This window comes from Virgibacillus salexigens (assembly GCF_014905415.1).
In the GTDB taxonomy this organism is placed as follows: Bacteria; Bacillota; Bacilli; order Bacillales; family Amphibacillaceae; genus Virgibacillus; species Virgibacillus salexigens.
Genome location: NZ_BNEO01000001.1, coordinates 519,042 through 576,712, shown reverse-complemented (window position 1 = coordinate 576,712; position 57,671 = coordinate 519,042). Strand labels below are relative to the sequence as shown.

46 protein-coding genes and 1 pseudogene (2 of these 47 cut by a window edge) are annotated in these 57,671 nt (G+C 38.0%); 37 read left to right on the top strand and 10 right to left on the bottom strand.

The window, feature by feature from the left end:
* Positions 1–728, bottom strand: partial view of a sugar phosphate nucleotidyltransferase gene (locus JKP73_RS02690; RefSeq protein ID WP_021289406.1) — the 5' portion only. 1 nt of this gene lie to the left of the window's left edge; the window shows 728 of its 729 coding nt (coding positions 1–728); it begins with the start codon at positions 726–728; its stop codon straddles the left edge of the window (only 2 of its three bases are visible, at positions 1–2).
* Between the two features lie 194 nt (positions 729–922).
* Between JKP73_RS02690 and JKP73_RS02685 the strand changes: the two genes are divergently transcribed.
* From JKP73_RS02685 to rbsK, 4 genes and pseudogenes are all read left to right on the top strand, one after another.
* Positions 923–1,354, top strand: coding sequence for a hypothetical protein (locus tag JKP73_RS02685; protein ID WP_038242702.1), 432 nt, complete (start codon positions 923–925; stop codon positions 1,352–1,354).
* A 43-nt stretch (positions 1,355–1,397) separates the two neighbouring features.
* A pseudogene (locus JKP73_RS23015) lies at positions 1,398–1,910 on the top strand (LamG-like jellyroll fold domain-containing protein); the annotation flags it as partial.
* Between the two features lie 198 nt (positions 1,911–2,108).
* Entirely contained in the window at positions 2,109–3,185 is a 1,077-nt protein-coding gene (locus tag JKP73_RS23010) for a glycosyltransferase WbsX family protein (RefSeq protein ID WP_031335065.1), read from the top strand.
* 309 nt (positions 3,186–3,494) lie between these two features.
* Positions 3,495–4,418 carry a ribokinase gene (gene rbsK, locus JKP73_RS02675; protein ID WP_200410862.1) on the top strand — a complete coding sequence of 308 codons (924 nt, stop codon included), beginning with the start codon at positions 3,495–3,497 and terminating at the stop codon, positions 4,416–4,418.
* 55 nt (positions 4,419–4,473) lie between these two features.
* On the opposite strand, the gene JKP73_RS02670 is transcribed toward rbsK, so the two are convergent.
* Entirely contained in the window at positions 4,474–5,379 is a 906-nt protein-coding gene (locus tag JKP73_RS02670; RefSeq protein WP_021289402.1) for a LysR family transcriptional regulator, read from the bottom strand.
* Positions 5,380–5,502: 123 nt separating this feature from the next.
* Here JKP73_RS02670 and hutG point away from each other — a divergent pair, with 123 nt between their 5' ends.
* The 8 genes from hutG (at position 5,503) to JKP73_RS02630 (ending at position 16,071) form a co-directional block, all read left to right on the top strand.
* The gene (gene hutG / locus JKP73_RS02665) at positions 5,503–6,474 is read left to right on the top strand and encodes a formimidoylglutamase (RefSeq protein WP_234447041.1); all 972 of its coding nucleotides are present in this window, start codon (positions 5,503–5,505) and stop codon (positions 6,472–6,474) included.
* Positions 6,475–6,567: 93 nt separating this feature from the next.
* Entirely contained in the window at positions 6,568–8,241 is a 1,674-nt protein-coding gene (gene hutU / locus JKP73_RS02660; RefSeq protein WP_200410861.1) for a urocanate hydratase, read from the top strand.
* A complete protein-coding gene (gene hutI, locus JKP73_RS02655) occupies positions 8,242–9,540 on the top strand; it encodes an imidazolonepropionase (RefSeq protein ID WP_200410860.1) in 1,299 nt (432 codons plus the stop codon). It begins immediately after the preceding gene.
* Positions 9,541–9,555: 15 nt separating this feature from the next.
* Complete coding sequence (locus tag JKP73_RS02650) at positions 9,556–10,887, top strand: YjiH family protein (RefSeq protein WP_021289398.1); 1,332 nt, start codon at positions 9,556–9,558, stop codon at positions 10,885–10,887.
* Between the two features lie 209 nt (positions 10,888–11,096).
* Positions 11,097–11,534, top strand: a complete 438-nt coding sequence (hutP, locus tag JKP73_RS02645; protein WP_200410859.1) for a histidine utilization transcription antiterminator HutP — start codon at positions 11,097–11,099, stop codon at positions 11,532–11,534.
* 168 nt (positions 11,535–11,702) lie between these two features.
* A complete protein-coding gene (gene hutH, locus JKP73_RS02640) occupies positions 11,703–13,220 on the top strand; it encodes a histidine ammonia-lyase (protein ID WP_200410858.1) in 1,518 nt (505 codons plus the stop codon).
* A 241-nt stretch (positions 13,221–13,461) separates the two neighbouring features.
* A complete protein-coding gene (locus JKP73_RS02635; protein ID WP_038242710.1) occupies positions 13,462–14,454 on the top strand; it encodes an NAD(P)H-dependent flavin oxidoreductase in 993 nt (330 codons plus the stop codon).
* A 27-nt stretch (positions 14,455–14,481) separates the two neighbouring features.
* Positions 14,482–16,071, top strand: a complete 1,590-nt coding sequence (locus JKP73_RS02630) for a long-chain-fatty-acid--CoA ligase (RefSeq protein WP_021289394.1) — start codon at positions 14,482–14,484, stop codon at positions 16,069–16,071.
* A gap of 105 nt (positions 16,072–16,176) precedes the next feature.
* Here the strand turns inward: JKP73_RS02630 and blaI are convergent, their stop codons facing one another.
* Together blaI and JKP73_RS02620 are read right to left on the bottom strand one after the other, a co-directional pair.
* A complete protein-coding gene (blaI, locus tag JKP73_RS02625) occupies positions 16,177–16,584 on the bottom strand; it encodes a penicillinase repressor BlaI (RefSeq protein WP_021289393.1) in 408 nt (135 codons plus the stop codon).
* Between the two features lie 43 nt (positions 16,585–16,627).
* Complete coding sequence (locus tag JKP73_RS02620) at positions 16,628–18,397, bottom strand: BlaR1 family beta-lactam sensor/signal transducer (protein ID WP_038242716.1); 1,770 nt, start codon at positions 18,395–18,397, stop codon at positions 16,628–16,630.
* A gap of 501 nt (positions 18,398–18,898) precedes the next feature.
* Here JKP73_RS02620 and bla point away from each other — a divergent pair.
* Complete coding sequence (gene bla, locus JKP73_RS02615) at positions 18,899–19,828, top strand: class A beta-lactamase (RefSeq protein ID WP_021289391.1); 930 nt, start codon at positions 18,899–18,901, stop codon at positions 19,826–19,828.
* A 106-nt stretch (positions 19,829–19,934) separates the two neighbouring features.
* On the opposite strand, the gene JKP73_RS02610 is transcribed toward bla, so the two are convergent.
* The 5 genes from JKP73_RS02610 to JKP73_RS02590 all read right to left on the bottom strand — a co-directional run bounded on the left by JKP73_RS02610 (position 19,935) and on the right by JKP73_RS02590 (position 24,447).
* A complete protein-coding gene (locus JKP73_RS02610; protein ID WP_021289390.1) occupies positions 19,935–20,867 on the bottom strand; it encodes a Gfo/Idh/MocA family protein in 933 nt (310 codons plus the stop codon).
* A 98-nt stretch (positions 20,868–20,965) separates the two neighbouring features.
* Positions 20,966–21,598, bottom strand: a complete 633-nt coding sequence (locus JKP73_RS02605) for a hypothetical protein (protein WP_200410857.1) — start codon at positions 21,596–21,598, stop codon at positions 20,966–20,968.
* 48 nt (positions 21,599–21,646) lie between these two features.
* A complete protein-coding gene (locus JKP73_RS02600) occupies positions 21,647–22,384 on the bottom strand; it encodes an alpha/beta hydrolase (RefSeq protein ID WP_200410856.1) in 738 nt (245 codons plus the stop codon).
* A gap of 121 nt (positions 22,385–22,505) precedes the next feature.
* The gene (locus tag JKP73_RS02595) at positions 22,506–23,615 is read right to left on the bottom strand and encodes a glycerol dehydrogenase (protein WP_200410855.1); all 1,110 of its coding nucleotides are present in this window, start codon (positions 23,613–23,615) and stop codon (positions 22,506–22,508) included.
* A 532-nt stretch (positions 23,616–24,147) separates the two neighbouring features.
* A complete protein-coding gene (locus tag JKP73_RS02590; RefSeq protein ID WP_021289386.1) occupies positions 24,148–24,447 on the bottom strand; it encodes a DUF2089 family protein in 300 nt (99 codons plus the stop codon).
* 345 nt (positions 24,448–24,792) lie between these two features.
* Here JKP73_RS02590 and JKP73_RS02585 point away from each other — a divergent pair, with 345 nt between their 5' ends.
* The 3 genes from JKP73_RS02585 to JKP73_RS02575 all read left to right on the top strand — a co-directional run bounded on the left by JKP73_RS02585 (position 24,793) and on the right by JKP73_RS02575 (position 27,340).
* On the top strand, positions 24,793–25,995 hold the full coding sequence (locus JKP73_RS02585) for a M20 family metallopeptidase (RefSeq protein WP_200410854.1): 1,203 nt from the start codon (positions 24,793–24,795) through the stop codon (positions 25,993–25,995).
* 64 nt (positions 25,996–26,059) lie between these two features.
* Entirely contained in the window at positions 26,060–26,881 is an 822-nt protein-coding gene (locus JKP73_RS02580) for a DUF3100 domain-containing protein (RefSeq protein ID WP_021289384.1), read from the top strand.
* Positions 26,882–26,884: 3 nt separating this feature from the next.
* On the top strand, positions 26,885–27,340 hold the full coding sequence (locus tag JKP73_RS02575; RefSeq protein WP_021289383.1) for a hypothetical protein: 456 nt from the start codon (positions 26,885–26,887) through the stop codon (positions 27,338–27,340).
* 413 nt (positions 27,341–27,753) lie between these two features.
* Here the strand turns inward: JKP73_RS02575 and JKP73_RS02570 are convergent, their stop codons facing one another.
* On the bottom strand, positions 27,754–30,813 hold the full coding sequence (locus JKP73_RS02570) for an efflux RND transporter permease subunit (protein ID WP_200410853.1): 3,060 nt from the start codon (positions 30,811–30,813) through the stop codon (positions 27,754–27,756).
* 265 nt (positions 30,814–31,078) lie between these two features.
* On the opposite strand from JKP73_RS02570, the gene JKP73_RS02565 reads away from it, so the two are divergent.
* The 21 genes from JKP73_RS02565 to JKP73_RS02465 form a co-directional block, all read left to right on the top strand.
* On the top strand, positions 31,079–31,963 hold the full coding sequence (locus tag JKP73_RS02565; protein WP_234447040.1) for a TetR/AcrR family transcriptional regulator: 885 nt from the start codon (positions 31,079–31,081) through the stop codon (positions 31,961–31,963).
* A gap of 282 nt (positions 31,964–32,245) precedes the next feature.
* Positions 32,246–33,151, top strand: coding sequence for an ROK family protein (locus JKP73_RS02560; RefSeq protein WP_021289380.1), 906 nt, complete (start codon positions 32,246–32,248; stop codon positions 33,149–33,151).
* 21 nt (positions 33,152–33,172) lie between these two features.
* On the top strand, positions 33,173–33,436 hold the full coding sequence (locus JKP73_RS02555; RefSeq protein ID WP_021289379.1) for a hypothetical protein: 264 nt from the start codon (positions 33,173–33,175) through the stop codon (positions 33,434–33,436).
* Between the two features lie 178 nt (positions 33,437–33,614).
* Complete coding sequence (locus tag JKP73_RS02550) at positions 33,615–34,886, top strand: extracellular solute-binding protein (RefSeq protein ID WP_021289378.1); 1,272 nt, start codon at positions 33,615–33,617, stop codon at positions 34,884–34,886.
* 65 nt (positions 34,887–34,951) lie between these two features.
* Positions 34,952–35,824 carry a carbohydrate ABC transporter permease gene (locus JKP73_RS02545; RefSeq protein WP_021289377.1) on the top strand — a complete coding sequence of 291 codons (873 nt, stop codon included), beginning with the start codon at positions 34,952–34,954 and terminating at the stop codon, positions 35,822–35,824.
* A gap of 17 nt (positions 35,825–35,841) precedes the next feature.
* Entirely contained in the window at positions 35,842–36,702 is an 861-nt protein-coding gene (locus tag JKP73_RS02540) for a carbohydrate ABC transporter permease (protein WP_188943020.1), read from the top strand.
* A gap of 31 nt (positions 36,703–36,733) precedes the next feature.
* Complete coding sequence (locus JKP73_RS02535) at positions 36,734–38,485, top strand: cache domain-containing sensor histidine kinase (RefSeq protein WP_234447039.1); 1,752 nt, start codon at positions 36,734–36,736, stop codon at positions 38,483–38,485.
* A gap of 4 nt (positions 38,486–38,489) precedes the next feature.
* Positions 38,490–40,046 carry a response regulator transcription factor gene (locus JKP73_RS02530; protein WP_200410852.1) on the top strand — a complete coding sequence of 519 codons (1,557 nt, stop codon included), beginning with the start codon at positions 38,490–38,492 and terminating at the stop codon, positions 40,044–40,046.
* Between the two features lie 18 nt (positions 40,047–40,064).
* Positions 40,065–41,507: a glycoside hydrolase family 1 protein gene (locus JKP73_RS02525; RefSeq protein WP_021289373.1), complete on the top strand. Its 1,443-nt coding sequence runs from the start codon at positions 40,065–40,067 to the stop codon at positions 41,505–41,507.
* 24 nt (positions 41,508–41,531) lie between these two features.
* Complete coding sequence (locus JKP73_RS02520) at positions 41,532–42,434, top strand: ROK family protein (RefSeq protein ID WP_187370447.1); 903 nt, start codon at positions 41,532–41,534, stop codon at positions 42,432–42,434.
* A 379-nt stretch (positions 42,435–42,813) separates the two neighbouring features.
* Complete coding sequence (locus tag JKP73_RS02515; protein WP_021289371.1) at positions 42,814–44,124, top strand: MFS transporter; 1,311 nt, start codon at positions 42,814–42,816, stop codon at positions 44,122–44,124.
* A gap of 80 nt (positions 44,125–44,204) precedes the next feature.
* Complete coding sequence (gene cax / locus JKP73_RS02510; RefSeq protein WP_021289370.1) at positions 44,205–45,269, top strand: calcium/proton exchanger; 1,065 nt, start codon at positions 44,205–44,207, stop codon at positions 45,267–45,269.
* A gap of 365 nt (positions 45,270–45,634) precedes the next feature.
* On the top strand, positions 45,635–47,419 hold the full coding sequence (locus tag JKP73_RS02505) for a sigma 54-interacting transcriptional regulator (RefSeq protein WP_160806683.1): 1,785 nt from the start codon (positions 45,635–45,637) through the stop codon (positions 47,417–47,419).
* 384 nt (positions 47,420–47,803) lie between these two features.
* Complete coding sequence (locus tag JKP73_RS02500) at positions 47,804–49,465, top strand: acyl-CoA dehydrogenase family protein (protein WP_051739023.1); 1,662 nt, start codon at positions 47,804–47,806, stop codon at positions 49,463–49,465.
* A gap of 15 nt (positions 49,466–49,480) precedes the next feature.
* Complete coding sequence (locus JKP73_RS02495) at positions 49,481–50,377, top strand: NAD(P)-dependent oxidoreductase (RefSeq protein WP_021289366.1); 897 nt, start codon at positions 49,481–49,483, stop codon at positions 50,375–50,377.
* A complete protein-coding gene (locus JKP73_RS02490; protein WP_200410851.1) occupies positions 50,374–51,834 on the top strand; it encodes a CoA-acylating methylmalonate-semialdehyde dehydrogenase in 1,461 nt (486 codons plus the stop codon). Before JKP73_RS02495 ends, JKP73_RS02490 begins: the two co-directional genes overlap by 4 nt.
* 254 nt (positions 51,835–52,088) lie before the next feature.
* The gene (locus tag JKP73_RS02485; RefSeq protein ID WP_021289364.1) at positions 52,089–52,862 is read left to right on the top strand and encodes a GntR family transcriptional regulator; all 774 of its coding nucleotides are present in this window, start codon (positions 52,089–52,091) and stop codon (positions 52,860–52,862) included.
* A 226-nt stretch (positions 52,863–53,088) separates the two neighbouring features.
* A complete protein-coding gene (locus JKP73_RS02480) occupies positions 53,089–54,258 on the top strand; it encodes an acyl-CoA dehydrogenase family protein (RefSeq protein ID WP_038242748.1) in 1,170 nt (389 codons plus the stop codon).
* Between the two features lie 135 nt (positions 54,259–54,393).
* Positions 54,394–55,956: a class I adenylate-forming enzyme family protein gene (locus JKP73_RS02475; RefSeq protein WP_234447070.1), complete on the top strand. Its 1,563-nt coding sequence runs from the start codon at positions 54,394–54,396 to the stop codon at positions 55,954–55,956.
* A 50-nt stretch (positions 55,957–56,006) separates the two neighbouring features.
* Positions 56,007–57,404 (top strand): MFS transporter, encoded by a 1,398-nt coding sequence (locus tag JKP73_RS02470; RefSeq protein ID WP_038242750.1) that lies wholly within the window; start codon positions 56,007–56,009, stop codon positions 57,402–57,404.
* Between the two features lie 44 nt (positions 57,405–57,448).
* On the top strand, positions 57,449–57,671 hold the 5' portion of the coding sequence (locus JKP73_RS02465; RefSeq protein ID WP_200410849.1) for an alkyl sulfatase dimerization domain-containing protein. Its footprint extends 1,430 nt past the window's final position; 223 of the gene's 1,653 nt are visible here — the first part of the coding sequence; its start codon is at positions 57,449–57,451; its stop codon lies off the right edge, out of view.

Below are 57,671 nucleotides of genomic sequence, written 5' to 3'. Positions count from 1 at the left end.
TAGTTATCCAGCTTCTTTTTTAAAATAAGTTCATTAGCACGTGCGTAATCTTGGAATGTACCAGCATCAATCCACCACCCCGATAACACGTCATATGTCATTAGTCTATCTTGAATATAGAGGTTATTGATGTCTGTTATTTCTAATTCTCCTCGATTTGAAGGGTTTAGTGTTTCAATAAGCTTAAATACATTACTGTCGTACATATAAATACCAGTAACACAATAATTTGAAGGTGGATGTTTGGGCTTCTCCAGAATCGAAGTAATTCGATTATCCATCTTATTAAATGAAGCAACTCCAAATTGTTCCGGATTACCCACTTGTTTCACTATGATTTTGGCTCCAACTGGCTGTGTTTTAAAATTCTCCACATAGGAAACTAGTGAGTCCTCAAATAGGTTATCACCGAGTAAGACGATGAATTTATCGTCTTGAATAAAATCTTTTGATACATAAACAGCGTCTGAAATTCCCTTTGCATCGAGCTGTAATCCATAATGTATATTGACACCTAATGCTTCCCCATTACCTATTATTGTTTTGAAATCTTGTGTGTCTTTTTTATTTATCACAAGTAAAATGTCCGTAACTCCTATTTCCTTTAGCTTCCAAATTGAATGGTAAATCATTGGAAAACAACCCACCGGTAATAGGTGCTTATTTATTACTTTAGTTATTGGTGACAATCTTGTGCCTAACCCACCTGCTAAAATAACACCCTTCATATTCAACCACTCTTTCTCGGTAAACGGTTGCTGTCAACTCCATTAACATACCTATGTATTTGAAAAGAAAGATATTCTAAGATCAGATTCAGGATAATGAGCCAATAAGTAGTCGAACATCTAATCAATATCTGGGAGTTTTAATATGATGTAGTAAGTTGTTTCAAAATGGGGGTATAAAAGGAGGGATAGTCGTGGGCGTGTATAAATCTGCTAGAAGATATAGTAGAGAGGCATTCTGGGAGAAACGGCGTCGTGTAAAAAGAAGAAAGGATGGGTGTAGTGGATGTGACCATTTAATACAATGTAATAATTGCATTTGTAAATTATTAAGTAATATGTTTTGGCAACAAAATACAGATTTTTGTGATGTGGAAAGATGTGAACGATTCTTAATTAAGGAGAAGGGAACTTCTGAACCAATATCCCTTGATGGATCGGGTATGCCAACTGTATTTAAATTGGAAAAATCATTGGACAATAGTTGTTGTGTTATTTTTAGTTATCAAGATATGGGAGGAACGACTCCAATGGTTCCAATTCGTCGTAAGTTTGTGGTAGATTGTCAGTCCCTATCAGGTATTGTTTGCTTAAGGGAAGATGATGATATGGTTTCCTTTTATTAATTAGTGATGGTATAAACTTGGAGAGTCTCATTTTGGGGCGATAATGGGTTTTAAAAGGAGAGATTTCATGGTCAATGAAGAACGTCTGTACTTTGATGGAAATAGTAACATTGAAATTAAACCGTTAATTAAAAACATCAGCAATCATTTCACGTATGAATTTTGGGTGAAACCGGAAGAAAAGATCCGGTTAGTTAATGAAAATAATAAAGGTACACAGGGGCTAATTGATCAACGATTTGTAATTTTTCCAGGACATACTGAAAATAAATTCCAATCAGGTGTAGGGGTATCTGTTGGTACGAACGGAGTTGTTGTAGTGGAGCATGCTGATGACTATTTTCCTGCTACTTTGGTGTGCGGTACAGAGCTAAAAGAATGGTCCCATATTTCCATTGTCATTAAGAATAAAATACCTAATCTCTTTATAAATGGAGAGTTTGTTAAAGAAGGAGTTTCCAGTGCTAAGGAAGAAGTATTTGCTTCAGGAACAATTGGAGGACTTAAACGGTATGGATTTTTTGTAGGAAAGGTTAAAAATGTAAGGTTATGGGATCATGCTCTAAATATTGGATTGATTCAGCATTGTAAAGACGATGAAATAACTGGGAAGGAGAATGGTCTATCTCTAGAATGGAAAGGTTTTGCGTATGAGGAAGTATCCTTTCCTATGAGCAGAGCTCTAATGCATGGAAAAGGAATGGATCGAATTCAAAGAACGGGGGAAGGTGCTAATCACAATAATCAATGCAAAATCAAACTAATCGCCTTTTATTTACCGCAATTTCATGAAATCCCTGAGAATAATAAGTGGTGGGGGGAAGGGTTTACAGAATGGACGAATACAAAAAAATCATCACCCTTATTTACCAATCATTATCAACCCCGTGAACCTTATCAAGATTATTATTATAACCTCCTAGACCCAAGTGTGCGTGAATGGCAGGCAAATTTAGCTAAGAAGTATGGTATCTATGGTTTTTGCTATTATCATTATTGGTTCGATGGAAAGATGTTACTTGAAAAACCATTTAATGAAGTATTAACCTCTGGTAAGCCAGACTTTCCATTTTGTCTTTCTTGGGCAAATGAACCTTGGTCAAGGAGATGGGATGGGAGTGAAGATCAGGTCTTGATGCCTCAATACTATGGAAGAGAAAAAGATTGGCAATCGCATTTTAACTATCTATTACGTGCCTTTATGGATGATAGATATATTCGTGTCCAGGATAAACCAATTTTTCTAATTTATCGCCCTGAACTCATACCGAATTGTTCTGAGATGTTACTATATTGGAACGAATTGGCTAAGCAACACGGCCTTGAAGGGATATATTTTATTAGAACTTTAAATGGATTTCATCCACTATCGGATAAAACTAATTTTGATGCTTCATTGGAATTTGAACCGCATTATACGATGGCTCACGGTGGTTGTCATCGTATGTGGAAGGGGATAAGTGGATACAACGGAAGAAAACTAGCCATGGACTACGATACACTATGGTCCTGTATTTTAAATAGATCTCTAGTTGATAATGAAACGAAGGTTATACCAGGTGCTTTTATCGATTGGGATAATACTGCTCGTCTTGGCGAAAATGCCAGTTTTTGTGTTGGTGCTAATCCAACATATTTTCAAAACTATTTAAGCGAGCAAATTCATCGTGCAAACCATTTGTATCAAAGTGACCTTTTGTTCATAAATGCTTGGAATGAGTGGGCAGAAGGAACTTATCTCGAGCCCGATAAAAAATTAAAATTTCAATATTTAGAAGCGGTAGAAAAGGCGCTAAGAAATAATGGATATCAATCAGAAGGGGGGAAGTAAGGGTGCTTATAGACTTATTTAAAGGTACTTCAAATGACCAAGGGTGCAATATAGAATAATACAAAACTGACTAGGAAAAGCGTTTGGAAGTTAAGTCTTAATGAAACGATGATTATCTAAAATATTCCGAGGGCATACCTTAGAGCTAACTAGGGTAACAACACCTGCTTTTCATTTTAATCCTTGCTGTCGCCTTCCCCTTTAAAGATAATGTAAATGAGGTGGGATGTAAACGGGTTCTACTATACAAAATATCCAATATTGCTTGTATAATGAACAAAGAGTCGAATGTAAGGAGTGAAAAATTCAATGGCGAATATAATGGTTGTAGGGAGTTATGTAGTAGATTTGATGAGCAGAACACCACATATGCCAAAACCGGGAGAGACCGTATTAGGTGGACCATTTCAAATGGGGCCTGGTGGAAAAGGGAGTAACCAAGCTGTAGCCGCTGCTAGACAGGGTGCTAATGTAACCATGGTGACGAAAGTTGGTCACGATCTATTCGGTGACCATGCAATGGAAAATTTTACGGAAGAAAGCATAGATACTACATATGTAACACGACATACAGAAGAAGCGACTGGAACTGCTATTATTACGGTTGATGATCAAGGGGAAAATACGATCGTTGTTGCTTTGGGAGCATGCGGGAAAATAACCTCAACGGATGTACAAGGCGCTGAACAGCGTTTAGAAGCATCGGATATGGTACTCGTTCAATTAGAAACATCGATGGATGCAATTCGAACAACGATTCAACTCGCAAGAAAACATAATAAGCCGGTCATCTTAAATCCAGCACCTTTCCAACAAATCGACGATGATTTACTGCAAGACATTGCGTATATTACACCAAATGAAACGGAAGCAAGTTTACTCACGGGGATAGAAGTGGTGGATGAGTCATCAGCAAGGAAAGCAGCCAAACAATTAATCGAGCGTGGCGTGCATGCAGTTGTTATTACCCTTGGAAAACAAGGCTGCTTTGTGTATGACGGTTCTGATGAGGGAGCACTTGTAAAAGGCTTCCCTGTTCAAGCGGTTGATACAACTGGTGCGGGAGATGCATTTAATGGCGGTTTGGCAACATTTATTGCTAAAGGCATGAAATTAGACAAAGCTGTTATTCGAGCGAATGCAGTTGCGGCAATATCGGTAACGAAAACAGGAACCGCTATAGCAATGCCAACAATGGCAGATGTGGAGGAGTTTTTAAGGAACACCAAATGATCCCTTATTCTATTTAAACGAGGCATCATCACAGCTAAATGGGAGAACGATATCGCTACTTTGTTGTAATACGATGATTGACTTTAAAATATGTTTCTATTAATTCAATATATCGTAGTACAATCGGAGGTAAATACCGATTTTTTTCGTATGCTAGGTAAACATGACGCGCGATATCTTCTCCAACTATAGGCCTGATTGTATAATTCCCATTCATTGCTTGGTCTACGTAGTTTTCAGGTAATATGGTCATGCCTAGTCCCTCATCCACTAAACGACATGCTGTTTCAAACCTTTCAATTTCAAATTGGATTTTTGGTTGAAAACCAGATTTTCCAAATGCATGTAAAATGTCCTTTCTTGTCTGAAATCCTTCCTTACATACAATAAATGCTTCACCTTCCATATCTGCAAACCTTAATTCCCTTTTGCTGGCCAGTCTGTGCCCGTTAGGAAGAACTGCCACTAATCTTTCTTGATAAAGAGGAGTTGCTTCAATCATCTCGCTGTTGAGAAATTGATTCGTGATAGCTAAGTGAATATCAAAGTTCATGAGTGCGTTTTCTACGTCAGGTAAGCTGAGAATTTCATGTAAGTTAATTTGTGCATGGGGATAGTCTCGTTTAAATGATTTTAAAATCTTAGGGACCCAGAAATGAGAGGACTCAATTAACCCAATCTGTAGTTGGAGCGGTCCTTCTCGTTTTAGCCGGTTCATTTCGTTGGAAACATGCTGATAATGATTGACTAATTTCTTAGCTTCATGATAAAGAATGTTTCCTTCTTCAGTCACTTTTATATGCCGAGTGCTTCTTTCCAATAGTGTCATTCCAACCCCTTGTTCCAATCTTTTTATTGCTGCACTCAAGGATGGCTGAGAAATATGAAGAACATCAGCGGCTTTTGTAAAGGTTGCTTGTTCTACAACCGTAATGAAATAAATGTACAGGCGAAAATCCATTGTTTCCCTCCATTTTTATAGATTTAAACTATAAATTTATAGAAAATATGTATTGGTAATTATATATTAGCTTACGTATAATTTTACGTAAAGTAAGTATTTTCTAAAAAATGAAACATCGAGGTGATTTTCATCTATCAACCAGTAGATAAACAAATATGGACAGGCAGAGTGGATGATTACAATAACCCTAGAAGCTACCGATTTCATCAGATTGTTGAAATAAAGAATAACAGTGAACTCATTGAGCAAAAACAATTGACTTTTGGTTTCATTGGTTTTGAGTGTGATGAAGGAGTCAAGCGAAATAAAGGTAGACAGGGCGCTAAAAAAGCACCAAACGAAATTCGTAAGTCCTTGGCAAAACTGCCCTCCCATATAAATACTTCCAAAATAATTGATCTGGGTAATGTACAGTGCATGGATGAGCGTATGGAGGAGGCACAGGAAGAACTAGGGACGTATATTCATTCACTGTTTAAACATCGTTGTACGCCAATTATATTAGGAGGAGGACATGAGACATTATACGGTCACTATTTAGGAGTACGTAAATCGGTTAGTCGAGAGGCGACGATTGGAATTATTAACATTGATGCTCATTTTGATTTGCGTAATGAAGCAGCACCTTCATCTGGGACGATGTTCAAACAAATTCTTGAACAAGATAAGCGAGCAGGTTATTTGTGCTTGGGTATCCAACGGTTGGGAAATACTCAAGCGCTATTCGATGAGGCAGATAACTATAGTTGTCAGTATGTGATGGAAGAAGATGTTGCTGATCTTACATCGACGTTCCAGCAAATCGATTGGTTTAGTGAACAATATGATTACCTTATGTTAACTTTATGCACTGATTCACTACAGGAATCAGCAGCTCCAGGGGTTAGTGCACCGTCACCTTTTGGATTGGAACCAAAAACTGTTCGAGCGATCCTCCAATATATTTCAAACAAACAACAGTTCGTAAGTTTTGATATTTCTGAAGTGAATCCAGAATTAGATACAAGTGATTCAACCGTACGATTAGCTGCTTATCTGGTTGCTGAAGTAATGCAGGGAATACACAGGAAGTCTCTGCAAGGAATTAACTAACATGATATTACGTTAAATATAAAATACTGGCTATTTCTACTATTGGGTGCATATATCTTTTGAAAAGATCAAGAGAATAGGAGATGGGGAAATATGAAAACGGAAAACAACATACAGGTAGAGCAATATCGTGGCTCAGAATTGCATACAAAAGGTTGGATTCAAGAAGCGGCGTTACGAATGTTGAGTAATAATCTGAACCCGGAGGTGGCAGAAAATCCAGCAGAGCTAGTGGTGTATGGAGGAATTGGCAAAGCAGCACGCAATTGGCAATGCTACGAGGCAATCGTCAAGGAATTAAAACAGCTTGAGGATAATGAGACATTACTAATTCAATCAGGAAAACCAGTCGCTGTATTCCGCACCCATAAAAACGCTCCGAAAGTATTGATTGCTAATTCGAATTTAGTACCAGTCTGGGCGAATTGGGAACATTTCCATGAATTGGATCAGAAAGGGTTAATGATGTATGGACAAATGACTGCGGGTAGTTGGATTTATATTGGCAGTCAGGGGATTGTACAAGGGACGTATGAGACGTTCGCAGAATGTGCGAGGCAGCATTTTGACGGGAACTTGAAAGGAACGATAACTGTTACAGCTGGTTTAGGAGGAATGGGAGGTGCACAACCATTAGCGGTAACATTAAATGAAGGTGTTTGTATCGCAATGGAAATGGACCCTCATCGAATAAGCCGTCGTTTAGATACGAATTACTTGGATACTTCGACTGATAGCTTGGATGAAGCTATTAAACTTGCAGAAGAAGCACGTAATAAGGGAGAGGCACTATCTATCGGTCTATTAGGAAACGCAGCTGATCTCCTACCGCAAATGCTTAACAAGGGGTTTATCCCTGATGTGCTTACAGATCAAACATCTGCTCATGACCCATTAAATGGATATATTCCCGTCGAACTGACGTTAGCAGAAGCCGTCAAACGACGTAAGAATGACTCGACGAATTATGTTCAATTATCTAAACAAAGTATTGCTACTCATGTACAGGCGATGCTGGAAATGCAATCTAAAGGAGCGGTCACCTTTGACTATGGCAATAATATTCGCCAAGTAGCTAAAGATGAGGGAGTTGCAAATGCATTTGATTTTCCTGGGTTTGTTCCTGCATACATCCGCCCACAATTTTGTGAAGGGAAAGGGCCGTTTCGCTGGGTAGCGCTATCCGGTGATCCGGAAGATATCTATAAAACAGATGAAGTCATCTTACGGGAATTTAGTGACAATGAATCCCTTTGTAAGTGGATTCGTATGGCACGAGAAAAAATTAGTTTTCAAGGGCTTCCTTCACGTATTTGCTGGCTTGGGTATGGAGAAAGAGCGCGCTTTAGCAAGATCATTAATCGTATGGTTGAACGTGGGGAATTAAAAGCACCAATGGTTATAGGACGCGACCACCTTGATTCAGGTTCCGTGGCCTCACCAAATCGGGAAACGGAAGCTATGAAGGATGGTAGTGATGCTGTGGCAGATTGGCCAATCTTAAACGCGTTAATTAATAGCGTTGGTGGCGCAAGTTGGGTCAGTGTACATCATGGTGGCGGTGTTGGTATGGGTTATTCTCTACATGCTGGAATGGTAATTGTTGCTGATGGGACAAAAGAAGCGGAGGCACGGTTAGATCGTGTACTGACAACAGATCCAGGAATGGGCGTCGTTCGGCATGTGGACGCGGGCTATAGAAAAGCAGAAGAGGCAGCAAAGGAAAAAGGTGTTCATATTCCAATGTTAAATAAAGGAGCGTTATAAATGTCAGAGAGTATCTTTATTAAACACGCAGCCCAATTAGTTACGGTAAGTGGACATACGGAGAATCCTGCCAAAAGAGATGGGATGAGAGAATTGAACTGTATTGAAGATGGCGCATTACTTGCAACGGATGGAAAGATTATTGCGGTTGGTACAACGGAAGGCATTCAAACGAAGTATAAAAATGAGATCAATCAGGCAAAACAGATTAATGCGTCAGGTAAAGTAGTATCTCCAGGTCTCATTGACCCTCATACACATCTTGTTCATGCAGGAACGCGGGAAAATGAATATGCGATGCGTTTAAAAGGAAAGACGTATATGGACATTATGAATCAGGGTGGTGGGATTCATGCTACTACTCGGGCTACACAGCAGGCGGATGTTGATCAACTATACCAAGAGTCAAAACAGCGTCTAGACACATTTTTAGTAAATGGTGTAACTACGGTAGAAGCAAAGAGTGGATATGGCTTAACTACAGAACATGAGATCAAGCAATTGGAAGTATCTCAGCACTTAAATGAGAATCATGTTATGGATATTGTTTCTACTTTTATGGGGGCACATGCTGTTCCAGTTGAGGAAAAAGCGAATCCAGACGCATTTGTTGATCGAGTTATTTCTGAAATGATACCGGAAGTTGCAAAACGGAAACTAGCCCAATTTAATGATGTATTCTGCGAACGGGGTGTGTTTACACCAGAACAATCACGAAGAATTTTAGAAGCTGGTAAGGAATTTGGTTTGATTCCAAAAATCCATGCAGATGAAATTGAACCCTATGGTGGAGCAGAGTTAGCTGCAGCAGTTGGGGCTGTTTCAGCCGATCATTTGTTGAAAGCATCTGATGAAGGAATTCGCCAAATGGCGGATCAGGATGTGATTGGGGTCCTGCTTCCAGGCACTGCATTTTTTCTAATGGCGGAATTTGCCCAGGCAAGGAAAATGATTGACCAAGGTTTAGCGGTTGCACTTTCCACAGATGCAAACCCAGGTTCGTCACCAACACTGTCTTTACAATTTATTATGAATCTTGGCTGTTTAAAAATGGGTATGACACCAGAAGAAGTAATTACGGCCACAACCATTAATGCTGCACATGCAATTGGCCGAGCTAATCAAATTGGGAGCCTAGAAATTGGGAAACAAGCAGATATTACAATTTTCGATGTTCCGAATTATTTAACTTTGTCCTATCAATATGGAATGAATCATGTAGATACAGTTATCAAGTGTGGGCAAGTAGTTGTAGAAGATGGTAACTTACAAACGAGGGCGTTAAAAAAGGTACGTTAAGCTGGGAGGATATCCATGAGTGAAGTGCAGAAGCAGGTACCAGTAACCGGAACAAATCATCCGAAGCAAGCGGTAATGAAGTTTTTTGGTTATAGCCTCATTGGAATTTTCATGTTCTTTCTTCCAATATCAATAAATGGCAGTTCGTCGATACCGTTGGACCATCTCGTAACGTTTTTACGTAATGGCTTCCCTACTGTAGTCTCTGTGTATATCTTTGTCATTATTGCTTTTGGTGCGATACAACCGTTTGTGAACCGTTCATGGAAGAAAAGCGCTGTAACCAAGGTCTTATCTTTTTTCAAGGTCATTGGGCTAATTGTAGCATTCATGCTTTATCTGGATATTGGACCGAATTGGTTATTCAGTCCTGATATGGGCCCATTTTTAATGGAAAGCTTGGTTACTCCAGTAGGGGTGCTTGTGCCAATTGGTGCGATCTTTCTTGCATTATTAGTTAGCTACGGACTTTTAGAGTTTGTTGGCGTATTGCTGCAGCCAATGATGCGGCCGATATGGAAAACGCCAGGTAGGTCGGCGATTGATGCTGTTGCATCATTCGTTGGTAGTTACTCCCTTGGCTTATTAATTACCAATCGCGTTTTTAAAGAAGGAAAATATACAGAGAAAGAAGCAGCGATTATCGCAACGGGTTTTTCTACAGTATCTGTTACGTTTATGGTTGTTGTGGCAAACACGCTTGGACTCATGGAAAAATGGAATACGTATTTTGGGGTTACCTTAGTTGTCACGTTTCTGATCACGGCAATTACTGTACGGATTTGGCCGTTAAACAAAATGAGTGAACGTTTTTATGCGGATCAAAAAGGCGATCCAGAAGCAAAAGTAGAAAGGGAACGATTCAAAGTTGCATGGCAGCAAGCGATGAAAGTTGCTGAACATGCGCCATCCATTTATAAAAATATATGGTTAAATCTGAAAGACGGACTTATGATGACAATGTCAATTTTACCATCGATTTTGTCGGTTGGACTTTTGGGGTTAGTACTTGCAGAATTCACTTTTACCTTTGATATACTTGGATATATCTTCTATCCATTTACATGGATCATGCAAGTACCAGAGCCATTGATGGCAGCAAAAGCGGCAGCGATGGAAATAGCGGAAATGTTTTTACCAGCTCTGTATGCTGCAGAAGGCCCGCTAGTTACGAAATTTGTCATTGGTACCCTATCGGTATCAGCGATTTTATTTTTCTCAGCAACCATACCAGTTATTCTATCTACGGAAATTCCAATTTCCATTCCGAAGTTACTCGTGATATGGATAGAACGTACCATTTTGACAATCATTATCGTCACGCCGATTGCATATGTATTATTATAAGTTCACATTGGAATAGATGATTTAGTGATGAGGTTGAGTTTTCGATTTTAAAGTATCTGTATAATAAAAAGACGGAATCTTCATAAATAGAATTGACGAATGAATTTGCCAGCACGTATACTGATTATTAGTTACTAGTCATTAGTTAAATTGCTCTCATTTTAGAATGGAGCTGAAAGAAATAGAATATTTTTTAGGAGAACAAACGGATGAGACAGAAACTTCGGATTGGGAAAATTGCAACATTACTGGCGATGTTAGAGGAGCAAGAACGAGCGTCATATTCATCCCTGCTTCAAGATGCCCAATGCTGTGAAGGCAAAGTCGGATCAATGGATATGCAAAAGGTAATATCTGCAGTGGAGACAGCAGTAAAACGTAGCGGTTTGATTCAAGACGGAATTTACCGAGAAACCCATGCACTTTATCATGCAATATTAGAAGGTCTGGAAGGAATTACAAGAGGGCAGTGGGCGATTGGCGAAATGATGCGGACCGTTGGTTTACGCTTTGCTGTTGTTCGTGGAGAACCTTATGTGGACTCTGGAGAAGGTGAATGGATTGCGGTTGCCTTTTATGGAACGATCGGTGCACCAATCAAAGGCTTGGAACATGAAACGGTTGGCCTAGGCGTTAATCATATTTAAAGAAGATAAGATAATCATTACCTAAAGGAATTAGCTAAAAGGAGGTGATGATGGCTGTTTTTGTATGCCATTGTCATCTCTTTTATTGTCTAGAAATTTACAGTTGCGGATAACTTACTGAGTTCGAGCTGCACCTTGCTGCTTGGTTTATGAAACGGAGGAAAATCAATGATTGAATTAACCGGAAACAATTTAACAGTGGAACAATTAAAACGAATCTGTATTCATTTTGAACAAATAGCGATTTCGAGTAAGACGATGGAAAGGGTCCAAGAAAGTAGAGTAGCCGTAGATCGAATTGTTGCCAACAAAGAAATTGTCTATGGGATCACGACGGGCTTTGGAAAATTCAGCGATGTAAGAATTGATACGAAGGACGTAGAAGATTTACAATTGCATTTGATTCGCTCCCATGCTTGTGGAATTGGCAAACCATTCGAAGAAACGATCGCACGTGCCATGATGGTACTTCGGTTAAATGCATTAGTAAAAGGATATTCCGGTGTACGCCCGGTTCTTGTAGAACAATTAGTAAAACTGGTCAATCAGCGTATTCATCCAGTTATTCCTTCGCAGGGTTCTCTTGGGGCATCTGGAGACTTAGCTCCTCTAGCACATTTAGCCTTAGTAATGATTGGGGAAGGAAAGGTCTTTGATATGACAGGGAAACCAACGGATGCGGCTTCGGTTTTGGCAGAAAAGGGAATTAAACCAATTGTATTACAGGCAAAAGAAGGCTTAGCCTTAATTAACGGTACCCAGGCAATGACAGCAGTTGGAGTCATCAACTATATAGAGGCAGAGAAGCTCGCATATGATAGTGAATGGATTGCAGGACTAACAATGGAAGGATTACAAGCAATTATTGATGCTTTCCATCCTGCGGTTCATGAAGCAAGAGGATATCCACAACAAACCAATGTAGCTAGACGAATGACCGATTGGTTAGAGGGGAGTCGATTAATAACTAAGCAAGGGGATAAGCGTGTACAAGATGCTTACTCGCTCCGCTGCATCCCTCAGGTGCATGGAGCAACATGGCAGGCACTTGATTACGTAAAAGAAAAGTTGGAAGTTGAAGCAAATGCTGCAACTGATAACCCACTTATATTTAAAGGTGGAAAATTAGTGATATCGGGTGGGAATTTTCATGGTCAGCCAATTGCCTTAGCGATGGATTTTCTTAAAATAGCAATTGCTGAACTTGCTAATATTTCTGAACGCCGAGTGGAACGATTAGTTAATCCACAATTAAATGATTTATCCCCATTTTTAAGTGCGCAGCCAGGACTTCAATCTGGAGCGATGATCATGCAATATGCCGCGGCCTCACTTGTATCTGAAAATAAAACCTTAGCTCATCCAGCGAGTGTTGACTCAATTCCCTCTTCTGCAAATCAGGAGGATCATGTTAGTATGGGAACAATTGCATCTCGACACGCAAGAGAGATTATCCACAATACGCGTCACGTGTTATCAATTGAATGTATTTGTGCGTTACAAGCAGTAGAAAGTAAAGGGATTGAAAACATGGCAGCGCAACTAAAAGCGAAATATCACGAATACCGAAATATTGTACCGACGATTAGCAAAGATCGGATTTTCTCTACCGATATCGAAGCTGTAGCTAGTCATTTACGTCTACAGAATGATTCTATGGGTACGCTGACGCTAGAGAAAACTTGACAATCTAAGCCATAATTATTAGAATTATCAGTAATTGAATAATGAATGGGTATTCAGTGATTATTGGATGAAAAATAAAGTTGAAATCGCTTCCAATAAGTGCTTGCCGCCTAAAACTTTTACTTTAACCAAGTGAATGGAGCAAGAGGCTCAGGTACAGGAGATATCTATCAACTCAAAGCAATAGTAACCATAGCTGTATAATGTATACAAAAATTCTTTGGAAAGAGGAGTCTTGAATATGTCTAACGAAGCCATTCAACGAATGAAAGATTCGATGCGCTTGCCTGTTATTATGGCGCCAATGTTTTTAGTATCCAGCCCGAAAATGGTAGTGGCTGCTTGCCAAGCTGGTATTGCTGGGACATTTCCAGCATTAAATGCTCGTACCGGTGATATTTTGGAAGACTGGATGCATCAAATTAATATCGAAATCAACGCAATTAAAGAAAAGGAGCCAACAAAGAAAATCGCTCCATGGGGGATTAACTTTATCACTCATCGTTCCAATAAACGATACACTGAAGATCTTAAGTTAATCGAAAAATACCAACCACCTATTGTAATTACATCACTCGGAGATCCAAGTCCTGTAGTGGAAATTGCCCATGAATATGGTGGCATCGTCTTTTCCGATGTAATTAATGTTAAGTTTGCGAAAAAGGCAATAGAGAAAGGTGCGGATGGATTAATACTCGTAGCTAGTGGAGCTGGTGGGCATGCTGGTGTATTGAATCCCATTGCATTTATCCATGAGATACGGTCATTTTTTGAAGGGCCGATCGTATTAGCTGGCGGTATGTCAGAAGGAGAAGATATTCTCGCTTCGGAAATCGTAGGAGCAGACTTTGTTTACATGGGAACCCGGTTTATTCCTTCAGAAGAGAGTGGGGCGTTTGATGAATATAAGCAAATGATTGTTGATTCATCGATTGAAGATATTATCTATACGGATGCATTCAGCGGTGTTAACGCAAATTATTTAATCCCAAGTATTGTAAAAGCAGGTCTTGACCCGAATAACTTAGAAAAGAAACAGGAAATTAACTTTAATAAATTGGATAATCCGGAGGTGAAAGCATGGAAAGATATTTGGGGTTCTGGGCAAGGAATTGGTGCAATTAATCAAGTACAGTCGATAGAGGAAGTCGTGTCTGAACTAGAAAACGCGTATATATCAGCAACAAAAAAGATTATCAGCCAGAGTAATAGATTGACACATAAACATGTGTAAAAAACTCATTTTAAAGGGGCTGACGATATGAATTATCCACTGACACCGTTGGATTGGAAACGCAGAGCTGTTAAATATTATCCAACGAAGACAGCAGTGATTGATGGAGAGAAACAATTTACCTATCTAGAATTTGGAGAAAGGATTGACCGTTTATCAGCAGCGCTTACAGATGCAGGTATTCAAAAGGGCGATCATGTGGCGGTCATGTTACCTAATACACATTATATGCTGGAATGCTTTTATGGGATTTGCCAAACTGGAGCTGTTATGGTACCGCTAAACTATCGAATTCAAGCATCGGATATGGAATACATTATTAACCATAGTGATGCCAAAATGCTAATTGTCGATGCGGAATTTGCAGCTTCGATTCAGGAAATTGAGGCAAATCTGTCATTGGAAGAAATAATTATTGTTTCTGTTCCTGGATATCATTCTACCTTACAGGGGATAGATTATGACCATTTTATCGCTCACGTCAATCCATCGGTGTATTCTCCAGTGGACATCGACGAAAATCAGCTGCTAACGTTAAACTATACCAGTGGCACCACTTCGAACCCGAAAGGTGTGATGTTGACTCATCGGGCAAACTACATGAATGCAGCAAACTTCATGTTTCATCTTGGAGTGAATCATGATGATGTCTATCTTCATACGTTACCGATGTTTCATGCGAATGGATGGGGAGGTATATGGGCAATCACAGCGGTAGGAGGGGTTCATGTATGTTTACGAAAAGTTGTACCATCTATTATTTTAGAATTATTTGAGCAGCATCAGGTATCGCTATTATGTGGAGCACCAACGGTGATCAATATGCTTGTTAACGATCCTAAAGCACAAGTAACAACGATAACATCGAAGCCACGTATGGGCACGGCAGGATCGCCGCCAGCCGCAGCTTTAATTGAACGAGCGCAAAAGATACTTGGACTAAATATTATGCATGTCTATGGACTAACGGAAACGGCACCTTTTATTTTATACAATGAATGGAAGCAGGATTTTAATGAAAAATCAGCTGATGAACAAGCAACGATTAAAGCAAGGCAAGGTATTGAACTTGCCTTTAATGGAGAAACAAAAGTGATTAGTCCCAGCGGTCAAGAAGTTGCCTGGAATGGGGAGGAGCTGGGAGAAATCGTAACCCGCGGTAATGTAGTCATGAAGGGGTATTATAAAGATAAAGAGCGGACAGCTGAAGCGATCAAAGATGGTTGGTTCCATACTGGGGATTTAGCCGTAACGCATCCGGACGGCTATATTGAGATTCGAGATCGAGCGAAAGACATGATTATCTCTGGTGGTGAAAATATCTCTTCAACAGAAGTAGAAGGGGTATTATATAAACACCCTGATATCTTAGAAACAGCTGTCATCGCTGTTCCAGATGATAAATGGGGAGAAGTACCAATGGCAGTTATTGTGTTGAAATCTGCAGCAAACGTAAGCGAAGCAGATATTGTCACGTATTGTCGTGATAATATGGCCCATTTTAAAGCGCCGAAAATCATAGAATTTGTAGAAGAGCTTCCCAAAACAGCGACTGGTAAACTGCAGAAATTTCGTCTGCGCAGAAAGTATTGGAATAGTGAAAAGCGGGTGAACTAACTATTTGACCGGTTTTGTAATGGTAGAAGTATTGAATAAAAAAGCACCTCGCAGTCGCAAATGAACTCGTTTTGTTCAATAGTGACTTCGAGGTGTTTTTTATTGTTATTCACTTGATTTCTTACCTGAATCGTTTTCACTTGGTTTTTTATCTAAGATGGAGCGTAACTCATTAATCTCCTCTTCAGACAAGGAGTCGTCTTCAATAAATTGTACAAGCATGGACTTCAATGTCCCCCCGTAGATTCGTTGAATGAAGGATTGAGCTTCGGCATGCTGACAATCATCTTGCGCGTAATTCGGGTAAAAAGTATAGACTCTTTGATCTTTATTGACACTGATCACTTGTTTGTGTGCAAGACGATCCAATAGGGTGCGCACGGTTTTTGGCTTCCAATCTTTTTGTTCCTGTAATGAAGAAATGACTTCATTGGCTGTCAGCGGGGCGTTTTCCCATAACACAGTCATAACTTCCCATTCTGCTTCTGAAATACTTGGTACTTTTTTAGGCAAATGAATTTCCCACCCTTCTAACCAAGACACATAAACCATGGAATTAATACATGCCTTTTTCCCTTAATATTGCTAATGTTATTTCAGCTGCCTTACTTCCGTAAGCTTTTTCCTCACTTTGTATATTCGTCGCAAAGAAGAAAGTATCTTTTTCGGTTTCCACATAGCCAATAAACCAACCACTAATGTTTTTGCCATTGACGCTACCTGTACCAGTTTTTCCTGAAAGCATTGCCCCATCTTTTTCCTCTAACTTGATAGCATTTTTTACTGTCTGTATATTCTTATCTTTAAATCCATATTGGTTGGTATAAAAACCTTTAAGTACTTGTACTTGTTCAATTGGGGAAATCTTTAACGAAGATTCTAGCCAGTATTGAGATAATCCACCAGAAAGATTGTTATTCCCATAGCCTATTTCGTTTAGGTATGCTTGGATCGTATCTTTCTGAACACTCTGATCCAATTGCTGAAAGTACCAAGTGACGGAATTTTTCATTGCTGTTGACAAATTTTGATCTTTATTCCAAGAATCATAAGGATATTCCACCCCATTCCACTTCAGGATGGAATGGTTATTTGAGATGACGTTTGTCTCTAATCCAAACAGTGCACTATAAATTTTATATGTGGAGTTCGGAGAAACTCGTAATGTGCTTTTTTCTTCGTTATAAATACGATACGTATCATCTTTCATACTATATAATACAAAGCTTCCTTCATAATCCGCAAAATGTTTGCTTAAGTCCTCGTATACTGTCTGTTCATTATTTAAATGATGATAATTATCTTCAGCACCCATAACGGAAATGATTGGAATTTGACTAGTTATAACTACTCCTACTAGAAGAAAGATAGCTAAACTTTTTAGCTTCAACTTTCTTGTTTCCATTGTATAGGAAGCAATACTTTCAATCCGTGTTTTGATCTGCCTTTTAGAACCATTAAGCTGATTGGTCAAACTAAAATGTTCTTTGGCTTGTGCGTTCTTATCAACAAAATTAATAATCGTATTTCCATAATCAACATAATTCTGCCTATCTAATGTATTTAAAACGGCAGTATCACAGGCAATTTCCCGGTCTAATCTCATCTCTTTAAAGGCGAACCAAACAAGTGGGTTAAACCAATATACAATTTGATAGATGACAACAATGTAATTCCAGACCATATCTTTATATTTATAGTGATTCAGCTCATGAAGCAGAATGTATTCAATTTCTTCCTTCGATAGCCATTCCTCAAATCGGATTGGCAGCACAATATACGTTTTAAACAAGCCAAACGTCATCGGCGTTTTGATCAGTGGAGAAACGCCTATGATCAAATGATTCGATATATTTAATTGTTGTTTACACTGTTCAAATAGGGCTATGATGTCGTTATTTTCAATGTTTATTATACTGCTTTTAATTTTCTTTAATTTTAAACAAGCATTTATGGCCAAAACAGATAGAATTAGTATCCCTAGTATCCATATATTAGCTAGTATTTCATTGAGAACGGTAAGATCCAACCTGTTGACAGATACGGAAAAGTCCTGCATCCAATTTTCTTCCCCTGGCGTTTGTTTCATAGAGGTAGAGGAAGAATTGATTTGAGTACTCTGATTAACATCAACGTTAAAATAATTCTCAACTTGAAGTATATTCGTTGGAATAAAAGGAAGTGTTAATCCAAGGAACATTAGAAACCATAAATAATATCTCCATTTGGCTGTGAGCTGCCTTTTAAACACTTTTCTAATTAGCGTTATTACGACAACAGTAAAAGAAGACACGATGAAACTTATTACAAAATGAGTAAAGTACATATGATTATCTCCGTTTCTTAGTCCTTCATTGAGAATATATATTCCACCGATAAGATCACTAAAAGGTGAGACTTCATAAATTTAATATATAAAAATAGTAGCATTTCGTGATGGGATAATCAATCCACTTGGATTTACAGCAAGTCCAATCTTTTAACGAAGTGTTCCTTTTAATTGTTGTTATAATTACAATTCAAGAGAACTTGTGTTCGCCTAAAGTTAACCGATTTGACAAAGCAAGATTACAAATGTAGTATAAGATTACAGTTGTAGTCTAATGAAGGTATCTAACTTTTTGGTCTACACTTATTGGTTATGTATCATCATTTGATAATCCAGAGGTAGCCTGCCTTTGCAATCGAAAAAGGACGCAGAAGAAAGCGCCATTTTTAGTACACCATATTTTTCGCTAGAGGTGATTCAACATGTAGGAATCTGATTAAATATGTTGTGTGAACATCAGGCTAAGATCAAAACTTCATGTAGAAAGAGGGAATGGGGATGAATTTAGGGAACAAGCTTTTTAAGTTAATAAAATGGAAGAAAACGGGGCTTGTATTATTTGTTTCATTTGCAGCCTTAATAGGTTGTACAGATGATGAGGCAAGTAGTGAAAGTCATCGAGAAGAGCCAAAGACAGAAATAAAGGATCGTTTTCAAAGCCTTGAGGATGAATTTGATGCCACCCTTGGTGTATATGCTTTGGACATGGGAACGAATGAATCGATAGCTTATCGGTCAGATGAACGATTTGCTTATACTTCTACCCATAAAGTGCTTGCCGTAGGAGCCCTTTTACAACAAAAGTCAATAGCGGAATTAGATGAAAGGATTACTTATACAAACGATGATCTGGTAAATTATAATCCAATTACAGAGAAGCATGTTGATACAGGGATGACTCTTAAAGAACTTAGCGATGCTTCCCTTCGCTACAGCGATAATACAGCGGCAAATCTTATTTTCAACCAAATCGGAGGTCCGAGTGGATTGAAAAAGGTACTTAGAAATATAGGGGATGATGTTACTGATCCGCAGCGTATAGAGCCAGCGTTAAATGATTTTACACCAGGAGAACCAGCTGATACAAGTACCCCAAAAGCACTTGTTAACAGTCTTCAAGCTTTCACACTAGGAGATGCACTTCCGAAGGAGAAACGATTGCTGTTAATGGATTGGATGAAGCGAAATACAACTGGTGATCATTTGATTCGAGCAGGTGTACCAGATGATTGGGAAGTAGCAGATAAAACGGGTGCAGGTTCCTATGGTACCCGAAATGATATTGCTATTATTTGGCCGCCAGAAGGCGATCCAATTGTTCTTGCTATCCTTTCCAAACGCGATCAGAAAGATGCGGAGTATGATGACAAGTTAATTGCAGAGACAACGAAGGCAGTAATCGACCATATACAATCAGATGATGAGTAAAAATCTAGTCGTATGCAGGCAGTTTAGAATTGGTGAGTAGCTATGTGATAATAAATGAGCAGAATGTTAAAAGGACTGATTAAAATTAGACGTATAATCGGTCCTTTTACGATTGGTGGGTTAATAGTTGATCCAGCAACCGCTGTGACTTAAATCCTTCTACTCCATCAATCACAGGCTGCTTGTCAAATTTTATACATTCTACGAAATGATAGACAGCACCTTCAAATCCTCGTTGTTTTAATACCGTGTCCCATGAAGAGAAAGAAGAGCTTGAAACGGTGTTGTTTCCTTCGATTTCTGTGTTGTTCATATTCTTAACACGAGTTATTACACCATCGCATACGAGTTCAATTTGTTCTAAGTTTGTCCCGGCCTTTCGATGCATTGCTGTGGTGAGAGATATATTTTGAGTGGATTGATACATATGCTGTGCGTACAAAAGTTGATTCTCCCCATTTGTATGAATCGTTCCATGTAATACACGAAGCTCACTATTACTTAACCAACGTACTGTATCCACAATGTGAAGATAATCATCTAGCATGGTGAATGCATAAGAATTAGGACCAACACTATCTGCTCTATGCTTTTCAACACGTATCCAAGCAATATTAGTTGCTTGTTCCTTCGCTTTCATATACATTGGTGCAAACCGGCGATTAAAACCGACCATCAACTTTCTTCCTGATGTTTTACTTAATTCAACTAGTTTTTCTGCTTCTGAAATAGACGCAGCCAAAGGTTTATCGACATAGACGTCGAGTCCTTTATTCAATAGCTCTGAAACGACTTCGTAATGTGACTGGGTTGAGCTATGTACAAATACAGCATCACAGGCTTGTGCTAATGCTGATAAGCTATAAAAATCTTGGATGCGATATTGTTTGCAAATAGTCTTTCTCTTTTCACGACTTGGTGAAAATGCACCTACAAATGTCCAATCTGTTTCTTTTGAGAGGATCGGCAAGTATGCTTTTTGAGCAATCCCACCTAAACCTACCATTCCAATTCGAGGAAGATTTACCACATTCATCATCCTTTACCACTTAGAATATAAAAGCTTGTAGCTTTATAATCAACTATTAATCTAAACAAGCAGTCTTTTTATTTTTCTGGCTATCTATCTACTCTTTGTTATGTTAATACTAATGTTAACATTAAAAATAATTCAAAACCATTGGTTATAGCCGAACTATTTAAGGGGATAGGAATGACACTAGCTAATGTTATCAACAAAGCTCCCATTAACATCCAAATCCAGTTTATACGAACGGATAAAATAATACCTACAATCAATAAACAAAGAGTAACGAACAATATCATGAAAGGTGGACCACTCTCTGATTCTATTGGAACATAACGTAAGACGTCATATTCCCAGAGTGGTTTTAAATGTAAAGGAATGGTTTCAGTAAACAATTCAAAAATTATTAATAGCATGGTAAACAGTAAAGTAACCATGAAAGCTGCCTTATGTTGAAAGATTCGAAGGTTGAATGGCTTCAATATCCCAAAGGAAAAGAGTACTAATGTAGGCGTGATTAACGCATGGATCCAGTAACGGCTGAGATTCAGATACTCGAGAAACATACCTTCTCCAATAAATCTGCCAACTGCAATGATACTATTATCGGTTACTAAACCAAGTAAGACAAGATAGATAAACGAACGCAATGACCAATTATTCTGAGAAAAGGGTGAACGAACGACGCAGATAAGTAATATCAAATATATGATGGTATAAAGAAAATAGAGCAGGGTATCCATTTCTCTCAACTTCCTCCTTTCATTAAATATAAAAATAATGCTGTTTGTTTAAAGATTGGCATCGTCTAACCACTGTTTTATTGTATCTGTAATCCTCCGTTGTTGTTCCTCAACAGAAATCGTCGCATTGCCATCTCCCTTTTGCTCTCCGTAAATCCCGAACTGTGCATGATTGCCACCTTGAATTTCTTGTAACTCTGCGTGCTGCGATAGCAAATGTTGAGTTTCTTGTATTTCTTTGGGGGTGGTTAATCCATCGTTTTTCGCGTAAATAGACAACATGGGTAGATCCATACCTGTGAAGTTATTATTATCTGTAGGGTAAGATCCTAACAAGATAAGACCATCTAGTTTCGTTGGATTATTAAAAGCAAATGAAGCAGCAGCAACGCCTCCTAGTGAATGACCTCCAATAATCCATTGAACCACATTAGGAAAGTAATCCATTATCTCTTGCGCAATATTTTGATCAAAAATTGCAAAGTTGAATAAGACCTGTGGAATGATAACAAGGTAGCTTTCCTTTGATAATGTATCTCCATAATAACTGTAAGCCTCTGGTTCAACCTTTGCTCCTGGGTATAAGATGATACCAGTTTTTGCTTGCTGATTTTCTGGTTCAAAAACAAGCCAATTTTGCTGATACTCCATGGTATCATTACCGAGGAATGTCGACAGGTTATTCGAAGCTTCATAGGTTTGTTCAGACCATATCCAAAATACACTAAAGCCGATGAACACAAGTAGGGAAGTAATAATCAGAATATATTTAATGATCTTCTTCATTTTTACACATACTTTCTCATTTGTATTCACTACGTTGATCTTGATTTTACCATATTCAGAGATGTTACCAATCCTTATAAAAAAACTTGAGGAGGATGAACCCCCCACAAGTTGAAGTGACCTATTTATTGACTTTTTGTTTATAAGCTCTTGCATATTGATCAGCGGCAAAGATCGCGTCTGCCACATCATCTGCGGTTACTTGAAATGCCTGATGAATGGTTTCCTCATCAATTGTTGCTGCTTCTGCCACTTTTATAATTTCCTTACGGGTGGCATCTTTTAATTTAATCTCTTCTAAAGTTACAGGTAATTCGAGGTGAATGTATAACGCAATGTAACGCTCTATTTCTTCTAAGGAACGTTCTTCTAAAGCAAGCTGGACAAGTGTTCCAAACGCAACCTTTTCGCCATGTGTTAGATGGTGAATATCGCCTTTTATTGCTGTGAATCCATTGTGAATCGCATGTGCTGCAGCTAGCCCCCCACTTTCAAAGCCTAGACCACTAAGTAATGTATTTGCTTCAACGACTGCTTCAAGAGCAGGTGTGACAGACTTAGCCTTCACCGATTCATAAGCAAGGTGTGCATAATCAAACAAGGTCTCCTCACATTTTTCTGCGATTGCTTGTGCAGCGATAGTTGTACTACCACCTGCCATCGTATTTCCTTTCGCTTGAATAACACTTCTTGCCTCGACCCATGTAGCGAGGGCATCAGCGATACCTGATGATAGAAAGCGTTTTGGAGCACCAGCAATTACTTTCGTATCTACTACGACAAGGTCTGGATTTTTATTATAGAAGCGATAGTTTTCAAATACACCCTCTTCCGAATAAACGACAGAAAGCCCACTTGTCGGCGCATCTGTAGAAGCAGTTGTCGGCACAATCACAGTACTGCCATTTATATCATCGGATACAGCTTTAGCGGTATCTAGTGTTTTACCACCTCCCACACCTATAACGACCGTTGCTTTAGCGTTTTTGGCAATATCCGTTATCCGCTTCATCTCTGTTTTCGAAGCTTCACCATTAAATACAACTTCTTCTGTTTGGATAGCTTCCTTCTTTAAGTATTTCACAACGTCATTACCAGCTATATCCCAGACTGTTTCATCGGCAATAACTATCGCTTGATCACCAAGATCTTTGACATATTGTCCAATATTATGAATGGCATTTTTGCCTTGAACGTATTTTGCTGGACTGATAAAGATTCGCTCTGTCATGATATTACACTCCTTTATTATTTCGTCCACCTTAGGTATTCCCAAGTTTTTCTTAATTCAATCTAAAAAGGATGGTTATAAATGCTCGTATCGGAAAAAGCGAAAAAAATATCCAAACGATCATTCGAATAGGAACTTATACTCGGATGACATTTGGATTGTTCTTTCCTACATTATGTATGTCTTTCACTTTTCATTTAAGGAGACTTGATTTTCTTTCAGATAAGCATGAAAGGTTAGATAAATCATAGGTTTTCATTTTGAATCATTCTTTTTTACGTTGCTTTTGAAGGGAGTTCCTAGCTAGATACCACTGCTCGATAAAACAGATTATACCTACTAAAATAATTAGCATATAAGCCAGTATACTTTCGATGTAATGGTTAACAAACTTCCAAGTTAATATCGACACATAAAGTGTAGGAACAACTCCCCCCCAAGATATTATATTGTTTCGATAAAAGATTTGTGCAGCTGAACCCAAAATAATGATAGTTACCGTTCCAAATTCATGAAGAAAGAACTCTATTTGTTAATAATCATTCTTTTCTGCTTTATACTTTTCAATAATTCGTTTCGCATCATCTAATTGGATGCGGTCTTCAATTGCCAATTGTTTAACATAACTAATCAGAGGCTCTTTCTCTAATTCATCATTTAGTTCGATCTTTTGAATGATGTGATTTAATCTTGTTCGCACCGTAGGGTACGAAACTTCATAACTCTTCGCGATTTGCTTTAATGAACCTGAACTTAAAACAAATTTTCGAATAAACTCTATATCTTCCTTTTCTAAGGATGCTATCCATGCGGGCGTATCTTTTGGATCCATTTTATAGTCACCTCACTTGCTTTATAGTATCATAATCAATATTAAAGTTAAATATTTTTATATATTAGCCTTAATAAAATTTATGTTTATTTCAATAATATTAAAGCTATAAATGGGATAATGGCTTGGATCTCACGTTTTATCCTTTCTCACTATTTCTTATTAAGCAGGTTTATTTTCGAAGTTATTCCTAGATAAGGAAAATAAACACATACTTTTCCCTAGAAAATAGAATTCGTTCATCCAATTGGCTCTAGTATAAATTTATATCTGACCATTATTTCCCATTTAAATTTCTGAAAACTTGTATTACTATAAGAATAATATTTAAAAGGGGTGAGCTACATGGAAAAGTTATATAGTAATCTAGATCTAGTCTATGAAGAAATGGTAGAAATACGTAGATTTCTTCACCAACATCCGGAATTATCTTTTGAGGAAACGGAAACAGCAGCATATATTGCAGATTATCATACTGCGTTAGGACATGAAGTTCGCACGAATGTTGGTGGTAATGGAGTCTTGGCTTATCTAAGAGGGGCAAAGCCTGGACCAACGGTTGCTTTAAGAGCTGATTTTGATGCGCTTCCTATCCATGAACAAACCGATGTCCCATTTAAATCAAAGTATGATGGTGTGATGCATGCATGTGGGCATGATGGGCATACAGCGTCACTGTTAGGCTTAGCGAAAGTATTAAACGGGTTACAAGATGAATTAGAAGGAACGATTGTTTTCTTACATCAACATGCGGAAGAACTGCCACCAGGTGGGGCGATATCAATGATTGAAGATGGTTGCTTAGATGGCGTCGATGTTATTTTTGGTACCCATCTACAAGCTCAAATGTCATTAGGAGAAATTGGATATCGTACAGGAGCCTTGCAAGCAGCTCCAGATCGATTTGATATTACGATTAAAGGAAAAGGTGGACATGCAGCTCATCCCCATGATACAAAGGACAGCGTGGTTATTGGTGGACAATTAATTAATAACTTACAGCAAATTGTAAGCAGGAAGGTAGATCCACTAGATTCAGCAGTTGTGTCGGTCTGTAATTTTGTTGCTGAAAACCCATATAATGTGATTGCTGACTCAGCAGAGTTAGTTGGTACAGTACGTACGTTTAAAGAAGAAACGAGAGAATTTATTGAAAAAGAAATGGAACGTATTATTAAGGCTACCTGTGATGTCTCAGGGGCTGATTATGTGTATACGTATACACGCGGCTATCCTACCTTAGTAAACCATAAAGAAGAGACAGAATTTGTAGCAGAAGTTGCGAAAGAAGTACCTGGTGTAGAAGCAGTAAAGGTAACGGAACCAATTATGGGGGGAGAAGACTACGCTTTTTATTTACAACATGTCAAAGGGACCTTTTTCTTCACAGGAGCTAGAAATGAAGATTGGGATATCGCTTACCCACACCATCATCCTAAATTTGATATTGACGAACGGGCATTACTACATGCTGCAAAAGTTTTAGGAGCTGCCACTCTTCAATACATGAATGAATATGCAAACAAATCATTAAATGAAATTGGTTAATTATTTGATGGGAGTCTTCTATTAGTTAGAGGCTCCTCATTCATTATTCGAGGAGGCAAACAGAATGACACAACAAGCAGCTCAACTATGGAAGGATTGGCGCTTACATTTACTCGTATTTGGTATTGTTATGTTTACAGAAATAATCGGAACACATGAGATTCCAATAGGTGCTGGCGTTATTCTATTATTGCCGATGCTTTATGCCGTCATTATTGGAATTGCTTTGTTTTTTACACCTCTTGTTAAACAGAAACAATCTATTCATGCCGAATCGCTTGTATTTATTTCAGTAACCTTGCTCATTGCAAAGTTTGGCGTACAAGCTGGTACTGCATTGCCGCAATTAATTGAAGCAGGCTGGGCATTGGTATTTCAGGAGATTGGAAATTTAGGAACCATTCTAATTGCTCTCCCACTTGCAATCTTATTAGGTTTGAAACGTGAAAGTGTTGGTATGACTCACTCAATAGGTAGAGAAGCTAATTTAGCCCTTATTACTGACAAATATGGACTATCTTCCCCGGAGGGAAGAGGTGTAATGGCTATGTATATTTTCGGTACGGTATTCGGCTCGATCTTTCTTGGATTAGCTTCAGGATTTTTAGCTACGATTACCCCACTTCATCCATATTCATTTGCGATGGCAACCGGTATTGGTAGTGGAAGCATGGCAGCAGCATCATTAGGTCCGCTAGTTGCAGCACATCCAAATATGGCAGAAACATTAACCGCATTCTCTGGTGCTAGTAACTTACTTACCTCTGTTACAGGACTATATGCAAGTATTTTTATTGGGTTGCCGTTAACGGAAAAGTTATACGAAATAATGACAAGAGACAAATCAAATAAGAATAAAATTGGTAAAAAATCAAAGGCGGTGTAGGTCATGCTGAAAAATATCCAAGAATGGATTTTATTATTTGTGATTATTGGTGCAATGATTATTATTGGTAATTGGATTGGCTATGATATTATGCCGCTTCAAGCAATTCCAGGAATAATTACGTTAGCGTTAATTAGTTTAGCAGGTCTTATCATTCATCGTCTCATTCCCTCTAAAAAAATTCCAAGCATTGCTTATATTGGTTTGTTAGCATTTATCTTAACGATTCCTGGCTTCCCTGGATCAGAACAAATTGTTACCTGGACTTCGGAGGTTAACTTACTGGCAATTACAACACCAATCTTAGCTTACGCAGGAATCTCAATCGGCCGTTCCTGGGCAGATTTCGTTAAATTAGGCTGGAAGACGATCATTGTTGGGATGTTTGTGTTAGTTGGAACTTATTTAGGTTCAGCAATCATAGCTGAAATCACACTACGAATACAGGGAGTTATTTAGGCTAATTATACGTTCTTATATATAACGCATTTATTCTAAAATAAAATATATTATAAAATTCATTCTAACAAGAGTCGGAACACAATAACTTAAAAGCCGAAGGGGTAAATAGGAATGAAATAACCGCTGATACAAAAGTGTAGTCAAAATACGTAGACTCTTGCGGGAACAGCACGCGCTATAGACCCTGCAGGAAAGTGTTCTGATGAGGGACGACTAAACGTGTCCTTTGCGGACAACATCGGCATACCCCTTGCCGGGGTAGGAAGCTGATGCCGTGCCCGCGGAAAGCGGAGTATTTTGACGGAGCAATGAGAAATGAGAAAACAAATAATCCGAACGGACTCAAGTGGAGTCGTTCGGATTATTATAGGATTAAGATACCTTTGTCTCCATCTCTTTTCTCGTATAGCTTATGCTTCTTTTGTTGTTTTCTTTCTTCTAAATCGATAGAAAACAAGGTAAAGCATTGGGACCATAATCAGCGTTAATACTGCTGAGAAGAGGATACCAGATATAATGGTTATGGCAAGTGGAGTAAAGAGGGCATCTCCACTTACTGCAACTGGAATCAGGGCAACAATTGATGTGATGGCGGTTAGAAGAATCGGGCGTAAGCGAACGCGTCCAGATTCAATCACAGCTTCTTTCACATTCATGCCTCTATTCAGCGCTTGTTCAATAAATTCAATTAACACAATGGAGTTTCTCACTACAATACCAGTAAGTGAAACCATCCCCATAACACCAAGGAAACTAATTGGTGTTTGCGTGACGAATAAACCAAGAATCGCACCTGAGATTGCCAGGTAAACCGCAACAAGTACGAGGAACGGTAACGAAAGTGAGTTAAATTGAAAAGCAATTAACAGGTATACTAGGAACAGTACAATGATGAAGAGTACGGTGATTTCGGCAAAGAAATCACTTTGCGCTTCATTTTCTCCACCTATTGTGATGCTGTAATCATCGTTCTCAAGCTGATTACGTTGATTTTCAACGATATCGGTTACGTTTGCCTCATAATTCTCCTCGTTTTCTGGGAAGGCACGAAGTGTAATCGAGCGTTCGCCATCAATGTGAGGGATTTTCTGAAGCTTTTCCGTTTCCTCTGTTGTGACAAGCTCATCTAAAGAAATGAGTTCAGGTGTTCCATCTGTAGATGCTGCTGGAACCTCAAGTTTTGAAAGGTCAACCTTACCTTCATTTCCTTCTAATACAATATTCATATCACGTTCAACGACACCATTATCGAATGCTTTTAATGGGATACCTTCCGTCGCAAGTCGAATTTGCTGACTAACCTGATTGACGGTAATTCCATTATCTTCGAGTGCACCACGATCAGGTACATATTCTATAGAAGGTTCAAAATCACCTACATTATCTACGACAATATCTGTTTCAAGCCCTTCTATTTCCTTCGTAAGTCTATCTCTCAGTTCAATTAATTTGTTGATTTCCGGCCCACTGACGGTAACTGTTACTGGAGCCCCTACGGGAGGTCCCTGCTGAATAGTATCCATAAAAATCTCAGCATCAGGGTATTCATTTCGGAGTGTATCTGTCCAATCGTCAATCAGCCCTTGGGTTGTTTGATTTTTTTTGTCGACTCTAGCTACGATTTGTCCGGTATTTTCTCCAGTGCTTGACAATGAACTATTAAAGAGACCAGGAGTCCCAGTTCCTGTGAAGACACCTGTTTCATACACACCGTCATCTGTTTTTAATCTTTTTTCAATGTCTTGAAGCGTATGATGTGTTTCTTCAATTGGTGTACCAATTGGAAGTGTGATATCTACGGTTACTTCTTCCTTATCAGCTGGTGGGAAGAATTCAAATGGTGTTAAGACAATCAATCCAAAGATGGCCGTTGTAAATACAAGCCCAAGAATGGAGACAAGCATCGGTTTTTTTGAAAATTTCTTTAAGAGTTTATCTGCATAAACATCAGCAAGCTTATTTAAGGGTTTTCCAAGAAGACCTGGTGCGTCAGACATCGGCTTCTTAGACCAACGATTTAAGAAATAACGCAGAATTGGCACAAATATTAGGGCAACAAGTGTGGATGCGATAATTGTAGTAATAAGAACGGTTGGCAATGCGCGTATAAATGCTCCATTTCCACCTGACAGGAAGACCAGCGGTAGGAAAGTAAATACAATTGCCAGGGAAGAGGTTACAATCGATACCCAGATCTCTTTTACCCCAGTGGTAGTACCAATTAGTCCTTTATCACCTAGTTTATATCTACGTTGAATATTATCATTAATAACGATAGAGTCATCCACGATAATTCCTAGTGCAATAATTAAGCCAATAACAGAAATTTGGTTAAGGTCAACATCTGTGAATGGTAATGGTATTAAACCAGTAAGAACGGATATTGGAACAGCAAGTGCCACTACAAGTGCACCTGATCCAGAAAGTCCAAGCGATGCAGCAACAATCACAGCTAAAACAGAAATAGCAAGAGATAGGAATAGCCCATCAAAAATATCCGTTACAATAGATGCTTGTGAATAATACGACACGAGCTCGACATTTGAAGGCAGGTTTTCAGAAAGCTCAGCCACTTTATCGCTTACCCGCTCATCAACGGTTGGGATATCTTCTCCTGACTTAACATAAGCAGTGAATGATACAGAAGGGTTACCTTCAAATGTAATCATATCTTCAAGTTCCTTTGAACTCACTTCAACACTAGCAATGTCTTCTAAATAGACAGCATCCCCCTCTGTGTTTTTACCAACGAATAGTTCATTCATCTGGTCGAGCGAATCATAGTTTTCAACAGAGAGCTGGACAACTTCATCATTCATTTGCTGCTTTCCTAAAGGAGTTGGATAGTACTCATTATTAATGGCACTTTGGACATCAGTCACGTTCAAACCAGCCTCTTTTAATTCAGCTTGCTTTAATTTAATCAAAACTTGTTCTTCAGGCAATCCTTTGATGGTTACACCAGAAACACCTGATAATTCTTGTACTTCATCTTTCCATTGGTTCAATTCCGCTCCAAGAGAGAGCAGGTTATCGCGATTATCGCTTGTAATGTGATAGGAAACGATTGGCATTTTTGACGTTGATTCGTTAACTTCTGGCTCCAGTGCCTCCTCTGGAAACGAAGCAGAAGAACTCGATACAGCCTGCCGGACGTCACCAAATACTTCTTTCTTGCTTTCTCCTTCTTCAACTTCGACAACAATGTTAGAAAAGCCAGCTGAAGAAGATGAAGTTACTTCAGCGATGCCATCAATTGATCGGAGTGAAGACTCAATAGGATTTGTAATGGACCGTTCAACTGTGTCCACCGTCGCACCAGGGTATACAGTGTTGATGGTACCGATATTTACAGGTGTTTCTGGAATTTCGCGTTGTGGAAGTTGAATGAATGTAAATGCTCCAACAATGACGAATAACACAATAAATATAATAAAGAGCTTCGAACGTTCTAAGATCCATTTCAGCATGTGCCAGCCTCCTTTTTGATCTTTAGACTGTTTGGTCAACATGGTATTAGTTATACCATATATTTATTGCAATATAAAGTATAGATGTTTATGACTATATAGTCATTTTTTGTTTTAATCATTCATTTTTTACTTATTAAAAAAAGATATAGTGTAAACATAAGTGAAGAGGGAATGCTGCTATAAGAGGTGCTGGTCCCTGTTTGTGACTATCATTTTACTGGACAAGTAGTGTATTCTAGTGGTAGAAGACATTGAGGTGAGCATGATGGATAAAAGAAAAGCAATATTAGAAGCAGCTGTTGAATTGATCGCAGAATATGGATACACACGTACATCGATGCAGCAAATCGCAGATAATGTTGGTGTATCAAAAGGTTCGCTATACTCGTTTTTCCCATCAAAAGAAGATCTAATTATATCGATATACGAACATTATCAACAGCTTGTATTTGAACGTGCTTTTGTAGTAGGCTTGGATAATAATTTACCACCTTATAAACGTTTTGCTAAACAGTTTCAAGTTCAATTCGAAGGAATATTAGAGTATAAATCGTATATGAAAATGCATATCCGTGGGGAGTCAGCTCAAAACAGTGAGAAGCTTCAGGGATTACACCATCGGATGAGAGGGCGATTATTTAACTGGCTGGAACAGAATTTAATTGATTTATATGGTGAAAGTATCTTGCCTTACAAATGGGATTTAATGTGGATGACACAATCCATTTATACATCGTATATGGGACTTATCATTTCTTCAGAAAATGTGCTTCCTCCGGAGGGGCTTGGTCAACATATCGTAAGACAGATTGATATTCTAGCGAAGGATTTTCTCCAAGGTAACAGTGTGCCGTTTTTAGACGATGAGATGATGCGCCCTTTTTCTGTAGGAATGGACCGAGACGGAGCATTTACATCGTTCCAGGACAGAGAACGTGCGTGGAAAGCGCTGTATAAAAGGATTCATGAACTTCGAAATGCTACTTACTACTTTGAGGTAACGGATCGGATATCAGAAGAATCGAGAAAATCAAAACCAGATGAACTTGTGATGAGAGGTTTATTTCGATTATTAAAAGAGGAAGAAACGCTAGCTGCAAAAGCATATGTATTAGAGGAACAATTACTTCCAGCAACAGAAGATTAATGGGCTGGTTAAACTTCAGGCAAATTTTTCTCCTTATTCCAAAAGAGCGATCCTGTTTAAACATCCAAGATATACGATTCCAAGGGCTGCAATGCGTAAGCTTGGCTTTTTCTTCTTGCTGCATCTAAATAAAATTCATTGATGTTCCCTTCTAAGATTAACGTCATGATATGAAATTCATTACCATCAAAAGGTTGATTTTGATTTCTGAAAAATCCAATTTTTATAATAGTTGAATGATATAATAGTTGAAAAAAAAAGAAACAGGGGGGGCGGCCATCGATGGATAAATACATATCTTTGGATATTGGTGGTACATATATTAAAAAAGGAATAGTGAATGAGTCTGGAGAAATTCTCAAACATCATAAAGAGAAAACACCGAAGACATTAGAAGAACTATTCCTTTTAATTGAACAGTATATTTTACAAAACTCTGATACCTTGGCTTTGACAGTTTCTTGTCCTGGTGCGGTAACTGATGAAGGGCTTATCCAAGGAGCTAGTGCTGTATCGTATTTACATGGACCAAATATAAAGCAAATGCTGAAGGCACGAATTGGTTTGCCTGTGTATATGGAGAATGATGCAAATTGTGCTGCTTATGCTGAGATATGGAAAGGCGCTGCCAAAGGTAGAAAAGATGTGCTTGTCGTTGTCATTGGAACTGGGATAGGAGGAGCAGTTGTCAAAGATGGTTTGATTCATAGAGGGGCTAATTTGCATGGTGGAGAATTTGGATATATGTTAATTCCGACAAAAACTTCTGAGAACGGTGCAACGTGGAGTCAAATTGCCTCTACGAAAGCTTTAGTAAAAAAGGTTGCCCAACAAAAACAATTGGATGCCTCGGACCTTACAGGGGAGGCAATCTTTGACATGGCCGATATGGGAGACATTATATGTATCGAAGCCTTAGAAGCATTTTATCATTCCCTTGCACTCGGAATTTATAATTTACAATATATTTATGATCCTGAGATTATTCTTATTGGTGGGGGAATAAGTGAAAGAAACGATTTGGTAGACAGAATTGATGGAAAACTTACTCATATCATTGAATTAATTGAAGATTCTACGGTTAAGCCAATGATAAATACTTGTGCATTCCGACAACATGCCAATCTTCTCGGAAGTGTGTATGGGTTTCTGAGAGAAAAGGAATTGGATATTTTAGATATAAATTGAGTAAAGAAAGGGGGAATGCCAATGCCCGTCTTATGGAAGTCACTCAAATTGGGAATAAGCTTTGTCTTCATATATGTTTTGATTGTTTTTAGTGCTCCATTCATCATCCGGTTAATGGGCTCTACTTCTGTTTCTTCAAGTCCGACGATGTTTCAATTTTCCTTGTATTCCATCAATATCAGGGGGAACACATTTGAATCTGAAGCTACGATCATGGGGCTGTTTATTTCCTTAATCTTAGGTACGGTAATCTATTATATCTTTCATTCTTTAAATAAAGGTTAGTTCTATTTCTAAAAGCCAAGGCTTACATGCTTGGCTTTTTTTTATGAGGTATTTTTGAGCTTTCCTCATTGAATAATAATTTGAAAAAATCGGATAATTTTATAGATTTATAGGATATATCGTCTTTTATTATCTTGTTAAGATATATGTAAGCGCTTAATAAAGGGAGGTATGGAAATTGAAGAAGTTATTAAGCTTAACTGTCGGGTTGTTTTTCATGTTTATAGCAGCTTGTAGCGGGGGAGAAGAGGCTTCGGGAAATGGAGGAATTGAGTTAACCCTTTGGAATGATTGGACGGAGGATCGTCCAGAAAATACTGTATATAAAGACATTATCAAACAGTTTAACGAGGAACATGAAGATATTACTATAAAGATGGAAAGTATTCCGCATGATCAATATGAAACAAAACTCCGTACACAAGCTGCTGGGAAACAACTACCAGATATGATGAGAGTTTGGCCTGGGGCTCGAACAGCTCCGTTAGCTGAAGGAGGAGTTTTATTACCACTTAATTCTATAGTAGATAATTGGAAAGACATAATACCGGATGAAATTTTACAAGATTATGCAATTAATGGTAATTATTATGCTATTCCATCTAACATAAGTGAGACAAGTCTCATATTTTATCATAAGGATAAATTAAAAGAAGCAGGTTATGAACAATTTCCTTCTACTTACGAAGAACTAAAGAAATTAATTGGTATGTTAAATGATAACAAAGAAACACCAATTTCACTCGGTAACAAATCTGTTTGGCCGCTGCAATCGATTTATATTTCAACGATTGCTGATCGCTATACAGGAAGTGATTTCTTAGGGAATGTATTAAGTAAAGAAGAAACATTTGAAAACGATCAATTTATAAATGCCTTAACAGTAATTAAAGAGTTAACAGAAATACAAGCTTTTAACGAAGATATGAATACGATAGATGAAGCTCAAGCAAGAAGTGAATTTATTAATGGAACAACAGCGATGCATTTGGCTGGTTCTTGGGCAATTGGACCAATTTTAGAAGGTGTAGACGATCCAGATTCCATCGGAGTTGCTGCATTTCCTAGTTTTGCAGGTGGTGAGGGAGACCCTTCTAAGATAGCTGGAGTAGCTGGAGGTGGAATTGCCTTGAACAGTGAATTAAATGATGAAGAAAAAGAAGCCGCTTTTACCTTTCTGAAATATTTTTATGCAGAAGATTTATATCAACAATTAGCACAAGCGAATATTATTGTTCCGGCTGATATTCCAATGGATGACGATGTACCTCGCTTATTTCAAAAAGCGAATCGGTTTGCCCAAAATGGATTGGCACCCGTATATGACGCAACGCTTACTCCTGACCTAACAGATATGATAAATAATGGGTTGCAATCAATCACGTTGGATGAAAAAACACCCGAAGCGTTGGCTAAAGAAATGCAAGCACTTTTAGAAGAAGGAAATTAAGCGCAAATGACTTTCGGGTTGCCTTGAGTTGGCAGCCCTTCTTCAGAGAAGGAGGCGAGAAGAATATGCATTTACTTGGTAAAAAAGGCATTATTATAATCGGATTGTTACCTGCTTTATTATTTTATATTCTATTTGCCATTTATCCTATTATTCAATCATTCTATTATTCTTTCATGCAGTGGGATGGATTCTCTGAGATGACTTTTGTAGGGCTGGATAATTTTAAGGAATTATTTCAGGATTCCTTATTTTGGAACTCTGTAAAAAATAACATCTATGTCGTAATTGCCTCCGTCTTAGGTCAAATTCCAATTGCACTATTAATCGCTCTATTATTAAATCGCAAATTGAAGGGAGTAAGGTTTTTTCGAACAATAGGGTTTTTACCGGTTGTCTTATCTACGGTAGTTATTTCTCTAACATGGAGCCTCATGTATAATTCAAAAAATGGCATGATCAATCAGTTATTACAATCTATCGGACTTCGTGAGTTGGCACAGAATTGGTTAGGTGATCCACAGTGGGCAATGATTGCCGTCTTGGTCACAGTGATTTGGCAATTTGTTGGTCTCTATTTAATTATTTTTCTAGCAGCCTTACAAAATGTACCAGATGAAGTAATAGAAGCTGCGAAAATGGACGGTGCATCAGAATGGGCAACGACTTGGAAAATAACAATTCCAATGATCTGGGATACCATCATCGTAGCTATCATTTTATGTATATCCGGTAGTTTAAAAACCTTTGATTTAATCTATGTAATGACCAATGGAGGGCCTTCCCATTCTACAGATGTGATGGCGTTGTATATGTTCCAGGAGACCTTTAGTCAATTGAATTACGGATATGGAAGTGCCGTTTCAGTTTTTATCTTCTTTTTTAGTCTAATCTTAATTTTTATTGTCACGAAAGTCTTAGGAAAGAAGATGATTTAGAAAGGAGTATCGTCTTAATGGAGTTATTGAATAGATCTAAGCTTAAATTATATCCAAGAAGGAGTATAAAAAAGACGTCCATTTATCTGATTCTTTTTCTATTTGCACTAGTTAATGCATATCCGATTTTGTGGATGATGATTAATTCTTTTAAATCGGAACAAGAGTTTTTAACAAATCAATTAGGGTTCCCACATACGTTTGTTTTAGAAAATTATGTAAATGCATGGGAAACAGCCAATCTAGGAGTGCTATTTGGAAATAGTATTTTCATTTGTATTACCGCTACTCTAATTACGGTGTTATTCGGAGCACTTGCATCCTTCTTTTTAGCACGATTTACGTTTAAAATGAGCAAGTTAGTATATACATTCTTCATTTTTGGTATGTTAATTCCTATTCACGCCACGCTTGTACCAATGTTTATATTGATGCGAGATTTGGGCTTATTAGATACACCGATAACGCTGCTTTTTCCGTACATCGCGTTTCACCTACCCATCACGATCTTTTTACTAACGAGTTTTATGAAAGCATTCCCTAAAGATATTGAAGAATCAGCAATTATGGATGGATGTGGCGTGTTTCGCATTTTTTGGTCGATTATTTTACCAATGTCTCGTCCAGCGTTAGCTACCGTGGTAATTCTAAATTTTATTTACAATTGGAATGAATTTTCTTTCGCCCTCGTTTTAATTAATGATCCAGCATTTCAAACATTACCTTTAGGTTTGGCTAGTTTTGCTGGGCAATTCACAACCAATTATGGAGCACAGATGGCGGGGTTAACCATGTCTTTAATTCCAATCGTTGTATTCTACCTGTTTTTAGAAAAAGAAATTGTTAAGGGTATGACAGCCGGAGCGGTAAAAGGGTAGAATAGAAGAATTAAACGACAAGGAATGATGTATGATGATTCCGAATTGGGGATTAAAGCGGAAGTTCATAACAGTGTTTGTCGTGTTAATCACGCTGCCTACTGTATTTGGTTTTATCATTTATTATCAGACTTCTGTTGCACTGAAGGACCAGGCAAAAGAGGATATTATTGGGAATCTAGAGAAGAATGAACAAAATTTATCCGCTATTATAGAAGAAGTTACTAATATGACTGCTTATATGACTTATGATAAGGAGTTTCGGACATTTTTTATGACACCAGAAGCAGAAACACATCAACTAGCTTACAAAAATGCTGTAGATGGTATAAATGGCTATTTTACATTTCAAATGATATCTAAACCCTATGTTTCATCCGTTTTACTAGAAGCGGAGGATGGAACAATCTTAGATCTAGGCGAGCCCATTCTTAATGGTGAGAAGGAATTAGCTAAAGCTGCCATTCAAAAAAGCGGAGCACCACTTTGGAGTGATGCTTACCATGTAACGAGTGAATGGGAGGGAGAGAAAGAAGTTATCAGTGTATCCCGGGCTATTAACGATTTGAACCAAATTAATAATCGAATAGGTATGGTTCGCATTCGCCTGGATCATGAGAAGTTATATCGCAGTATTGAATCCCAAGATTCATCAACGAAATGGAGTTATTTTGTATTATCAAATGAAGGTTCTGTAGTCCTGCATTCCGATCCATCTCTGGTCGGGAAGCAATATCCCGAAACAGAACTTGCAACGTGGGTAACAAAAGGAAAAGCATCATCGTATCGTTTGGAAACAAAAGATAGTAATTATCTCGTCGTAAAAAAAGAATTACAAGGCACTAACTGGTATTCCGTGGCCATGGTTGATGAAGGAGAAGTTGTTCAAGAACTATATCATGTACGCAATTCGATTCGAAATATGATCATTCTCTTGGTTTTATTAGGGGCTGTTGCTTTTGTTGGATTTTATAGATCGAATATTCGAAGAATTATTGAGCTAACGAGACAAACATGGCAAGTGAGTAACGGAGATTTTACTGCAAGTGTAGATGTACAATCAAGAGATGAAATTGGAATTCTAGGTATGCACTTTAACAAAATGGTAAAGACCATTCAAAATCATATAAATGTGGAATATAGGTTAAAAATAAAACAAAAGGACTCTGAATTAAAAGCGCTTCAAAGTCAAATTGATCCACATTTTTTGTACAATACCCTGGATATGATTCGCTGGACAGCAAGGCTAGAGAATGCTTATGAAACCAGTCGTCTAATTGAACGGCTTTCTTCCATCTTTCGGATGAAGTTAAATAACGGAAAACCATGGGTTCAATTAAAAGAAGAGATCAACTATATTAAAAATTACTTAGAACTACAGCAAAGTAGATTAGGAGATCGTCTCCAATTTTATATTAATGTACAGGATGATGTGAAAGATAACTATGTCCTGAAACAGTTACTCCAACCATTAGTAGAAAACAGTATTAAACATGGATTTAAAGACTTGCCAAGACAAGGGATCATTAGGATTCATGGTTATCGGTCATACAACTCGCTTTATATTAATGTAATCGATAACGGATGGGGATTTACCAATCCAGAAAAAATAGGTATACATGGTTATGCGCTTCGGAATTTACAAGAAAGACTAGAGCTCGTCTTTGGTAAAGCGGCTACTTTAGAAAAAACAAATCTGACACAGGGCGCATCTATTCAAATTGTTCTTCCATTGATAGATATGGAAAGAGTGAAAAATATTCAAAGAGAACTAGGTGAATAAGGTCATGTCTTTTAATTTACTAATTGTAGATGATGAACCGATTATATGTCGAGGGTTGAGTCAAACCATCCCTTGGTCAGATTATAATGTGAATGTAGTAGCTGTCGCTTATGATGGTCAAGAAGCAATGGAAAAGATAATTGATCATGGGAATATTGACATTATTGTAACAGATGTGAAAATGCCAAAAATAGATGGTTTACAGCTAGCTGAGTTGATTTATAAACAATATCCGTCTGTGCAAATCATTATGATTAGTGGTTATGATGAATTTGCTTATGCACAAAAAGCAATAAAGCTAGGAGTAAAAGATTATCAATTAAAGCCGGTGAATGTAGAAGAGCTAATAAAAAAAGTGGTGAATCTGACACAAGCGCTGTCGAAAACCGAGGAACAGAAAACAGCTTTGCAACACATGGAGCTGATGAATACGATTTATCAGCAAATTAATGAATTTACCATTGAATCTATGGATAATTCTATCAACCACCAAGTCAAAATCTATCCAGTTTTAAGCAGAATGAATGAATGGGCGGAAAAAACAAATCAACTGACTGAATATGATATACATGCTTTAAAAACAGATTGGAAACATGTGATTCAAGACATAGTAGTAAAAAATGGGTATCAGGCTGTTTCCATCTTTACAGATGAGAATTTGTTGTTAACGTGTATTATCGTTGAAGAGAATGATCTTAAGATTGATTTATTTACGACTATTCTTCATCCATTAATACAAAACGATATGAAATTCATTTGGAGTGACAGAATAATCCCGCTTCAACAACTACAGCAACAATATACCATTCTAATAAATATGCTGCCATATCTACCCTTGAATAATCAATCTATCTACTGCTATCAGACGGAACGTAAGGGGCAGAGGGAATTTCCATCATTGATCGTTGAAGAAGTGTTATCTGCTTGCTTTCAAGATAGTAATAAGGTAAGGAAGCTAGTCAATACGTTATTTACTTATTTTCAAACAAATGAGTACTTTTTGCATGAAGTAGTAGAAACATGTATGGAGATCATGGAGGAAGTCATTTATCGTTATAAGTCCCTTTTTGAAAAAGAAGTATCTCAACTTCATCCCAAACAATTAGAAAGTATAAACCTAGCAAAACATAATTCTTATTCAATACTTCAGACACAGTTTAATTACGCACTAGACAATGTTATGAACAGCGTAAATGTACAAAAAGTCAATACGACAGATTGGATCATTAAACGTGCCGAGAATTATATCCAAACCTATTATACATCGAATATTAAAGTAATTGAATTAGCGAATGTCATGAATATATCGCCAAATTACTTTAGCTCCTTATTTAAACAACAAACAGGTAAAACATTTAATGAATATGTAAATCAATTACGTATGGACAAAGCAAAGCAATTATTAGCAGAGACACCATATCGAATACATGAAATTGCAAAAGAAGTTGGTTTTCAGGAATACAAGTACTTCGTTGAAGTTTTTAAGCGTTTTACTGACATCACACCAACGAATTATCGAAAGCTGCTAGCCACTCAAAGCAAAAATACGGATGAATCCTAAACAAGGAGGCCTATGAATATGAATGAAACAATTAATTTGCAATTACCAACGGATTTTATATTAGGAGCTGCCATGTCAGCATGGCAGACAGAAGGGTGGGCAGGTAAAAAAGATTTTCAAGATTCTTATTTGGATAGTTGGTATAAGAACAATAAGCATGTTTGGCACAATGGTTACGGTCCAGGAATAGCTACAGATTTCTATCATCGTTATCAAGAAGATATCAGCTACATGAAAGAAATAGGCCTAACTCATTTCAGAACATCAATTAATTGGTCACGTTTTCTAATCGATTATGAGAATGCGGTTGTGGATGAAACATATGCAAAGCATATCGACAATATGATTGATGAACTTATTGCTAATCACATTGAGCCAATGATATGTTTAGAGCATTACGAACTGCCGGCTATTTTGTTAGAAAAATATGGAGGCTGGGAATCAAAACATGTGATTCATCTATTTATTAAGTATGCGGAAAAGGTATTTGCACGTTACGGTGATCGTGTAAAACATTGGTTCACCTTCAATGAACCGATTGTGGTACAGACTAGGGTATATTTAGATGCAATCCGCTGGCCATTTGAACAAAATACAAAAAAATGGATGCAATGGAATTACAATAAGGTCTTGGCTACAGCTAAAGCTGTAAAGTTATTTAAACAGCTGAAACTGAAAGAAAACCATGGAGCAAAGATTGGCGTTATCCTTAATCCAGAAGTTACCTATGCACGATCAACAGCAAGACATGATCAAGAAGCAGCCAGAATGTATGATTTGTTCTTTAATCGCATTTTTTTAGATCCTTCAATAAAAGGAGAATATCCAGCTGAATTATTTGAGTTAATGGAGGCGCATGGAGTTACCTTTGACTATATAAAAGAGGAATTGCAAGTGATAAAAGAGAATACGATCGATTATGTTGGTATCAACTTATATTTTCCACACCGCGTGAAAGCTAGATCCACTGCTTGGAATGACCATATTCCATTTCATCCAGCATATTATTATGAAAAACATGAATTGGCAGGGAAGAAAATGAATCCTTATCGAGGATGGGAAATATACCCACAAATTATGTATGATATGGCAATTCGAATGAAAGAAGAATATGGAAATATCGAATGGTTTGTAGCAGAAAACGGAATGGGGGTAGAAGGCGAGGAACGATTCAAAAATGAAGATGGTATCATTCAAGATGATTATCGCATCGAATTCATAAGTGAGCATCTCAAATGGTTAATGAAAGCAATCGTACAAGGGGTTAATTGTACAGGATATATGTTGTGGGCGTTCTCTGATAATGTTTCGCCAATGAATGCCTTTAAAAACCGATATGGTTTAGTAGAAATAGACTTAGAGGCTAATCGTAATCGGCGTCTAAAGAAATCAGCCTATTGGTTTAAAAATTTAATAGAAGAGCGGAATTTTGAAGCAATCAATGATGACATGGTGAAGTAATACTAGGGAATGGAGGGGGACTTAGTGGAAAGTTACTTCAGTATCGATATAGGTGGAACCTATATTAAAATGGGTGTTGTTAATGATCAAGGTGAAATATCACAACTGGAAAAAGTAAACACCCCTTCTACGATAGAAGCGTTAATGGATGTAATGGATCATTATTTAAAACGGCAGATCAATATAAAGGGTGTAGCTGTGTCTAGCCCTGGGGCAGTTTCTGATCATGGGATTGTATATGGCTCCAGCGCAGTGCCTTATTTACATGGACCGAATATAAAAGAAATGCTATCAGAGCGTTTTAATTTACCAGTGTATGTGGAAAATGATGCGAATTGTGCTGCTTATGCAGAATTATGGAAGGGAGCAGCGAAGGGAAAAAAGGATATACTCGTTGTTGTAATTGGTACCGGAATCGGTGGAGCTGTTATTAAGGATGGAACCATCCATAAAGGAGCTAATCTCCATGGTGGCGAGTTTGGTTATATGCTTCTTAATACGAACATAACTGGGGATGATGATGTCTGGAGCCGGGTTGCATCTACACGAGCATTGGTAAAAAAAGTAGCCAAACAAAAAGGATTAAGTAATATTCAAGAATTAACTGGGGAAAGGATCTTTCAATTGGCTGATAGCGGCGATAATATCTGCATCGAGGCTTTAGAAGAATTTTATCACATACTTGCAGTTGGGATTTATAATTTACAATATATTTATGATCCGGAGATTATCTTACTCGGTGGGGGAATAAGTGAGCGAGTGGATCTTATTGATGCAATTGATGAGAAGGTGGATGCAATCTTAGCAAAAATTGACCTCTCCACCATAAAGCCTACTATAAAATTCTGTCATTTCCGCCAACATGCTAATTTGCTTGGAAGTGTATATGGGTATAGGAAGCAGATAGAAAAGCGCATAAATGATTGATTTTAATCATTCAAGAAAAGAGGGAGTTTAATAAAGTCAATTGCAATCTTAATACTCCCTCTAATTTACAAAAAAGCCAAAGGCGTAAAGCTTTTGGCTTTTTACGTAATAAGGGCCCCTAAATTCCGAGCATTTAAGTATAAAACATTTGCTTGATTTTTCAAAAAATTATTTGACATAATAAACGGAATTATTTTATAATTCTTAGTATAAATTTAAGTTATATTTAAATTTATACACGTATTTTAAATGGAGGTTAAATTATTAGTTAAAGGAGGAGATCTTTTCATTTTATTAATGAAAGCGATTCAAAGTAAGAAAAAACCACTTCATTACCGAGCGTCAAAAGAATAATAGATAATAATATGGGGGAAAAAACATGGATAAAGGTATGAGGAGAGTACTGATTGCAAGTGTTGTGGGAAGTGCAATTGAGTGGTTTGATTACTTTTTATACGGTACAGTAGCAGCACTTGTGTTCAATCAACTATTCTTTGTTAGTGAAGATCCTGCTTTTGGTACGCTTTATGCTTTTGCTACATTTGCACTAGCATTTTTTATTCGTCCGTTTGGTGGTATTATTTTTAGTCATATTGGTGATAAGATAGGAAGAAAGAAGACGCTTGTACTAACATTAAGTCTAATGGGGGCTGCCACCTTCGGGATGGGGATACTTCCCACATATGAAGCAATTGGAATATGGGCACCTGTTTTACTTATCATCTTACGCTTAATTCAAGGATTGGGTCTTGGTGGAGAATGGGGAGGTGCACTTTTACTTGCTGTAGAATATGCACCAAAAGAAAAGCGTGGTCTTTTTGGCAGTGTGCCGCAGATGGGAGTAACGATTGGAATGGTTATGGGTACGCTTGCCCTTTCTGTTATGTCGTTATTGCCAGATGATGCCTTTATGGCTTGGGGCTGGCGAATTCCATTCATTCTTAGTGCATTGCTAGTTATTTTTGGTTTATGGATTCGTAAGGGAATTGATGAAACCCCATCTTTCCGAAATAACCAAGCAAAAGGCAATGTTGCCAAACTGCCAATTGTAGACACCCTTCGATTTCATTGGCGCGAGGTATTAATTGCCATCGGAGCAAAAGTTGTCGAAACGGCCCCATTTTATATTTTCGGTACCTTTATTGTCTCTTATGCCACATCTAACTTGGCATTTAGTGAAACAACGATATTAAATGCAGTAATGATTGCCACCGTCATTACAACGGTACTAATCCCAATTATGGGAAGATTATCGGATAAAATTGGTCGAAAGCCACTGTATATTTGGGGAACGATATTAATGATACTCTATGCATTTCCTTACTTCTGGCTAATCCACCAAGATTCAGTAGCGCTTTTAGTAATTGCTACGATCGTGGGACTTGGACTGATTTGGTCACCAATTACAGCAGTTCTTGGTACCATGTTTTCTGAGATTTTTTCAGCAAAAGTAAGATACACAGGGATTTCATTAGGGTATCAAATTGGTGCAGCGGCAGCTGGTGGAACAGCTCCATTAGTAGCTACATACCTTTTGATGCAATTTAATAATTCCTATATTCCGGTCGCTTGTTATATTATTTTAACCGCAATTATCTCATTAGTCGCTATTTTGACTGTGAAAGATCGCCGTTCACAGGATCTTGATGAGGGATATGATGATGTGGAAGAAGATGTGGTGAATCAATAAAAGGAGTATATACATTGAAATAAAACCATCCAAATTGGGTAGCCTATCCCTATAACATTTTTGAAAGGGGATGATGCGAAATGATGAATAAAATCTTCATTATTTTAGTAATTATAGGGCTACCTTTATCTGTGATCGGATCCTTACTGCATTGGTCTGCAGTCATCATGTTTGCCATCTACTGCCTAACGATTATTGCCCTTGCTGGTTTTATTGGCCGAGCAACTGAAAGTTTAGCAATCGTAATGGGGCCACGAATTGGTGGATTAATGAATGCTACTTTTGGAAATGCAGTAGAACTCATTATTTCAATTTTTTCATTAAAGGCGGGATTAATTGGAATTGTCCTTGCCTCACTTACTGGGTCTGTACTAGGTAACTTATTACTTGTTGCTGGTCTTTCATTTTTTGTTGGCGGGTTGAAATATAAACGCCAATCTTTCGATGTATATGATGCTAGACATAATTCAGGTCTGTTAATCTTTGCTGTTGTTGTGGCATTTGTTATTCCCGAAGTATTTTCTGCATCCATGAATGAAACAGATACAATGATTTTAAGTATCGGTATTTCGATTATTTTAATTCTTTTATATATCGCTGCACTTGTGTTTAAGCTTGTGACTCATCGAGGTGTCTATACAAACAATAATGAAGATGTAGAAAAAAAACAGGAAGAAGAAGTTCCAGAATGGGGAAAAATAAAGTCCATTATTGTCTTAGCTGCTTCTACCATTTCTGTTGCTTATGTGTCTGAAAATCTGGTTCATACATTTGAAGTCGTAGGTGACACGTTTGGTTGGACAGAATTATTCATTGGTGTGATTATTGTAGCAATTGTAGGAAATGCTGCGGAGCATGGATCAGCTGTAATTATGGCGTATAAAAATAAAATGGACGTTGCAGTTGAAATAGCAGTTGGATCAACCCTCCAAGTAGCTATGTTTGTCGCACCAGTTCTCGTCCTTTTGTCTCTCTTTTTCACGACATCGATGCCACTTGTATTTACGTGGGCAGAGCTTATCAGTATGGTTACAGCCGTATTGTTAATGATTCGTATATCGGTTGATGGTGATTCCAATTGGTTTGAAGGATTGGTATTACTAGCGGCTTATGTCATCATGGGTATCGGATTTTACTTATTATAAATAGATAAAGCATCCACGATGAGCTATCAGTGGATGCTTTGACCTGTGTTAATTACCAGGAGGACGATTGCGTTTATATTTGTTTTGATTTTTCATATCATTAATTTCTTCTTTACTCTTATTTTTTGTTTTTGTTTTTCCTTTTGCCATGTCATTCCCTCCTTTAAGTTTAGTTTGCCTCGTATGAAATAAGATCATGTATTTCGTTTCGAATGGAAGAAGTCCGTTTGCGAATCCAAAAAAATAATGCTATAATTCAGAAAAAACACATGTTTCTACACGCATAAATGAAAAGGCTTACATTTATTTGCAGGGTATAATGGACAAAAATTGAACAACCGCTCAATTTATCTAATTATAGGAGGATGGTTAGCGTGGAAGAAGTAATACATACGGTAGAAAAGTGGATGAATTCCAATCTTATAACCATCCAAAAGTCAATGACGATTAAGGATGCCATGAAAATTGCCACAGAACAAAATCAAACAGAACTTCCAATTATAGATAATGGCAGTATTATGGGTGTTTTTCGTGTACATGAAGTAGTAAATTACTTGCAAGAACACTCGGTTATGGATGATGTTACAAGAATAATGAGCCTGAATTATCGAGTTTTAAATGATCGTATCCTGATGAGACAAGTGACCGATGTACCAGTATATATCATCAATGAAGATGAAAAACTTATCGGTTCGATTTCAGATAAGGAATTAACGTACTTTCAGCGATTTTTGATCGAAGAGCTCGACAAGAGAGAGGAATCCTTAAGATGGTATCAGCTCGTATTTGATACAGCTTATGAAGGATTAACGGTGGTAGATGAAAATGGAATTATTCGCCTATTTAATCAAGCGTACAGTCGATATACTGGCGTTCCTAAAGGAAAAGCAGTTGGCATGCATGCAGTGAACGTTATCGATAATACACGGTTACCGGTTGTCTTGAAAACCGGTGTTCCCGAGCGTAGTCAGCCTCATAATTTGCAAGGACAAAATGTAATTGTACATCGCATTCCAATTTGGGAAAATAATAAAATAATTGGTGCAGCAGGAATTCTTGTCTATGAAGGTGTTTCTGAAATTTATCAGGTTATTCAACGAATGGAACAGTTGGATGTTCAAAAAAATCAGTCCCCGATAGCTTATAAAACTGTTAATGAACCAGAAGCATGTGTGAAATTTGAGGATATACTCGGGGAGAGTCCGGTTATATCAGAACCAAAAAAAATGGCAAGAAAAGCTGCTAAATCACAAGCTGCCGTATTAATAACAGGTGAAAGCGGGGTCGGGAAAGAGCAATTTGCCAAGGCGATTCATTATGGTTGCAGTACAAGACATGGCAATTTTATCAGTGTCAACTGTGCCGCTATTCCAGATGGGTTAATGGAATCCGAATTGTTCGGTTATGCTAAAGGAGCATTTACAGGAGCTGATAAAGACGGGAAAATAGGTAAATTCGAATTAGCGCATAACGGAACGATTTTTTTAGATGAAATCGGCGATATGCCACTAGCGATGCAGGCAAAAATCTTACGTGTGCTTCAAGAGAAAAAAGTGGAACGGGTAGGCGGTCATCAATCGACACCTGTTAATTTTCGATTAATTACAGCTACGAATAAGGATTTGCCGCAACTGGTCAGGACAGGGGAATTTCGTGAAGATTTGTTTTATCGACTTTATGTCATTCCATTATCGATCCCGCCGTTACGAGATCGAAAAGAAGATATTCCTATTATTGTTTCTCATAAATTACAAGCGTTAGCAAAAACCTATGATGTGAAAGAAAAAACAATCGATCAGAAGTTGCTGCAAATGATGCATACATATCATTGGCCGGGGAATATACGTGAACTAATGAATGTATTGGAGCGATTGTTTGTCCTAACAGATGGGGATCATATTACATTTGATGAATTACCCGAGCTTGAACAAACAAATACTGCTTCTCAGGAAATGCAATCCTATAGCCCGTCTCACCATAATCATCTTGGAAGAAGAAAGGAATTATTAGAGGAAGCTTCCAAAGAGGAGCAAGAGTTAATTGAACGTACGCTAAGAAAAGTACAAGGAAATAAATCACAAGCAGCTAAGCTTTTAGGTATGTCCCGTTCAACACTATATAATAAATTATCACGCTATAAAAAAATATAATACGTACAATCACAGGCATACTTTTAAGGAATCCTGTGATTTTGTATGGAATAAAATGTTTATAGATAGGATGTGGAATTGTATGGACAGCTAAACACTTTATGTGTAGAGTTGCATAATCACTAACCACACTCGAAGGAGTAAGAGGATGGGGGGGCAATTTGTTGATTTGTCTCGTGATGAAGTGAAGGACAGCTGACTCCAGCGGGAAAAGCAACAGCTGAAGATCCCGGAGGAGCCTGAAGCGTTACCCGCGGAAAGCGACCGTCCGCAGCGGCAAGATAACAAATTACCAAATCCAAGCCGGCGTTATTAAATAGCTTCGTAAAGGTAGTGAGGGGTTGGCATGAATTTTGCATTTGTAAGATTGAAGGGGGCGAGAAGATGGAGAAAGTAAGTGCATCTCAGCGAGAATCCATGTTTCCAAATGAGGATGTATTCAAACAGATATTGAATCTCGATCATTTTCAAGAAGAAAAACAACTGATTACAAAAACTATTGAAAAATTTGTTTCCCAACAAGTAAATCCCAATATGGATAAACTTGAAGCACATGATTATACATTAGCAAAACAACTTTTTCGTGAGACCGGTAAGCTTGGACTGCTTGGTGCAGATGTTCCTGAAGATTATGGCGGACTTTCCATGGGGAAACGAATGGCAGGTAACATTGCTGAAAAAATGGGTTTTGGCGGGTCATTTAGTGTATCCTATAATATTCATACAGGAGTTGGTACATTACCTTTTGTTTATTTTGGGACAGAAGGCCAAAAACGAACCTATTTACCTAAATTAGTATCTGGTGAATGGGTGGGTGCTTACGCTTTGACAGAGCCACATGCAGGTTCCGATGCCCTAGCATCTAAAACAACAGCAAAGAAGAAAGAAGGAACGAAAACATGGAAACTAAATGGAGAAAAACAATGGATTACCAATGCACATATTGCTGATGTATATGTTGTGTTTGCTAATACGATAGATGGAATAACTGCGTTTATTGTTGAAAGGGATACCCCCGGGGTTTCCGTTAGTCCTGAGGAAAAAAAGCTTGGGATTAAAGGTTCATCTACAGCAACCGTTATCTTTGAAGATGTTATCCTATCAGACGAACAAATTCTAGGAGATATTGGCAAAGGGCATAAAATTGCGTTAAACATTTTAAATCTTGCTCGTCTAAAACTGGCTTTTGCGAATATTGGAACATCCAAGCAAGCATTGGCCATTGCTGTTGAATATGGAAAAGAACGGAAACAATTTCAGCAAGCTGTCGTAGAGTTTGGCATGATTCAGGAGAAAATAGCCAATATGGCAGTAGCGATTTATGGTGCAGAAAGTTCTGCATCGTATACTGCCGGAACATTAGATGTTCTGGATAACCATGTAGACAATGTAGTTAGCCACCTGGCGAACTATGCAATGGATTGTTCGGTCAATAAAGTGCAAGCTTCTGAAACATTAGACTATGTGATTGATGAAGCAGTTCAGATTCATGGTGGATATGGTTATATGCAAGAATATGAAGTAGAACGAATTTATCGTGATGCTCGTATTAATCGTATTTTTGAAGGAACAAATGAAATCAATCGACAAACCATAGCGAAATCGTTTTTGAAAAATAAAAAGGAGCACTTGCTTGCTATCGACACAAACGCCGCCCATCCATTTATTCGCCATGCAGCGACAATAATAAACATTATTTTGAATGCGTTTTCTAAAGTTTCCGATCAGACAAAGTTTGAACAGATGTCGCTACGAAGTATGGCCGATATTATTAAGGAATTCTACGTTATGAACGCTACGCAACTGATGGCTGCCGATAGCAATCAGCAGTTGAAGCAAAAGCTAGCGAACTTATTTTGTGAGGAAGCATATCAACGAATTGAAAACAATGCGATCATGCTTCTGTCTTCTTTAACTATAAGTGATAACGACAAGGGTGAACAACTGGATGACATTCGGGCATTACCAGTAAGGTATTCCAATATATTTTTAGTAAAACAGGAAATTGCTCAAGCAATTATTGCAAATGACGGATATATGGAATAAGAAATGGGGGATAGCATGAAGAAGATTGGATTTATTGGTTTAGGGAACATGGGATTACCGATGTCAAAGGGATTGATTCAGGAAGGATATCATGTTACTGGTTATGACTTAAATGAGCAAGCTCTACTTTCGTTGAAGCAGGCTGGTGGTGAGATTACTTCTACTATCGCTGACGTGGTAGCGAAAAGTGATTTGATTTTTACGAGCTTGCCATCTTCTAAGGCGGTAGAAGATGTCTACTTAGGTGTCGATGGACTGGTTGATAGAAGCGACGATTCAAAGTTGTTGATCGATACAAGTACCGTCGCGCCTGAACTTAATCAACAGATTGCAGCAGCATGTAAAGCAAAACAATTATCGTTTTTGGCAGCACCGGTCAGCGGAGGAGTAATTGGTGCTGAAAACCAAACATTGACCGTGATGGTTGGTGGGCCAACAGCTATCTATAATGAAGTCTTACCTGTACTCGAAGTGCTTGGTGAAAATATCTTCCATGTCGATGAACAGATTGATAGTGGAACAACAGTTAAATTAATTAATAATTTATTAATTGGTTTTTATACTGCTGGGGTTAGTGAAGCCTTGCATATTGCTAATAAGAAAAATATTGATTTAGATGACTTGTTTTCAATGCTTAATGTTAGCTATGGACAGAGCCGAATTTATGAACGGAATTATCAAACTTTTATTGCTAACGAAGATTACAATCCAGGATTCTCCTTGAAGTTACTGCGTAAAGATTTGGAGTTTGCGATGGATGTGGCAGATAACAATCAATTGGACTTACCGATTAGCAAAACATTATTAGCTTTGTATAAGGAAGTAGAGCAGGAAGGTTTTGGGGATAAAGATATGTCTGTTCTGTACCAACGAGTGAAAGAACAATCAAATAAGAAGGAGGCAGCAAAATGATATCTTCAGAAATAAAAATGATGAAAAACTTTATCGGTAACAAATGGGTAGAATCACAGAGCGATGAAGTAGTTGATATTCCTAATCCTGCAACAGGGGAGGTTATTGCACAAGTAGCTTTATCAGAGAAGGAAGACGTAGACCTAGCAGTTGCTGCTGCAAAAGAAGCTTATGAAGATTGGGCGGCTGTTCCAGTACCTGATCGTGCTCGTTATCTCTTTCAATATCTTCATCTTTTAAAAGAACATAAAGCAGAGTTAGCAAAGATTATTACGCTTGAAAATGGGAAATCATTAAGAGATGCAGAAGGGGAGGTACAGCGAGGAATTGAAGTAGTAGAACTGGCAACCTCCACACCGAATCTCATGATGGGAGATGCACTTCCAAGTATAGCGAAAGGGATAGATGGATCAATCTGGCGTTACCCACTCGGTGTTGTAGCAGGGGTAACACCATTTAACTTTCCAATGATGGTACCGCTTTGGATGTTCCCATTGGCAATCGCATGTGGAAATACATTTGTCTTGAAAACATCCGAACGTACACCAATTTTGGCTGAACGCCTTGTTGATTTATTCTATCAGTCTGGATTTCCAGATGGCGTATTGAATTTAGTTCATGGGGCAAAAGATGTGGTTAATCGCGTATTAGAACATCCTGACATTGAGGCTATTTCCTTTGTTGGTTCAGAGCCTGTCGCAAAACATGTATATCAAACAGGTACTGCTAATGGCAAACGTGTGCAGGCACTAGCTGGAGCTAAAAATCATGCGGTCGTTATGCCTGATTGCAATATAGAAAAAACAGTTCAAGGCGTGATTGGCGCAGCCTTCGGTAGCAGTGGGGAAAGATGTATGGCTTGTTCGGTAGTTGCCGTTGTAGATGAGGTAGCTGATGAATTCCTAGAATTACTAACATCGGAAACAAAAAAATTAAAAGCTGGGGACGGGATGGATGAATCGACATTTGTAGGACCGGTAATCCGTGATTCTCATAAAGAAAGAGTGATTCGCTATATTGATTCAGGTGTTGACGAGGGAGCAGATCTGCCTGTAGACGGGCGTCATATCGAAGAAGCTACCCCAGATGGATATTATGTTGGTGCGACTATCTTTGATCAAGTAACCCCAGATATGAAAATATGGCAAGATGAAATATTTGCACCTGTCTTAAGTGTTGTCCGAGTGAAAGATTTGGAGGAAGGCATAAAGTTAACGAATCAATCTAAATTTGCCAATGGTGCTGTTATCTATACTTTGAATGGTAAACATGCACAAACTTTCCGTGAGCGTATCGATGCTGGTATGGTTGGTATTAATGTCAATGTACCAGCACCAATGGCGTTCTTCTCATTTGCTGGAAACAAAGCTTCCTTCTACGGAGATTTAGGTACAAATGGAAAAGATGGCGTACAATTTTATACAAGGAAAAAAGTGGTAACCGAACGCTGGTTTTGATAAATAGCAAGATGTACAAAACAACCTGATTCTTAAATTCGAGGATCAGGTTGTTTTATGTGCTTGACTTAAGGAAAAAGTAGATGCCGGGTTATTTTATTATTCTCAAACAGTGACCTACAAATTTTGTACGTAAACGTGACTGATGAAGAACTGCATAACAAATACTTCATTTAAACTTAAACTATATTCTTTTTGTCCAGTTTTACCAATTGTTGTATAATAAGACGAGATAACATTTGGAGGTTATATTTGTGAAAGTAGATCGCAGTAGTCATGTTCCCATGTATCGTCAAATAGCTGACGATTTACAACAGAAAATACAAGATAAATATTTTGAGGTTGGCGAACAGTTACCAACTGAACCTGTTCTGATGGAATTGTATCAAGTGAGCAGGGTCACCATTCGAAAGTCAATAAATCTTTTGGTTACGGATGGATTAATTACGATTCAGCGTGGAAAGGGGATGTTTGTTAACGCCCCTGTAATTGAGACCGATGTTTTGAATGATATTCTAAGCGTTGAGAATTTTAAAGGTTTTTATGAAACCCTTTTAGATCAAGGTTTAGATGTGAATATTAAATTGTTAAGATCAACTTTAGATACTCCCCCCAAAAATATTGCGGAGGCTTTGGGTTGTTCACCGGATATGAAAGTTCAAAAGATAGAGCGTTTATTCTATATTAAAGATCTGCCGATTGCATTTCATATTGGATACATATCTCCAAACTTATATATTAATAAACAAAAAGTGTTGGATAATATTGAATTCCAACCGTTAAGTACATTAATTCAAGAGCAATCTCAAAATGAGCTAGAAGAAATTAGGTGTTCGATTGAGGTTAACCAAATTCCTGGAGATATCGCAGAATATTTACATGTGCCTCCTAGATTTCCAGTTTTAACACTATACCGTACATTTATTACTGGGAATTCCAAGCCTTTTATTTCAACTCTTATGTATCTTTCCTCTGATTCATACCAATTTACAATTAAAAATAAAGGTCAGAATTCCAAGAATAAATAAGTGATCCAGTCTTCTTATAAGACTGGTTTATTTTTTGTCCTTTATTAAGCATCTTCTTTGTGAGCAACTGTTAGACAAGAACTATTGCGATTCTTTTCGAAAGGTTCTGAAAAAATATTGACACAGAATTAGAGATATATTAATGTTATAAATAATACGTCATATGACGTATTATTTATAACTGGTAGACAGAAAAGTAAGGAGATTCATCTAAAGGGAGGGATGCATGGTGACAAGTACTTTACAAAATAACGGCCTAAGAGAGAAATTAAGCAGATTTATTTACAATGAGTTGTTACCATACGAAAGAGAGCATGAAATTGACTCTGAACAACAGATTCCGATTGAACATATTGATTGGGTCAGAAAGAGATCTAAGGATCTAGGGTTTTACGGAATTAATCTTCCGAAAGAATTGGGAGGACAGGATATTAGTTTAAAAACACTTTGTCTTTTGAAGGAAGCATTGACACAATCCGGTGCTGCTCTTTGGGGACATGTATTAGGTGAAATTGGCGGCCCCTTAAGGATTGGTAAGATGCTAAAGGTATTTACTCCAGAACAAAAAGAGAAATATGTAATGCCAGTTATTAATGCAGAAGCAGGATGTTGTTTTGCCTTGTCAGAACCAGGAGCAGGGTCAGATGCTTATGCGATACAAACAACAGCAATACGAGATGGTGACAATTATATTTTAAATGGGAAGAAACATTTTATCAGTGGCTCACCATATGCTGATTGGGCAATAGTGATGGCAAAAGATATTTCTGAGAAAGGTAATGAAGGGATTACTGCATTTATCGTTGATAGAAAGACGGAGAGCAGACCAGGTTTTAAATTAGGAAATATACAGGTGCCAATTTCTGGTGAGCATAGTACCGCTGAACTAATTTTCGACCATTGTCAAGTTCCAACTTCAAATATACTTGGTGAGCCGGGAGAGGGACTTCGCTTGGGGATGAGCAGGATTAATGAAAACAGGGCTTCTTGGGCGGCAACTTATCTTGGTGTGGCACAACGGCTTTTAAATCTGTCGATTGATCATGCCAAAAAACGGAACCAATTTGGGCATGCCATCAGTGAATTTCAAGCTGTTCAGCATATGTTAGCTGATATGGCCACTGAAATTTATGCTGCGCGTTGCATGCTATATGACGTAATTGAAAAAATTGATAACGGTGAAAACGTGAGGGCAGAAGCATCCATGGTGAAGGTTTTTGCTTCTGAAACATCCAACCGAGTTGCAGACAAAGCGGTTCAAATATTTGGAGGAAAAGGATTAATGAAGGGACACCCGGTTGAAAAAATGTACAGAAATGTGCGTATGTTTAGGGTTTTGACTGGTACTTCTGAAATTCAAAGAAATACAATTGCAAAGCAAATGCTGAAAAGGTAGAAGGGTGTTTGGTAATGAGGCAATGTTTCCTCACTATATAAGTGCAACAAACAACATTATTCTTCAAGGATAGATAATGTGAGATTTCCTAAGAAGAATGATTTTAGATTTATGGAGGGATTTTCTGTGGAAACCATGACTTATCAAGATTTAATGTTTAATGGTGTAAGAAGGTTTGACCATCAGCCTGCGCTTACGTATTTAGAGAAGAATGAAACGATTAGTTATAAGGAATTACAAAATAGAGTAGATCGGATTGCTGGTTATTTAATGCAGCTTGGTGCAGGTGTTGGCACTCATATTGCTATGTCAATTCCGAACAGTATTGAAAGCGTTTTATTTAGCCGTGCAATAGGACGCTGTGGTGCTGTACTTGTCCCCTTAAATAATAAACTTGGTGTTAGTGAGGTTGATTTTATTCTAGCAGAAGCCGAACCGGATGTTGTGATTATTGCAACGAGTAATCATATAGAATCCGTATTGGAGTACCAAAAGGGGACAGCGGGAAGAATAGTGGTGGGGATCCCGGGGTTTGCTATCGACTATCCTGAGGAATTTATTATATTTAATTGGGATCAAACCGTTTCTAGTGTGGAATTTCCTGTTGCTAAACCTGACGATACGGCATTGATTTCCTATACCGGTGGTACGACAGGTACACCAAAGGGAGTAATCCATTCGCAAAAGAATTTAGCAGCTGGATTGCAAACCGCCAGTATGGAATATCCTTACGATGATCAGGATAAGGTTTTATTTTGTACACCACTTGTACATTCAGCGGGGGTCCTGCTTAATCGATCGTTATTGTCCGGCAGTCACGTGTATATTCTAAGATCTTTTCAACCAGGGGCTTTCTTGCATGCTGTGCAAAATGAAGGTATTACAAGCACTTTCGTTGTTCCAACGATCATTTATCGCTTGATAGATGAAGCCAAGGAAAAAAACTATGATGTAAGCTCGCTGCGAAATATTAATTACGGCTCGTCTCCGATATCTCCCGAACGTTTGAAGGAAGCTTTTGCATTATTCGGAACAATTTTAAGACAGCAGTACGGTATGACTGAATGCAGTATCCTAATTGCCCGATTAACAAAAAGTGATCATCAATGGGCTTACAAAAATAAGAGAGAAGTGCTGAAAAGTTGTGGAAAGCCTTGTCTAGGTACTAGTATTCGTCTTGTTGATGATCATGGTAACTGCGATCAAACGGTACGGAGGGGAGAAATCATTGTTAAGGCCCCTTATCTCTCAAGCGGTTACTACAAACGCCCTGAGCTTACTGAAAATTCTTTCCGGGACGGTTGGTTTTATACGGGGGATATTGGTGAAATAGATGATAGCGGATTCTTGTATATCGTTGAAAGAAAAAAAGACATGATAATTTCAGGTGGTTTCAATGTATATTCGGTTGAAGTAGAGAGGGTTATTAATCAGCACCCCGCTGTGGACATGAGTGCATGCATCGGTGTGCCACATTCCGATTGGGGAGAAGCTGTTTGCGTCTTTGTAGTTCTTCGCAAGGACAAAAGCTGTTCTAAAGAAGAATTGATTCGATTCTGTAAGGAACGAACTTCTAGTTACATGGTTCCGAAAGAAGTTCATTTTAAAGCATCGCTTCCTTTAACGATGATTGGGAAGATTGATAAGAAAAAATTAAAAGAACCTTTTTGGGAAAAAGTGGAACGACAGGTCCATTGATAGGAGGAAGACATAAAAGCTTAAAAAGTGATAAATATAGGGGGATTTGTATGGCCGATGTTATTTTGGATACAGAAAATAGACAGACCAATGTAAAACAAATTCCAATGAAACATATTTTTGGTTATTCATTGGGCGCGTTGTCTTATTATACATTGTTTATGACAACTACGACCTATCTGATGTATTTTTATACGGATGTTGTAGGAATCAGTGCAGCTGCTGCGGGAACTATTTTTTTATTCGCTCGATTGGTGGACGCCATTTCTGACCCTGTTGTAGGAACCATTGCTGATAGAACAAACACAAAGCATGGCCGCTATCGGCCGTATATCCTTTGGGGAACTATCCCACTTGTTGTAACAGGTGTGCTCTGTTTTACTTCGCCAGGTATCTCTGAAAGCGGAAATGTAATATACGCTGCCATAACATATATATTATTCGGAATGATGTATTCGTTTGTAAATGTCCCTCATATGTCGATGGAAGCATCCATTACATATGATCCGGATGAACGGTCGAAAGTGATTTCGGTGAAACTGATTTTTCAGTTGTTTGGAGCTTTAATTGCATCAACACTTACCATGCCTTTGGTTCGTATGTTTACCAATGAGGAAATAGGGTTTCTTATTACGATGGTACTATTTGGGATCGTTTGTGCAATTCTTTTGTTCATAACGTTTAGAACAACAAAACCGTATGCATGGTATGAAGGCTTGGTCAACAAGAATAAGAAGAGGGGAAGTATTCTAAAACGGTGGGGAGTGGTAGGGAAAAACGATAAATTAAGATTCTTAATCATGATGCTCTTTGTTTCATCTATCGTTCAGGCGTTAGTACAACCAGTAGGAATCTATTATATGACCTATAATGTTGGTAGAGCGGATTTAACAAGTTTATATATGTTAAATATGATGGGGGCAACTATTGTAGGAGCCTTTTTAGTCCCTTTTATGTCAAAGTTTATGGAGAAGAAAGCAATACTTATTTTTGGCCTGTCTTTAGGAGCTGTATGTAATGCAACGTTCTTTTTTGTTCCTTACGGCAGTTTGATGTTGATATTTATAACACGTTTTCTTGCTGGTATTGGGCAGGGGGTTATAACCGTTCTGGTCTTCTCCATGATTGCTGACTGTGTGGATTATGGAGAATGGAAACATGGATTCCGCGCACAAGGTATGACTTTTGCTACGTCTGCCTTTTTCCATAAGTCGGGAAATGCTATTGGCGGTTGGCTGATAGGAATTGTGCTAATGTTTATTGGCTATATACCGAATCAAGCGCAGACACCATTTGTGTTGGATGGAATTCTTTGGTTGTTGTCAATTATTCCAGCAGCCCTGCTAATCATTAGTATTATATTTGTTCTCCCATTTCATCTAACAAAAAGCGATTTATATCGTATTAGAGCAGATCTTGACAATGCAAGTGTCAGAAACAATGACTAGAAATTACACGATTAATATTCATACTATTTAGATGGAGGGTTGATATGGATAAGAATAATGCACTATTTTATGACAAACATTCTTATTTAGCGGAACATGCCGAGCGTTTCACAAAAAGGATAGAAAAAGTAACAGAGGGTGTGTATTCTGCCATTGGCTACGGTTTGGCAAATTCTATTTTGTTGATAACAGACGTGGGGAACATCATTGTTGATACAACGGAAAGTATTCGTGCTGCCCAGGAAATCAAGGGAGAATTTGATGAAA

Bases quoted from the DNA above. Each gene is read 5' to 3' on its own strand.
- rbsK (WP_200410862.1), top strand. From the start codon at position 3,495: ATGGCGAATATAATGGTTGTAGGGAGTTATGTAGTAGATTTGATGAGC.
- JKP73_RS02670 (WP_021289402.1), bottom strand. From the start codon at position 5,379: ATGGATTTTCGCCTGTACATTTATTTCATTACGGTTGTAGAACAAGCA.
- hutU (WP_200410861.1), top strand. From the start codon at position 6,568: ATGAAAACGGAAAACAACATACAGGTAGAGCAATATCGTGGCTCAGAA.
- hutI (WP_200410860.1), top strand. From the start codon at position 8,242: ATGTCAGAGAGTATCTTTATTAAACACGCAGCCCAATTAGTTACGGTA.
- JKP73_RS02650 (WP_021289398.1), top strand. From the start codon at position 9,556: ATGAGTGAAGTGCAGAAGCAGGTACCAGTAACCGGAACAAATCATCCG.
- hutP (WP_200410859.1), top strand. From the start codon at position 11,097: ATGAGACAGAAACTTCGGATTGGGAAAATTGCAACATTACTGGCGATG.
- hutH (WP_200410858.1), top strand. From the start codon at position 11,703: ATGATTGAATTAACCGGAAACAATTTAACAGTGGAACAATTAAAACGA.
- JKP73_RS02635 (WP_038242710.1), top strand. From the start codon at position 13,462: ATGTCTAACGAAGCCATTCAACGAATGAAAGATTCGATGCGCTTGCCT.
- JKP73_RS02630 (WP_021289394.1), top strand. From the start codon at position 14,482: ATGAATTATCCACTGACACCGTTGGATTGGAAACGCAGAGCTGTTAAA.
- JKP73_RS02620 (WP_038242716.1), bottom strand. From the start codon at position 18,397: ATGTACTTTACTCATTTTGTAATAAGTTTCATCGTGTCTTCTTTTACT.
- bla (WP_021289391.1), top strand. From the start codon at position 18,899: ATGAATTTAGGGAACAAGCTTTTTAAGTTAATAAAATGGAAGAAAACG.
- JKP73_RS02610 (WP_021289390.1), bottom strand. From the start codon at position 20,867: ATGATGAATGTGGTAAATCTTCCTCGAATTGGAATGGTAGGTTTAGGT.
- JKP73_RS02605 (WP_200410857.1), bottom strand. From the start codon at position 21,598: ATGGATACCCTGCTCTATTTTCTTTATACCATCATATATTTGATATTA.
- JKP73_RS02600 (WP_200410856.1), bottom strand. From the start codon at position 22,384: ATGAAGAAGATCATTAAATATATTCTGATTATTACTTCCCTACTTGTG.
- JKP73_RS02595 (WP_200410855.1), bottom strand. From the start codon at position 23,615: ATGACAGAGCGAATCTTTATCAGTCCAGCAAAATACGTTCAAGGCAAA.
- JKP73_RS02590 (WP_021289386.1), bottom strand. From the start codon at position 24,447: ATGGATCCAAAAGATACGCCCGCATGGATAGCATCCTTAGAAAAGGAA.
- JKP73_RS02585 (WP_200410854.1), top strand. From the start codon at position 24,793: ATGGAAAAGTTATATAGTAATCTAGATCTAGTCTATGAAGAAATGGTA.
- JKP73_RS02580 (WP_021289384.1), top strand. From the start codon at position 26,060: ATGACACAACAAGCAGCTCAACTATGGAAGGATTGGCGCTTACATTTA.
- JKP73_RS02575 (WP_021289383.1), top strand. From the start codon at position 26,885: ATGCTGAAAAATATCCAAGAATGGATTTTATTATTTGTGATTATTGGT.
- JKP73_RS02570 (WP_200410853.1), bottom strand. From the start codon at position 30,813: ATGCTGAAATGGATCTTAGAACGTTCGAAGCTCTTTATTATATTTATT.
- JKP73_RS02565 (WP_234447040.1), top strand. From the start codon at position 31,079: ATGATGGATAAAAGAAAAGCAATATTAGAAGCAGCTGTTGAATTGATC.
- JKP73_RS02560 (WP_021289380.1), top strand. From the start codon at position 32,246: ATGGATAAATACATATCTTTGGATATTGGTGGTACATATATTAAAAAA.
- JKP73_RS02555 (WP_021289379.1), top strand. From the start codon at position 33,173: ATGCCCGTCTTATGGAAGTCACTCAAATTGGGAATAAGCTTTGTCTTC.
- JKP73_RS02545 (WP_021289377.1), top strand. From the start codon at position 34,952: ATGCATTTACTTGGTAAAAAAGGCATTATTATAATCGGATTGTTACCT.
- JKP73_RS02540 (WP_188943020.1), top strand. From the start codon at position 35,842: ATGGAGTTATTGAATAGATCTAAGCTTAAATTATATCCAAGAAGGAGT.
- JKP73_RS02535 (WP_234447039.1), top strand. From the start codon at position 36,734: ATGATGATTCCGAATTGGGGATTAAAGCGGAAGTTCATAACAGTGTTT.
- JKP73_RS02530 (WP_200410852.1), top strand. From the start codon at position 38,490: ATGTCTTTTAATTTACTAATTGTAGATGATGAACCGATTATATGTCGA.
- JKP73_RS02525 (WP_021289373.1), top strand. From the start codon at position 40,065: ATGAATGAAACAATTAATTTGCAATTACCAACGGATTTTATATTAGGA.
- JKP73_RS02515 (WP_021289371.1), top strand. From the start codon at position 42,814: ATGGATAAAGGTATGAGGAGAGTACTGATTGCAAGTGTTGTGGGAAGT.
- cax (WP_021289370.1), top strand. From the start codon at position 44,205: ATGATGAATAAAATCTTCATTATTTTAGTAATTATAGGGCTACCTTTA.
- JKP73_RS02505 (WP_160806683.1), top strand. From the start codon at position 45,635: ATGGTTAGCGTGGAAGAAGTAATACATACGGTAGAAAAGTGGATGAAT.
- JKP73_RS02500 (WP_051739023.1), top strand. From the start codon at position 47,804: ATGGAGAAAGTAAGTGCATCTCAGCGAGAATCCATGTTTCCAAATGAG.
- JKP73_RS02495 (WP_021289366.1), top strand. From the start codon at position 49,481: ATGAAGAAGATTGGATTTATTGGTTTAGGGAACATGGGATTACCGATG.
- JKP73_RS02490 (WP_200410851.1), top strand. From the start codon at position 50,374: ATGATATCTTCAGAAATAAAAATGATGAAAAACTTTATCGGTAACAAA.
- JKP73_RS02480 (WP_038242748.1), top strand. From the start codon at position 53,089: ATGGTGACAAGTACTTTACAAAATAACGGCCTAAGAGAGAAATTAAGC.
- JKP73_RS02475 (WP_234447070.1), top strand. From the start codon at position 54,394: ATGACTTATCAAGATTTAATGTTTAATGGTGTAAGAAGGTTTGACCAT.
- JKP73_RS02470 (WP_038242750.1), top strand. From the start codon at position 56,007: ATGGCCGATGTTATTTTGGATACAGAAAATAGACAGACCAATGTAAAA.